This is a genomic window from Bradyrhizobium sp. SZCCHNR1053, assembly GCF_032381235.1.
GTDB lineage: Bacteria > Pseudomonadota > Alphaproteobacteria > Rhizobiales > Xanthobacteraceae > Bradyrhizobium.
The window spans coordinates 113,627-159,059 of record NZ_JAUHJM010000015.1 but is presented as its reverse complement, the minus strand read 5'-3'; the positions used below and the strand labels follow the sequence as shown (position 1 = coordinate 159,059).

Genomic DNA, 45,433 nt, shown 5'->3' with positions numbered 1-45,433 from the left:
CGCGCCTCTCCTTGGCGCCAAAGACCGCCCCCAACAAACGACGCCCCTCTTGACAACTTACTCCCCATACAAGGTTCTGGGGGCTCAAGGTGGCCGCGCCACCGGAGGATGGTGCCATGGGATTGCATTTCACCATGGGAACGAGTGCCGCGGCGGCTCTCGCGACGCACTCAGCACATCGCATCTTCGATGCGCTGGAGGACGCTTATCCGGATATCATTGCTCAAATGTCACTGCAGCAACGTGCTTGCTTGCTGAAGGCACTTCTTGTTCACGCCGCCTCGTGGCGCGGCTCGGAAGAGTTTGTACGGTCAGTTATCGACCCGGATGAGCAACTGCACAATGAGCATTGGCGACGCGAAGTTTGCCGTCATCTTGGGTATGGTTTCGTCGATCCGGAGGATGCGATTGCTTGCGCGGCGGACCGAACGACGATGTGGGCCACCGGCATGATCGGCCCCGAAGGATCGACAACATTCGATGTACCGCTTCCGACCGTCTTCGGGAACAATGCTGACCCGCGAGAGGTGAGGGCTACGCTCGCGTGGTTTGCGCCGACCCGGCCGGGCTATCTCGCCTATCGAGCGGTAAAGCTGCGCATTCCATCGTTGCAGGCGGATGCTTTGGAAACAGCGGGTATTGGCACGTTCAGTGGACAGCCTACCAACAGCCAGTCAGAAAGCGGGACGATTGTCCATCGCCGCTGGCGTGACGAACGAATTGGCACTGGCGCAGCGACCATTCCTGTCCAAGTCCAACGCGAACGGGATCAAGGGGCACCGATCGACGACCCTATCCCGTTCGGGCTGGCCGTCACTGTCGAGATGCCGGGAGCAGTGGGGGTCTACGAGGAGATTCTTCCGCGTATCGACGTGAAGCCGCGGTCGAGAGTGCGTGTCTAAATTAGATCAGCGAACGAGTTTTATCTCCGGCTCTGCCGCCGATCGCATCCCCAGGCGAATACGACCGCTCACGCGAAGCGGCCGGCGCCTGGGGCATCAAGAGGACCCATTCATTAGGATGCGCCTGTAGCGAGGCGCCCTCTTGCGCACCAGCCTCCCCCCGTTGCTCCTCCTTCCTGTCTCTTTCGTCGCGTCCGCTCGCCGCGCGCCACTGGCCGGTTAAGAATTGCTTAACCCAAATCGCGCCATCGTTCGGCGCGAGCGGCGGGATGAATGCCCGCACTGGCGGCTGGCGGCGATCCGGACGAGCGCGTCCGAGGCGTTCGAATCCCGCCGGTGCCGGTTGCGCTCGGGTGTACGCCAGCGGCCAAGCCGGTGGCGATCAGTATCCAGAGGTCATGGTGGGACGTCTCTCGCGAGGGCATGGCGCCTGTGCGCGTGATGATTCGACCGGCACTGGCGATGCACCGGCTGCTGGCAGCGGCGCTGGATCAACGGCCGAAGACGCAACGCGAGACAAAGGCGAACCCGCGACATGAGCACCACTGCCCTCGACAACCACACCCAGTTTCAATCCATCGTCGGCCAGATCCGGACGCTCGCCTACAAATATATCGAGGACAAGGACTTCGTCAGCGCCCAGCTCGCGTTCCAGAAGCTGCTCGAGCTCGACCCCAAGGACATCAACGCGCGCTTCATCTATGCGCAGCTGATCGACGACGGCTCGCACAAGAAGCGCGCCGAGGCGCGCGACATGATGCTGGCGATCCTCGACGAGAACCCTGAGATCTTTGAGCAGGCCACCGAAGGCAATCTGCACCTGATCCGCAGCGCCGCCGTGCGCTGCAGCCATGTCGGCCCGTTCACGCGCTCGATGGAGCTGTTCCGCAAGCTCGCGGCAGCCTCCAACGAGGCCGCCGACTATTTCTCGCTCAGCGAGATCCTGACCCAGAACAACGAGTTCGAGGAGGCGGTCGCGGCGCTGGAGAAGGCCATCAAGCTCAACCCGGCCTACGACAACCCGCTCAACCGCGAGACGCTGGAGCTGGCGCGCACGAACGCCAAGAAGGGCAAGGCCAAGGAAGCCAAGGGCCGCGCCAAGGTCGGGCGCTATCCGGAGACCAAGGACTTCCTCGGCGACCTGCAGACGCTGATCACCAACCACATCGCGGTGAACCTCGCCGCCGCGCCGAAGTTTCTCGACAAGAGCACGCGCTTCTTCACCATGGGCTCGTGCTTCGCGCGCAACCTCTCCAAGAGCCTCACCGACAGCGGCTATGCCAGCCACCACATGGAGATCTCGGAGTACATCAACACGACCTTCGCCAACCGCGTGTTCGTCGACTGGCTGCGCGACGCCAAGATCGATCCGGAGATCCGCGAGCGCATCGTCGAGCTGCTGCCGCCGGGATCGAGCAAGGAGAACACGCTGGCCGTCATCAAGCAGGCCGATGTCTTCATCCTGACGCTAGGCGTCGCCGCGGCGTTCTTCGACCGCGAGACCGGCGCCTTCGTGCTGCCGCGGCCGACCGCGCTGAACTCGCGGGCGCTGGCCGAGAAGTACAAGTTCCGCACCGCCAGCGTGCAGGAGAACGTCGACAACGTGCTCTATCTGATCGAGTTCATCCGCAGCATCCGGCCAGGCATCAAGGTGATCGTCACCGTGTCGCCGGTGCCGCTGCTGACCTCGTTCGAATATGAATCGGTGGTGCAGGCCGACTGCCTGTCGAAGAGCACGATGCGGCTGGTCGCGCACGAGGTCGTCAACAATTCGAACCTCGAGGACATCTGGTACTGGCCGTCGTTCGAGGTGTTCCGCTGGGCCGGCTCCAACGCCTCCAGCTTCTTCGCCGCCGACGACGGCGCCGCCTGGCACGTCTCGGAGGACAAGGTGTCCGCGGCGGTGCGCGCCTTCGTGCAGACCTTCTCGCCGGCCTGAGCGCGCGAACGGCTGCCTCAGGGCAGCCGCTTCCTCCAGAGTCGGATGACCAGGATGCCGGCCTGGGCATAGCCCGGCGGCGAACTCTCAGGTCCGAACGGCGTCTTCGAATACAGCGAGCTCGAGACCAGGAAGCCGCCGACATAGGGCTCAGGCAGGCCCGACAGCGCCAGGAAGCAGCGGTGCGTGAGCAGGCCGTCCTCCGGCAGATTGCCGCGCACCAGCCGGCAATCGCCGATGCCGGTGAATGCGATGCCGTTGAGCTGGCCCTCGGTGTAGGTGCCGAGCAGGGTCGGATCCATCGCCTGACCGATGCAGACCCGCATCTCGCCGATGCTCTTGTCGCCGGTGTCGGTCATGCGGCCGTCAGCCGGCCGGACCCCGACTGAACGGATCGAGAGCTGATCCTCCAGCGCCGGCGCGAAGCCGGTCTTGGTCGGCGCGCAGAAATCCGACGGCACGACGCGGCCCTGGCGCAGGCTCCGCGCGATATAGATCTCCTCGACGCTGTTGTCGCCGGACTGCGCCCGGCCCTGCCCGCTGGCGGCCAGCAACGTCACGGCCGCCACGAACATCGCAACGATCACCCGGCCCATGCGCGCATCCTTCCTCCGAATCGATTGCCCTGACTATCGGATTCGGCGAATCTTCTGAACCAGCACCAACGAACAGGACATATACATACAATCATACCTCAATCTTGAGATCGCCCTGGCCCCCATGAAGCACCGCGTCGTGATGGTCATTTGGTAGCAAAAGTCAGGTAAGCAGGACTGCCGCGGGCGCCACCGCGCAAATGCTGCAGTCGGTCGCTTGTCCGGATGGGCTCGTCCCGAGCTCCCGCGTCCTGAACGGAAGTCGCCGCGGCGGCGAAAAGGGTTCGAGAAAATTGGTGCGCCGATCCGCAATAACGTGTGCCGAGATCCCGGCTCCATTCGCGCTTGCAGGGCCGAGCGTGACCGCGGTCACATCGGACGGTCGCGCCGGCGTCTAAACCTCCTCTCAGTCAACGAGGGGAGCTTTCACGATGCGCAAGATGATCCTGATCGGAGCCATGATGCTCGCGTCCGCCGCGGCCGCACAGGCCGAGGGAACGCGCAGCCTGTCGATGACGTCGAGCGATGCCGCCGCTCCGGCACCGCGCCCGAGCTATGTCCAGCAGGCCGGCGAGGTCACCGTCACGCCGGCGCCGGTGCCAGCAGCCGCGGTCCAGGTCCAGCCGATTGCGCAACCGGTTGCGCCTGCGGCTCCGGTCGCCGCAACAACTCCACCACAGCCCGCCGTCGCCGCTGCGACGCCGGCGCCCGAGCCGACCCGCTCGGTGCAGAAATCATCGCGGCTGTCGAAATCGGCGCGCTCCGACCGGACGCGCCGCAAGAGCTGGACTGAAGCCCGGATCGTCCGCGAGCTGCATCGCCACGGCATCTATTGGTGAGCGGCCGGCAACAGGCGACAAACGAAGAAGGCCGGGCGAATGCCCGGCCTTTCGCGCGAGGAGACCCTGCAGCGGAGCATCACTGCGAGATGGTCTGGATCACGCTCGAGATCGGCCGCGCATTGGTCATTGTCGTCGGCAGCTTCGGATCCTGGCCGATCATCGCGTCATATTCCGGGAGCGTGTCGAGCGTGCCCTTCGGCTTCATCGCAACCACCTTGTAGCCGCCGGCCTTGAGCCGCCGCAGCAGGGTCGGCAGCGCCAGCGCAGTGTTCTTCTGGAAGTCGTGCATCAGGATGATGCCCTTGCCCTTCTTGTCGAGCCCGGTCATCACGGTGTTGACGACCTGGTCGGCATCCTTGGAGCGGAAGTCGAAGCTGTCGACGTCGCAGGAGAACATCGCGACATTGCGGCTTCCGAGATAGGCCACGGCAGAGGGCCGGTGCTGCAGTTGCGGGAAGCGGAAGAACGGCGCCGGGTTGGTGCCGAGCGCGAACTTGACCGCGCTGAAGCCCTTCTCGAGCTCCTCCTTCGCCGTCTCGTCGGTCATCTTCTTGCCGTTCAGATTGGCGTGCGACCAGGTATGAACGCCGACGACATGCCCAGCGGCCAGCACCTGGCGCAGGATCTCCGGATGATAGGTCGCATGCTTGCCGATCGTGAAGAAGATGCCGGTGGTGCATTCGTCGGCCAGCGCCTTCAGCACCGCCGGCGTGTTGACCGGCCACGGGCCGTCGTCGAAGGTCAGCACCACCTCGTGGTCGGCGAGGAAGTCGAACTGCTTGAAATGGTCGAGGCCGAAACCGGGGCCGCCGGTGGTGTCGACCATGACGGTGCGGGAGATGCCGAGCGCGTCAGGATTGGCGCAGGTCGATTTGGGCTGCACGGGCGCCGGCGCGCTTGCCGCCATGCGCGTGGAAATCGTGCCGGTAATCTCGACATCGTCCTTGGCGCCGGCCTTGGCGGCGACGCGTGCCGGAGGGGGCGGCGCCGGCTCGGACGGCCGCGCCGCTGCGCTCTGCGCGGCGGCCTTGGCGGCGCTGGGCTTCGATACGTAGTACCAGACACCGGTGATCGCCAACGCCGCGACGACGGTGGCCAGCAGCAAGCCTAACGCATTACGCATGGTTACTCTTCCCGAAAGCGCGAGACACTCGATGGCGGACGCAACGCTGTCCGCCTCCTTCAATTAGCTTCCATTAGTGCCAACGATTCCTTAACGCGGTGCCAACACGACCAGGATCGGGCAAGATTTCCAGAATGATGCCGGCGCCGAAGCGGCAGTTCACCGGAGCGACATGTCGCCGCGGCCATCGGCCTGCCGGAACTGCCGACCAGGTTTGGATCTGGCGTGACCCGCATCACGGTTGCTAGAGAGCGATCAGGCCATGATGGGCGCATTGAAACACGCGGCTCCGCAAACATGCGGCGCCAATGGGAGCCAGCCATGACGACGTCCACCAATGTTCTGCGTAAGGCCGTTCTGACCGCCATCAGCGTCGCCGCCGTCTCGGCCTTCACCTCGACTGCGAGCTTCGCCTTCAGCGCCGAAGCGCAGCAGATGTGCACCGGCGACGCCTTCCGCCTGTGCAGCAGCGAGATCCCGAACATCCCGGCGATCACCGCCTGCATGATCAAGAACCGCTCGTCGCTCAGCTCCGGCTGCCGCGCCGTGCTCGACAAGGAGGTCTCCCGGCGCAGCGGCAAGGTCGCCGAGGTCAACGACGCCAATTGAGGAACCGCTCTTGGCTCCCCTGCGCGCCCCGGCTGCGACCGCGGCGCTTGCGACGGCCGGTTGTGGCCACTAAAAGCGCCGCCAACCTTTCAATGCCGGGAACGAGGCGCCAGTCATGAACAAAATCCTAACGATCATCCCTCTGGTCCTGATGGCGTCGACAGCCTCAGCCCAGCAGCAGCCCGGCCAGGATGCCTGCGCGCGCGACGTCTCGCGGCATTGCCGCGCGGTGATGAACAACGGCGATCAGGCGGTGCTGGCCTGTCTCAAGGAGCATCGGGCCAAGCTGTCGAAGGCTTGCGAAAAGGTGCTGACCGAGCACGGGCAGTAAGGTCCGTCCCGCAGCACGGACAGCAATTTTCGCGAACTGGTGCGGCCCGCCCGAAGGCGGTCGGAAGCGTCTGACTACGCGAGGCGGAACTGCTTGCGCAGGGTCTTGTCGAATAGTCCGGCGGTTGCGAACCGGCGCAGCAGACTGACCATGCGCGCCGCATTGCCTGCGGTGTAGCGCCGGCGCGGGACCTGATCGCTCGCCGCCTTGATGATCACCTTCACGACGACATCCGGCAGGTCGGCCTTGGGCATGACATCCCGCAGCAGCGCCGCGACAGCCATGCGCGCCTGATCGTATTCGGCTTTCTGCTGGTCGGGCTCCATGCCGTTCTGATCGAAAACGGTGCGGACATAGGCCGGTTCGATGACGGAAACGCGGACATTGAAGGCCCGGACCTCGTGGTCGAGCGATTCCGAATAGCCCTCGATCGCATGCTTGGCGGCCGAGTAATGCGCCGAGTACGGCGCCGGGATGACCCCGAGGATGGAGCCGATGTTGAGAATGCGGCCGCCGCCCTGGCGTTTCATCACCGGCAGTACCGCATTCGTCATCCGCATCACGCCGAAGACATTGACGTCGAAGAGCGCCTGCGATTGCGGGATCGAGGATTCCTCTGCGCCGCCGAACATGCCGATGCCGGCGTTGTTGACGAGGAGGTCGATCTTCCCCTCCCTCAAGACGACGTCTGCGATCAGCGCAGAGACCGACGCCTCGTCGGTTACGTCGCAGGCCAGCATCGTGACGCCCTGGGGGCCGTCATTGGCGATCTTCCGGCTTGTTCCGAACACCGTGAAACCCGCGCGGGCTAGACCTTCGGCGGCAGCGTAGCCGATGCCGGAGGATGCCCCGGTCACGATTGCAGTTCTTACGGCGGCCATGTGTTTTCCTCGCGTAATCTCGGACTTCGCGTCAGAGACGGGTTGCATTATGATCGTTTAGTGATATTATGATCATAATGCAATAGAGATGCGGACGAAGGCGTCATGCGATACGAAAAGGGCCGAAAAGACACGTCGCGCCGCAGGATCATGGACGTCGCTGTCGAGCGCTTCCGCACGGATGGAATTGCGGGCTCAGGTCTGGCGACGATCATGAAGGATGCCGGCCTGACGAACGGCGCCTTCTATCCCCACTTCCCTTCGAAGGCCGATCTCGTCCGCGAGACGATCTCCGACTCCCTCGGCAGGCAGGCCGTATGGCTGCGCGAGGTGCTGGACGAAGGGGGACTCGATCGCTTGATCGACATCTATCTTTCCCCCGAACACCGGGACCATCCGGGGCAGGGCTGCGCCTCTGCGGCACTGTTACCGGAGCTTGCGCGGCAGCCGGAAGAGACGCGCGGCATGTATGCCCAACAGTCTCGCGCCCTTGTGCTGCTTCTCGCGGAAGCACTTCCGGCAGAGGTCGAAGCGCGGGAAGATGTCGCATGCGCGATCTTTGCGACCCTGATCGGGACGCTCCAACTGGCCCGCGCAGTCGACAAAGAGGCGTCGAGTGGCATCCTGCGGAGCGGAAAACTCGCGATCCGCACCTTGGCTGGCCTTCGCGCGCATCAGCTTCCTAAGCCTGAATGAACCCCCGATGCGCGCGTCGTGTGCGTTCGGATGACGTCACGCGCGGCGCCATCAGCCTCGACCACACCTGAATTTGTGCAGATCGCACGGCGGAAGCCAAACCTTGCCAGGCAAGGAACACAGACCGGAGAGCCCAGTGAAAGCCTACGTCGTCGAGAAGTACAAGAAGAAGGGCCCGCTACGCCTCGTCGAACGGCCCTATCCGCAGGTCCAGAGCGCTGACGTCCTCATTCGCGTTCATGCCTCGGCCGTGAACCTGATCGACTCGAAGGTCAGGGACGGCGAGTTCAAGATCTTCCTGCCCTACCGTCTGCCCTTTGTGCTCGGTCACGACGTCGCCGGGACCGTCGTCAAGGTCGGCGATGGGGTCAGCCGCTTCAGGGTCGGCGACGAGATCTATGCCCGGCCAAGAGATCACCGCATTGGCACCTTCGCGGAATTCATCGCCATCCACCAAGACGATGTCGCACTCAAGCCCCGCACACTGACGATGGAAGAGGCGTCGTCCGTGCCGCTGGTCGCGCTGACGGCGTGGCAGGCTCTGGTCGATGTCGCGAAGGTGAAGCCGGGCGAGAAGGTCTTCATTCAGGCTGGCTCCGGCGGAGTCGGTACGATCGCGATCCAGCTTGCCAAGCATCTGGGGGCGACGGTCGCGACGACGACGAGTGCGAAGAACGCCGCCCTCGTCAACAGCCTCGGCGCCGATGTCGTGATCGACTACACGAGCCAGGATTTCGAAAAAATTCTCTCCGGCTACGACGTCGTGCTGCACAGCCAGGATCCGAAGACGCTTGCGAAATCCCTGAACGTGCTGAAGCCGGGCGGCCGCCTTGTCTCGATTTCGGGGCCGCCCGACCCGGCCTTTGCCACGGCTCTCGGGCTGAACGCCGTTCTGAAGCTTGTTATCCGGCTGTTGAGCCGCAGCGTGCGCAAGAGGGCGAAGAGCCTCGGCGTTGACTATTCATTCCTGTTCATGCACGCCGATGGCCGGCAACTCGAGCAGATCGCCGGGTTGATCGATAGCGGCGCGATTCGCCCCGTCGTCGACAAGATATTCCCCTTCACCCAGACGCCCGAGGCGCTCGCCTATGTCGAGACCGGCCGTGCAAAGGGCAAGGTCGTGATCAAGGTGCAGTAGCGGGTTTCTTGATTGCAGCTGACAGCGATCCTGAAGCGGACATAGCTCGCGAAGGCTACGCTTGCCCCCGCCGTTCTAGGGCCCGCTGCGGGCCGCTGACGCAACGGCCGGTGCCTGCTCGGCGGTGCGGTCGATATCCTCCTTGGCCCGGACCGAGCCGAATGGGCGTTCCAGCATGCGGCGGATGCGCACCGGGTCGGTGCCGATGTGGAAGTCGATCGCGCGCTTGTGCAGCTCGCGCTCGGCGCGGGTCGAGCGGTTGCGCTGACGCAGATAGTCGATCCAGGTCGGGCAGTGATAGCGCTCTGTCCATAATTCGGGATCGGCGATGTCGCGGGCGATCGACCAGCCATAGGCGCCGTTGCGCTGGCGGCTGAGCTGCACGTCCTGCATCAGGTCGTGGAAGGCGCGGGCATTGTCCTCGGCGACGCGGTACTCGATCTCGACCACCAGCGGCCCCGAGCGCGGCGTCAGCTCGAGCTGCACCTCCGGATCGGCCAAGGTCTCGCCGTCCTCGTTGCGGGCGCCGATCGGCGGCATCCGCAGCCACAGGCCGAGCAGCGGCGACACCATCATCAGCGCGCCCGACACCAGCAGCGCGACCTCGACGCCGGCGGCGTCGGTGAGGCGGCCCCAGCCCCAGCTGCCGATCGCGATGCCGCCGGAGATCGCCGCCTGAAATGCCGCCAGCGCGCGGCCCGCGACCCAGCGGGGCGCCGAAAGCTGCACGCCGATGTTGAACAGCGCCACCGCCAGCATCCACACCGCGCCGGCGATGACGAGCGCCGCCGCCGTCAGCACCGGCGCGGTGCTGAGTGCGACGGCGGCGGTGGCCGCGCCCAAGGTCAGCGCGCAGGTGCGGATCGCGGCCTCACCGGACAGCCGTTTCCTGATCTCGCCGATGTTGAGCGCGCCGACCACCGCGCCCATGCCGAAGGCGCCGAGCATGATGCCGTAGGTCTGCGCGCCGCCATGCAGCAGGTCGCGCGCCACCAGCGGCATCAGCGCCGAGATCGAGCCGCCGATGATGCCGGTGACCAGCGTGCGGATCAGCACGATGCGGATCGACGGCGAATGGATGATGTAGCGGACGCCGGAGACGATGGCGCGGTTGAGCGGCTCGCGCGGCAGGCGGCTCGGCTCGACGACGCGCCGCCACAGGAACAGCGCGGCCAACAGCGGCAGATACAGCAGCGCATTCGCCGCAAAGGCTGCGACCGCGCCGGCAGCGGCGACCACCACGCCGCCGATGGCCGGGCCGAAGCTGCGGGCGATGTTGTAGCTGATGCCGTTCAGCGCGACCGCGGCCGGCAGCGTCTCCGGCGGCACCTGCTCGCTGACCGAGGATTGCCACGCCGGCCCCATCAGCGCCATGCCGCTGCCGATCACGAAGCACAGCGCCAGCAGCCGCTCTGGGGTCACGAGGCCGAGCCAGGCCAGCACGGTCAGGGTGGTGGCGCCGCCCAGGGCCACCGCAAGCGCAACCAGCGCGACGATGCGCCGATCATACATGTCGGCGATGGCACCGGCCGGCATCGAGATGAACATGACCGGCAGCATCAAGGCGGTCTGCACCAGCGCCACGTTGTCGGCCGACGACGTCATCTGCGTCATCGCCCAGGCGGCGCCCACGGCCTGAATCAGCAGGCCCAGATTCGACAGCAGGCTCGCCAGCCAGATGCGACGGAACACAGCGTGCCGCAGCGGCGCGGCGATGCTCTCGGCCGCAAACAGCTCACGTTTCTGCGGCGCATTCATGCCGTTCCGTCCACGTCGTCCGTCCGCATCGAACTATCGCTTGATTCCGCTCGGACGTATGTGATGCCTGCGAATGTCCGCCGCTGTCCAGTGCTCGCTATTCAGGCTCGCATCATGGACCGCGGCCAACGAACACAAAATGAATGAGACAAAAGGGAGACCGCCGATGAAGCTGACGCGCCGCACCATTCTGCAGACCATGGGAACCCTGCCCCTGCTCACCAGCGGTCTGACCTTACCTGCACGTGCGCAAACGGCGGCGGCGACCACATCGGCAGGCGAGATTCCCCCGATCCTGTTCGTGCATGGCAATGGCGACCACGCGGCGCTCTGGCTGACGACGCTGTGGCGGATGGAATCCAACGGCGTGCCGCGAACGCGCCTTGCCGCGCTCAACTTCACCGACCCGCTGGCGCGCAATGACGACGCCGTGGCGCAGCCGGGTCGCTCGTCGACCGACGACCAGCGGCGCGAACTTGCCGAAGCGATCAAGGCGCTCAAGGAGCGCACCGGTGCAGCACGGATCGCGCTAGTCGGCAGCTCGCGCGGCGGCAACGCGATCCGCAATGTGGTGAAGAACGGCGGCGGCGGCGATATCAGCCATGCCGTACTGTGCGGCACGCCCAATCATGGCGTGTTCGACTGGGAGGACAGTCCCGGCAGCGAGTTCAACGGCCGCGGCCCGTTCCTGCGCGGACTGAATGCCGGTGACAGCGAGGTGACCGAGGGCACCGCCTTCCTCACGCTGCGCAGCGACGGCCTCGACAAATATGCGCAGGCCGATGGCCGCCTGGTCGGCAAGCCTGGTGTGCCGACCGGGATCACGGCCGAAGGGCCGGCGTTGAAGGGCGCGACCAATCTCGTGATCGGCGCGCTCGACCATCGCGAGGTCGCATTCCACCCGCGCGCGTTCCGCGAGATCTACAAATTCATCGCCGGCCGTGAGCCGACGCAGATCGCGATCCAGCCCGAGCAGCAGGTGCGGATCAGCGGCCTGGTGACGGGAACGCCGGGCGGCGCGCCGACCAATCGCCCAGTCGCGGGCGCAAGCGTGGATGTCTATCGCGTCTCGAGCGAGACCGGCGCACGCAACGGCGAGCCTGTCTATCGCGGCCAGACCGGCGCCGACGGGCGCTGGGGTCCCGCGGAGGTCGATCCGACATCCTATGTCGAGATCGTGCTGACCTCGCCGGGCGCGCCGATCACGCACTTCTACCGTTCGCCGTTCCCGCGTTCGTCCGACGTCGTGCATCTGCGCGCGGCGCGGCCGCTCGGCCAGGCCGATGCCGGCGCCGGAGCGATTCTCATCATGATCAGGCCGCGCGGCTATTTCGGCCTGCCCCGCGACATCGTGCTGCTCGACGGCAAGGAACCCGGGGACGTACAGAAGGGAATACCGACCGATGCAGCGACGACATTGCGGCTGCCAGCGGGCGACGTCGGGCGCAGCGTCATCGGACTGTTCAACGAGGAACGCATCGCCGCCCGTCTTTGGCCAGCATCGGAGAGCAGGATTGCGATGATCGAGCTGACTAATTAGTTGCTGGAGTATGATGGTACATCACAGCCTCGGAGAGCGCTGAATCGCGCTCTCCCACGCATGTTGCAAGCGAGGTGACCGAATTACCTCTGGCAGGAAACCGCCGTTCCGCGGCCGGCCGGTTCGTCCTACAGCAGCCGGCGCTCGGCATGCCGCCGGTCCGCCGTTCCCCGCTCACGACAGCGTCGAGAGGCAGTGAATGAGTACCGCCGAAGTCCACTACCTGCCGCAGGCACGCGTGCCACTGGTTCCTCCAACGCCGCCGCGGGCGCCGGACAGCATGGGCGCGCTGCGCCGCGTGCTGATGATGGGCGACAACGCGATCGCGACCTGGAGCCAGCGCGCCTATGAGGACGACATCATCCGCGGCCGCTTCTTCGGCAGCTCCAGCTACATTCTCAATACGCCTGATACCATCAAGCATGTGCTGGTCGACAATTGGGAGAACTACGTCCGCACCGTCGGCGCCATCCGCGTGCTGCGTCCAGTGCTCGGCGAGGGGCTGCTGATCGCCGAAGGCAAGGCGTGGAAGCACCAGCGCCGCACCTTGGCGCCGGCTTTCACGCCGCGCGCCGTTTCCGGCCTCGTTCCGCACATGGTCGCGGTGACCGATGAGACCGTTGTCCGGCTGAGAGAGCAATGCGGTCAGCCGCTCGACCTGCGCGAGATCATGCAGCGCATGACGCTCGACATCGCCGGCCGCACGATGTTCTCGTTCGAGATGGGCCGGCACGGCGCCACCCTGCGCGATTTCGTCTACGAGTATGGCGCGCGGCTGGCCAGCCCACATCTGCTCGACATCGTGTTGCCGCTGTCCTGGCCGACGCCGCGCGACTTCGCGCGCCGACGCTTCCGCAAGCGCTGGACCGATTTCGTCGCCATGCTGATGGCCGAGCGGCGCGCGGCCGGCAAGCTGGAGGATGCGCCGCCGCGCGACCTGTTCGACCTGATGGGCGCGGCACGCGATCCGGAAACGGGCGCTGCGTTCACCGATGCGCAGCTCGCCGACGAGGTCGCGACCATGATCCTCGCCGGGCACGAGACGACCGCGACGGCGCTGTTCTGGGCGCTGTATCTCATCGCGCTCGACCCGGCCAATCAGGACAGGCTGGCGCAGGAGGCGCGCGCCGCGACGGATCTGAGCAATCCGGATCAGTTGCCGTTCACACGCGCGGTGATCGACGAAACGCTGCGGCTTTATCCGCCCGCCTTCCTGATTGCGCGCGCCGCAAGCGGGCCGGACCGTATCGCCGAGTTCCAGGTGAAGCGCGGCGACGTCGTGCTGATCTCGCCCTGGCTGCTGCACCGGCACGAGAGGCTGTGGCAAACACCCAACGCCTTCATACCGGATCGCTTCATGCCGGGCGCGCCGCCGCCGGAGCGCTTTGCCTATCTGCCGTTCGGAGCGGGCGCGCGGGTCTGCATCGGGGCTCATTTCGCCCTGACCGAGGCGGTGCTGGCGCTGGCACGGCTGGTGGCGGCCTTCGACATCGAAATGCTCGACGCCGCACCCGTGATGCCGGTCGGCGTGGTCACGACCCAGCCGGATCGCTCGCCGCTGTTCAAGCTCACGCCCAGGGCGGGCGTCTGATCCCGGCGGCGGCCGGGCCATCGCTTCGTCTCTTGCTTGTGGGTTTGCTAGGCACCATCTTAACACGCCATGAGCGACATCCAGGCCCAGCTTTCGGTTCTGAAGCAGACCGCCGATCCGGCCGTTGCGGACGCGATCACACGGTTGATTGAGGCGGGTGAAGATCACGAACTCAACCGTATCAATGCCCTGGAGTTCTCGGCGCGCGCCGGTCTCGATGAAGAACGGGTTATTTCCGGGTTCCTGCATGCTGCACGGATCGGCTTGTTCGATCTGACCTGGAACGTGCTCTGTCCTGGCTGCAGCGGCGTGCTGGATGCGCACGCCACGCTGAAATCTCTCCGCCATGACGATTACCATTGCGGACTATGCGCTTGCGGCTACGAGCCTTCCATCGACGAGCAGGTCGAAGTTGCTTTCACCGTGAGCTCCAAGGTCAGGAGCATCGCCGCTCACGATCCGAACACGCTGCCGCTCTGGGAGTATTACAAGCAGGTCTTCTGGAGTTCCGGGATCGACCTCAACCGGGAGTCTTTTGCCTCGCTCAGCGAAGAAGTGACGCTTGATGCGCTCGAGCTGCCAGCCGGTGAGAAGGCCGTGCTCTCACTGCAGCTCCCATCCGATTTCATCATCATCTTCGAACCGGTGACGCATTCTGCGCATTTCATCGACGTTCAGGGCGAGCCCACCAAGGAGCGCCAGCAGCTCGGACTGCTATTCAACAGGGCGCATCCTCCGACCGGATCGATCACGTTGCGTCCAGGCCCGCTGCGACTGGCGCTCGACAATCAGGCCGGCGTACGGACGCTGCCGACCGTCTTCATTGCCGGCGATGCGCTCCACCATCTCCTCGGCAAGCGCCGGCCTTTCCTGACCGCCAAGCGCATATTGTCCAACCAGACCTTCCGCGACGTGTTCAAGGCGGACAATCTCAACATCGACCAGCGGCTGAAGATCACCTCTCTCACCTTCCTGTTCACCGACCTCAAGAGCTCGACGGCGCTGTATGAGCGCGTTGGCGATCTCGCGGCCTTCGACCTGGTGCGCGCCCATTTCCGCGCGCTGCTGGAGATCATCAACGCCGAGAAGGGCGCGGTGGTGAAGACCATCGGCGATGCCGTGATGGCGACCTTCATCCAGCCCGAGCATGCGCTGTCCGCGGGCCTGCGCATGCGCGCGGCGATGCAGCGGCTCAATGCCGAGCGCGGAACCGAGGATCTCGTGGTCAAGATCGGCATCCACGAGGGGCCGTGCCTCGCGGTGATGTTGAACGACCGCCAGGACTATTTCGGCCAGACCGTCAACATCGCGTCGCGCGTGCAGAGCCTGTCGACCGCGCAGGAGATCCATCTCACCGCGCCCGTGATCGAGAGCCCCGGCGTTGCCGACATCCTGCGGAGCGCGAAGATCGCGCCCATCCAGAAGCACGCCGCGCTGCGCGGCATCGCCGACCGCATGATGGTGTACGAAATACCCTGAGGCTTACCGAAATGTCATGCAGTCCAAAGGTCGCAGCGGATTGCCGGCGCAGCGTGGCATTTGCATATAATGAGCATTCGCCGGCCGGTTTGCGATCCGCTACGGATCTGACAGCGAAGGATTCCATGCTCGAGGGATTGCGCCAATTCATCGCCGACGTCGTTTCGCCGCAGGCGACTCCGGCTTTCGACGACAACGGCTATCAGCTGGCCGCGACCGCGCTGCTGATCCACGTCATCTCGCTGGACGGCGAGCCGAGCGAGGCCGAGCGGCGCAAGCTGCACGGGCTGATCGAGCTGCGCTTCGGGCTCGATCCCGGCAGCGCCGACCGGCTGATCGCGCAAGCCATGCTGGCCGAGGGCGACGCGGTCGATCTCTATCGCTTCACCAGCGTCATCATGCGCGAGGTCGACGAAGCCGGCCGCCTGCGCATCGTCGAGATGATGTGGGAGCTGGTCTACGCCGACGGCAAGGTCACCGAATTCGAGGACAATGTGGTCTGGCGCGCCTCGGAGCTGCTCGGCGTCTCCACGCATGACCGCCTCGACCTCAAGCACCGGGTGGCGGCGCGCAAGTCCGGCGCCCCGGCTTGAACCGCGTCGCTCCGGGTGGAACCGACTTCATGCGGAGATGAACAAACTTTAATTTTGTTCCGGACACCCCCGTTCATGTAAATCCATGTGAATCTGAGGCTATTGCCGCAATCCAGCGCAAGGCCATGCATCGCGGTGTCTTGCATGTTCCCGTCCCACTATGCTCTCGTCCGCCGCAATTGGATGATGTGCAAATTGTGATCGAAGAGCAGGGATCGTGGGTGAACGTGTCACGCTCGTAACGGGTGCCTCTGCCGGAATCGGCAGCGAATTGGCGCGCGTGTTTGCCGCGAACGGGCACCGGCTCGTATTGACGGCCCGGCGCGAAGACCGGCTCGAGGCGCTGGCGCAGGAGATCGCCGCCAAGGGCGGCCCGGCGCCGCTGGTGATCCCCTGTGACCTCACTTCCCCCGACGCCGGCGCGACCATCGAGGCTGCGCTGTCGGCTGCCGGCCTGGAGCTGCAATATCTCGTCAACAACGCCGGCTTCGGCCTGTTCGGCAAGGCGGTGCAGCTCGACCGCGCCGAGCAGCTCGACATGATCTCGGTGAACGTCCGCGCCCTGACCGAGCTGTCGCTGCGCTTTTCCGACCAGTTGATCCGCAACAAGGGCGGCATCCTCAATCTGGGATCGGTGGCCGGGTTCCTGCCGGGGCCTGGCATGGCGGTCTATTACGCCTCGAAGGCCTATGTGATCTCGTTCACCGAGGCGCTGCGCAAGGAGCTGGCGCCGCATGGCGTCCGGGTCACGGTGCTGTGTCCCGGTCCGGTGCCGTCGGAATTCCAGGACCGCGCCGGCTTCAAGCCGGGCGTGGATTCGGTGATCCTCAACGTCTCGCCCAAGGCCGTGGCGGAAGCCGGCTATCGCGGCCTGATGGCCGACAAGCGCGTGGTGCTGCCCGGGCTCGGCATCAAGATCGTGCCGTTCATGCTGCGCTGGTTCCCGCGCGGCTTCATCCTCGCCGCGGTCGGCCGGCTGCAGCTGAAGCGGACCTGATCGCGCTGGCCCGGCGCTTGCTTTGCAATGTGCGCTCGCTCACGCGCCGTTAACCTTTGCTTAGCTATGATCGCCAGGTGATGCTCAGGCAAGACCCTTCGCTCCATCCGAACGGGACCCAGGCGGACGTTCGGCATCTCTACTCGAAGCTGGCCCCGGCGGCTGCGCCGCAGCGGCCCGTCCTCATCATCCTGCATCAGGAAACATCGAGCCCTGGCCGCGTGGGCAACGCCCTGCGCGCCCGCGGCTATCCGCTCGACATCCGCCGGCCGCGGTTCGGCGATCCGCTGCCGGAGACGCTCGATGGGCATGCGGGTGCCGTTATTTTCGGCGGTCCGATGAGCGCGAACGATCCGGACGACTTCGTCCGCCGCGAGATCGACTGGATCGAGGTGCCGCTGCGGGAGCAGCGTCCGTTTCTCGGGATCTGCCTGGGCGCGCAGATGCTGGCGATCCAGCTCGGCGCCCCCGTTGCGCCGCATCCAGAGGGGCGCGCCGAGATCGGCTATTATCCGATCCGCCCGACCCGGGCCGGGCGCAGGCTTTGCCCGCATTGGCCTGATCACGTCTATCATTGGCACCGCGAGGGCTTCGACCTGCCCGATGGCGCCGAGCTGCTCGCCGAGGGCGGCGACTTTCCGGTGCAGGCCTATCAATACCAGAACGCCACCGGGCTGCAGTTCCACCCCGACGTGACCTACGCGATGATGTGCCGCTGGACCACCCGCGGTCATGCCCGGCTGGACACCCCCGGCGCCCGTCTGCGCCACCATCATTTCGAGGGTCGCGCCGTGCATGACGCCGCCGAGCGGGCCTGGCTGGCACATTTTCTGGATGGCTGGCTGGCGCGCGAGCCGGTGGCGGCGATGGCCGAGGCGGCGGAGTAGGATCGGCGTCCTGGTCAGTCGATTGGCTTGGAATGTTCAGACTTCAGCCCGGCTTCGCCAAGAGGCTACGCCGGGCACCACGCTTCGCCTTTCAGGCATTGCGTGGCTGCGCCACGCGTAGCCTGAAAGGCGAAGCGTGGTGGAGCCAGGCGGGATCGAACCGCCGACCTCGTCATTGCGAACGACGCGCTCTCCCAGCTGAGCTATGGCCCCGTAACACGACCGCTTTGATGTTGGGAACAGGCGGCCGGCAGATCGGGCGCCATTTACAGTCGGTGCCCTGGTCAAGTCAAGAACGGTCACATCGCCTGTTAGCCTTGACGGGCACCTTCCCTTGTTTGCGCGGGAGGGAACAGATATCTAACCGGGTGATATCTCGTTCCAGGAACCCCGGATGATACGCCTCTTAGACTTCGTTGACTGGCTTCTCGGCCTGTACGTGTTCATCCTGGTCGTTGCGGCAATCATGTCCTGGCTGGTCGCGTTCAGCGTCATCAACGTCCGGAACGACTTGGTCCGACAGGTGCTTTACACGCTTGATGCTCTGACAGAGCCCGCGCTCCGACAGATTCGGCGCTTCGTGCCTCCTGCCGGAGCGTTGGACCTTTCGTTTCTCGTTCTCTTCATCCTCATCCAGTTCATCCGGTTCGTGATCATCCCGGCGCTTCAGGGTCTGTTTGTCTAGCGCCTGCACGCACTGACGTAGACGCGCGGGATTCAAGGGTGCTGGCTGCGTCAACTCAGGTCTGCTGCTGATTCGGATCGAGGGTCCCTATCGATGGTCCCTTGGCGATGTTCGAAGGGCGGCGTCACCCTCGCATTGCGGGTGACCCCACGCGGCGGCCGGGACGCCGTCGATGGCGTCGAGACGCTGTCCGACGGCCGCGATGTGCTGAAGGTCCGGGTGCGCGCGATCGCCGATGGCGGCGAGGCGAATCGCGCCGTGACCGAGCTGCTGGCCAAGGCGATCGGCGTCACCAAGGCCTCGGTGCGAATCACCTCTGGCGCGACATCACGGCTGAAACAGGTCGCCATCGACGGCGATCCGTCCGCGCTCGATCAGGCCTTGCGCGACCTCATTGCAGGCCATAAGCCGACCAGGAAACAACGAGAATAGACGCAAGAAGCGCGAGCCGAGGCCTTTCGGCTTCGCAAGCGGCGATCTTCACCCTCCCCTGGAGGGGGAGGGTCGCCTCACGGTGAGCGAAGCGAGCGTGAGGCGGGGTGGGGTGATCTCTCCACCGGCACCGGCATCCGTGGCTTTCACCCCACCCCGCTCGCCCGCTTCGCGTGCGATCGACCCTCCCCCTCCAGGGGAGCGTGGGAGCACGCGGCCAGCATCTTGCTCGATGAACAGCCTTTGAACCGAGGATAGAGCAAAATGACCGCGCGCATCATCGACGGAAAGATCATTGCAGCCGACCTGCGCGCGCAGGTCGCCCGTGAGGTCGAGCGGGTCAAGCGCGACCATGGCCTGACACCAGGCCTTGCCGTGGTGCTGGTCGGCAACGATCCGGCCTCCGAGGTCTATGTCCGCAGCAAGCACACCCAGACCCAGGCTGCCGGCATGGCCTCGTTCGAGCACAAGCTGCCCGCCGACGTCTCGCAGGACGCGCTGCTGGCCTTGATCGGCAAGCTCAACCGCGATCCCGCCGTGCACGGCATCCTGGTGCAACTGCCGCTGCCGAAGGGGCTGGAGACCGAGGCCGTCATCAACGCCATCGATCCGGCCAAGGACGTCGACGGTCTGCATCCGCACAATGCCGGCCGTCTCGCCGGCGGCCAGCCGGCGCTGGCGCCGTGCACGCCGCTCGGCTGCATCATCCTCAGCAAGACCGTGCACGGCTCGCTCGAGGGCCTGAACGCGATCGTGATCGGCCGCTCCAACCTGGTCGGCCGTCCGCTGGTGCAGTTGCTGCTGAACGAGAACGCCACGGTGACGATCGCGCATTCGCGCTCGCGCGACCTGCCAGCGCTGACCGCGCGCGCCGATCTGGTCTACGCCGCCGTCGGGCGCCCGGAGATGGTGAAACGCGACTGGATCAAGCCCGGCGCGACCGTGATCGACGTCGGCATCAACCGTATCCCAACGGCTGACGGCAAGACGAAGCTGGTCGGCGATGTCGCCTATGCGGAAGTGGCGGAGGTCGCCGGCGCGATCACGCCGGTGCCCGGCGGCGTCGGCCAGATGACGGTCGCGTGCCTCTTGGTCAATACGCTGCGCGCCGCCTGCGCCATTGCCGGGCTGCCGAGGCCGGCGGTGTAACCACCTGCGTCATTCCGGGTTCAGCCGCTGCGCGGCTGCCCCGGAATGACGTCAATCATTTCACTTCTTCGCGGCCTTGGCGCGCGCGATGCCTTCGGCGATCAGCTGGTGGGCGTCGTCGGCATTGCCCCAACGCAGCACCTTCACCCATTTGCCGGGCTCGAGATCCTTGTAGTGCTCGTAGAAGTGCTGGATCTGCTGCAGCGTAATGTCCGGCAGGTCGGAATAGGTGCGGACCTTGTCGTAGCGCTGGGTCAGCTTCGAGGACGGCACCGCGATGATCTTCTCATCGCCGCCAGCCTCGTCCTCCATCAGCAGCACGCCGACCGGGCGCACGCTCATGACCGCGCCGGGCACGATCGCGCGCGTGTTGGCCACCAGCACGTCGCAGGGATCGCCGTCGTTGGACAGCGTATGCGGGATGAAGCCGTAATTGCCGGGGTAGCGCATCGCCGTATAGAGGAAGCGGTCGACGAACAGCGTGCCGGCTTCCTTGTCGAGCTCGTACTTGATCGGCTCGCCGCCGACCGGCACTTCGATGACGACGTTGACCTCGCGCGGCGGATCTTTCCCGATCGGGATGGCGTCGATGCGCATGGATGCTCCGTAGAACTTGAACGTTTGGGAACTTGAACGTTGAGGGTCGGACGCTCGACAGGCGAGCGCTGGCATTCGCAGTCGCAAAAAAATCGCGGCTGCGCAACAGCTACCTCAGGCCAACACTTTCAGTTCAATTCGAGGGCGCGTTAACGCCTAACGCGCACAGAGCACAGCCGGTCCAGGCTCAGTTGGTCCAGGCAAAGGCGACCTTGTCGAGCGACTTCGGCCCGAAGCGCTCCGACGACCGCGCGACCATGCGGCCGCCCAATGCGCGGTAGAACTCGGTGGCGGGATCGTTGTCGGACAACGCCCACACCACCATGCTCTTCAGGCCGCTCTGCGCGAGGTCGCGCTTAGCGGACTGAAAGAGCCGGCGACCGAACCCCAGCCCCTGAAATTCCGGTCGCAGATAAAGCTCGTAGACTTCGCCGTCAAAATGCAGGCTGCGGGCGCGATTGCGGCCGTAATTCGCATAGCCTGCGACCTTGTCGTTGAACACCAGCACGCTGACGCGGCTGCCTTTGCGGATCGCGCTGTCCCACCATTGGGGGCCGCGCCGGTTGATCAGCTTCTCCAGCTCTGCGCCAGGGATGATTCCCTGGTAGGCGGAACGCCAGGCTTCATCATGGGCTGACGCCACCGCAGCCGCATCTGCAGCCTTGGCCGGACGGACTTCGATCAGGGTTGTGCTCATGACGAGATCAAAGCAAGTCGGCGGTCCGCCTTCAAGGTGCCACGTTAAAGATCGGTTAACCTGTGGACTTTCGGCATCACCGTGGCGGAAAGCTGTGCCGAAAAGGGACAATTTCGCAACATTGTCGGGCGCCGGCGGTGTCCTGTCACCGCCGATTCATACGTCGCAGGAGAAACTGCATCTGACCGGCCGCGGCGTGGGCTAGTGTGGCGCAAGCTCAACATCTTCCCGTTCGGCTGAATGGTGCTGCTTCGCTGCGTCTCATGGTTGCTCGCACTGGTCGTCCTGTCGGCAGCCGGCGCAACGGCACAGTCGTTCGGTCCCGCGTCGCCCGAAGCCGAGCCGGCGCGCCGGCAGCAATGGCTGATACCGTCCATCAAGACCGTAATTCCCGCGCATGCGATCCTCTATCGGCCTGCCGGCCACGGGCCGTTTCCGCTGGCCGTGATCGCGCATGCCTCGACGCAGAATCCGCTGTGGCGGGCACAGCTGCCGCAGCCCACCTACACGGCGCTGGCGCGTCTCCTGGTGGGGCGGGGCTATGCCGTGCTGGTCCCGGAGCGGCTCGGGCACGGCCGCACGGGCGGTCCCTACGTCGAAGACCAGGGCGGCTGCGCCGACGCGGACTATGAGAAAGCAGGACGCGCGACCGCGGCGCAGATTTTGCGCGCGCTCGCGGACATGCGCGAGCAGCCGTTCGCCGCGAAGGGCGGCGCCGTCATCATCGGCCATTCGGCCGGCGGCTGGGGCGCGCTGGCGCTCGCCGATCAGCCGCCGCAGATCGTCTCAGCAATCGTCGTGTTCGCGCCCGGCCGTGGCGGGCATGCCGACGACGTGCCCGGGCGTGTCTGTGCAGAGGCGCGCCTGCTTGATACGGCCCGCGCGTTCGGACGCGGCGCGCGCGTGCCGGTCACGTGGCTGGTTGCGGCCAATGACAGCTACTTTCCACCACCGCTTTCGCGTCGGCTTGCGGATGCCTTCACGTCGGCTGGAGGCCAGGCGGGCTTCAACCTGTTGCCACCTTCCGGCGAGGAGGGGCATTGGATGATCGAGCACGACGACGGCGTGGCACTGGCGGCGGATTTGCTGCCGCGGGCGCTGACAACGACACGTCGGTCGACGCATCCGATGCCGCCGAACTAGCAGGACACGATGACGCTGTATTTCCTGGTCAAATATCTGCACGTGCTCGGCGCCATCGTCATTCTCGGCACCGGCACGGGGATCGCATTCTTCATGCTGATGGCGCATCTGAGCGGCGAGGCCGCGTTCATCGCTCGCACCGCCGGCGTGGTCGTGATCGCCGACATGCTCTTCACATTGTCCGCGGTGTTGCTGCAGCCGGTCACGGGCGGCACGCTGATGTGGCTGTCGTCGACCGCTGTGACTGACGGCTGGCTGCTCACCTCGCTCGCGCTCTACGCGGTCGCCGGGCTGTTCTGGGTGCCGGTGATCTTCATGCAGATCGAGCTGCGCGACCTGGCGCGCCTCGCGGACGTCGGCGCCGAGGAGCTGCCGCCGCGCTACTTCATCGTCTTCCGCCGCTGGTTCCTGTGCGGCATCCCCGGTTTCGGCGCGGTCATGGCCATTCTCTGGCTGATGATCGCAAAGCCGTTCTGACGAGACGCGCATGATCACGTCGACCAACCCCCGCATCCTCGTGCTTGGCGCTTCCGGCCTGATCGGGCGCTTCATCACCGACGATCTGCGCCAGCGTGGCTGTGCGACGGTCGGTGTGGCGCGCGCGTTCTCGCCATCACAACGCGTGTCGCCGTTCGACATCGAGCTGCCGATCATGGCGCTCGATGCGCCGGCTCTGGCGAGTCTGATCCGCGCCCACGAGATCGATGTCGTCGTCAACTGCCTCGGCGTGCTGCAGGATGGCCCGGGCAGCGACACTACGGCCGTGCATCGTGAGTTCGTCGCGCGCGTGCTCGCAGCGATCACGGCCTGCGGCCGTCGCGTGCGCTTCATTCACATCTCGATCCCCGGTACGGTCGATGAGGATCACACCGCCTTCGCTACGACCAAGCGCGAGGCGGAGCGGCTGATTGCATCCTCAGGCATTCCCTACGCCATCCTGCGCCCGGGCTTCGTGATCGCACCGTCGGCCTATGGCGGCAGCGCGATGGTCCGCGCGCTCGCGGCGCTTCCGGTCGACCTGCCGGCGAAGGATGCGGCGACACCGTTCCAGCCGGTGGCGGTCGCGGACATCGCCGCGACCATCGCCTGGCTCGCGATGCGGCCGATCGATGACGAGGCGACGCGCGCGGTGAGCTGGGACCTGATGCAGCCCGAGGCGATGACGCTTGGCGACGTCGTCGATGCGTTTCGGCGCAGTTTCGGCACAATGGATTGGCCACGCGTTGCCGTGCCCGCGCCGCTGATCAATCTCGGCGCTTTCGCCGGTGACCTCTGCAGCCGGCTCGGCTGGATGCCGCCGATGCGCACGACCGCGATCGCCGAATTGCGCAGGGGCGTACGTGGCGATCCGGACCCGTGGATCGCGGCAACCGGCATTACCCCGACGACGCTGGACGACGCCGTGGGCACGCATGGCGCCACCATTCAGGACAAATGGTTCGCACGCCTGTTCCTGATCAAGCCGCTGATCATCGCGAGCCTTGTTGTATTCTGGGTCGCGTCCGGCAGCATCGCACTGTTGGTCTCGTTCCCCGCGACCACGACGATCCTGACCACGCGCGGCTGGCCCGACTGGTTCGCCGCCCCGTTTGCGGCGATCACCAGCATGATGGACATTTCGGTCGGCGTATTGATCGCGTTCCGCAGAACCGCAGCATTCGGGCTCGCCGCCGGCATCCTCGTCTCGCTCGGCTACATGCTCGGCTGCGCGATCCTCACGCCCGACCTCTGGCTCGAGCCGCTGGGCGCGCTGGTGAAGACGGGACCAGCGATCGTGCTGATGCTGGTCGCGCTGCTCATGATGGACAATCGATGATGACCAACTGGCCCGACGATGATGTGATCCTCTACGATGGCGTCTGCGTGTTCTGCTCCCGCTGGGTGCAGTTCGTGATCGCGCGCGACACCGCCAGGCGCTTCCGCTTCACGCCGATCCAGTCGCCCTACGGCACCCGGCTGGCGCAGGCCTTCGGCATCGATCCCCAGGAGCCCGACACCAATGCGGTGGTGCACGGCGGCAAGGCGCATCTGAAATCCGATGCTGCGCTGACCGTATTGTCGAGCCTGCCGGGCTGGGGCTGGACGCGCGCGCTGCGCGCCATCCCGAAGCCGCTGCGCGATGCGGTCTACAGCCTGGTCGCGCGCAACCGCTACCGCATCTTCGGCAAATACGAATCCTGCTTCGTGCCCGATGCCGAGCTGCGAAGGCGGGTGCTGGAGTCCTGATCCGATCCGCGGTGAGATGAGGGAGCGAGCCAGAAATTAATCGATTGAAACGAATGATATATACAATATAATCTGTTGGATCGATTGATTGCAGCATGAAATTCTCCTCCCCAGACCCTGTTTGGGAGAGTTTTCCATGGCTGCCCCGTCGCATGATCTGATCGCCGATGCGCCCGTTGCCATTCATCATCGACCTGCCCACGCGCCTGCGACGCCGGCGGCACCGACGCTGCTGCCCGGGCTCGCGCTGTCCGCGGCGCTCGCGGCCTGCGCCTTCGGGCTGCGCCTGGTGCCGGGCCTCGGCCTGTTCAGCCCGATGATCCTCGCGATCGTGGCAGGGATGGCACTGCATAACGTCATCGGCACGCCGGCGCGAGCCAAGCCCGGCGTCGCCTTCTCGATGAGCCGCGTGCTGCGGCTGGCGATCATCCTGCTCGGCCTGCAACTGACGGCCGCCCAGATCGTCGAGGTCGGCGCCCGCGGACTCGTGGTGATCGCGCTGAGCCTCACCGGCACCTTCCTGTTTACGGTGTGGATGGGACGGCTGCTCGGCGTCGATCGTAAGCTGGCGGAGCTGATCGCCGCCGGCACCTCGATCTGCGGCGCGTCCGCCGTGATCGGGACCAACACGGTCACGCGCGCCCATGACGAGGACGTCGCCTATGCAGTGGCCTGCGTCACAGTGTTCGGCTCGATCGCAATGTTCATCTATCCGCTGCTTCCGACACTGCTGCATCTCGACGCGCACGCCTTCGGCCTGTGGAGCGGCGCCTCCATTCACGAGATCGCCCAGGTGGTCGCGGCCGCGTTTCAGCAGGGCCAGCAGGCCGGCGAGTTCGGCACCATCGCCAAACTGGCCCGCGTGATGCTGCTGGCACCGGTCGTGCTCGCGCTCGGCCTGCTGGCAACGCGGCGGGCGCGCCATGGCGGCGAGACCCGGAGCAATGCGCAGCCGCCGCTGCCCTGGTTCGTATTCGGCTTCATTGCGCTGGTCGGCCTCAACAGCGTGATCAGCATACCCGCCGAGATGAAGACCGTGATCGTGACGGCGACCACGTTCCTGCTGTCGATGGCGCTGGCCGCGATGGGACTGGAAACGGATTTCGCCAAGCTCAAGGCAAAGGGCCTGCGGCCGCTGGCGCTGGGCCTGCTCGCCTTCCTGTTCATCGCAGGCTTCAGCCTGGCCCTGGTGAAGCTGACCACATAGGACGCACGTGACGCTCGAACAGCTCAGGATCTTCGTGGCGGTCGCGACCCGCGAGCACGTCACGCAGGCGGCCCGCGACCTCAATTTGACCCAGTCGGCGACATCCGCGGCTGTGGCCGCGCTCGAAGCCCGCTACGAGACCAAGCTGTTCGATCGCGTCGGACGCCGCATCGTGCTCACTGCGACCGGGAAGGCGTTTCTCGTCGAAGCAAAGGCGGTGCTGGCGCGCGCGGCCGCCGCCGAGACCGTGCTGAACGATCTCGCCGGCCTGAAACGGGGGCAGCTGGCGCTGGCGGCCAGCCAGACCATCGCGGGCTATTGGCTGCCGGCCTTCATTCACCGCTTCAATGCCGCGCATCCAGCGATCAAGCTGCAACTGTCGATCGGCAATACCGAGCAGGTTGCGACCCAGGTCCGCGAGGGCTCTGCCGATCTCGGCTTCGTCGAGGGCGATGTCGACGATCCCGTGCTCACGGCCCAGCCGGTCGCGGACGACGACATGGTGCTGGTCGGCCCGATCGATCATCCGCTGTGCCGCGGCAGGTCAGTGACAACCAGCGACCTGAGGACGGCGCGCTGGGTGTTGCGCGAGCAGGGCTCCGGCACGCGCGCCGCGCTCGAAACAGCGCTGGGCCGCTTCGGAATCACCCCGGCCGAGCTCGATGTGGTGTTCGACCTGCCGTCCAACGAGGCCGTGCGCGGCGCCGTTGAAGTCGGCGCCGGCGTCACGGTGCTGTCGCGCCTGGTGGCAATGCGCGCCGTCAAGGCGGGGCTGCTCGCCGTCGCCAACATCGAGCTGCCCAAGCGGCACTTCTACAGCCTGCGCCACAAAGAGCATCACCAGACGCAGGCCGCGCGGGAGTTTCTGCGGATGGTGGGGAAGACGGAATGATTGGGGCACGTCATCGCGAGCGCAGCGAAAGCGATCCAGAAATCCCACCGCGGTGACGGTCTGGAGCGCCTCGCTGTGCTCGCAACGGCGGTGGATGTGCTAGCGCTTGGTTACTGACGCCAGAGCTTCCCGCGCCGCGCGCTCGCCGCTGTCGCGCGCGCCATGGGCGGTCGAGAAGAAATCCGAGGGCGTCGCCTCGCCGGCGAAGAACAGCCGATCATCAACCGGCGCGGCCAGCACGGCGCGCTTGTCGGCATGTCCGGGCAGTGCATGCGAATAGGCGCCGCGCGCGAACGGGTCGGCGCCCCAGCGGGACTCGGCGAGCGGACGGAGGCTCTTGCGGATGTCGTTGCCGAGCAGGGCCACGATGTCGTCGATCGCCTGCGCCGCCAAGGCCCCCTCGCCCGCCACCTCGATCTCGCGAGCGAAGCTGCCGCCATAAAAACCTTCGATGCAGGGCTGGCCGAACGGGCGCAGCTGGAAGCTGCCGACCCGCGCGGTGTGGCTTCGGCCGCGCATGCCCGAATCCCTCGGCAGGTGCTCCCAGCCGTCGAGCGCCAGCGTCACCTTGTTGTCGAGACCGAGCGGCAGGCCAGCGGCGGCTTCGACCTTGCTCGGCAGGGCCGGCGAAAAGCGGAGCGCTTCGTCGACGATGAGACTGGTCGGCACGGTCACGATGACCTTGTCGGCCGTCACCGTGCCCCGCGAGGTTGTCAAGCGAATGCGCGTGTCGCCGTGATCGATCAGGGTCACGTTGCAGTTCAAGGCGATCGGCAGGTCCCCGCCATAGGCGGCGACCAGCGCGCCATAGCCGTGGCGAACGCGCCAGTTCAGCTCGGTGTCCTCATAGGCTTCGAAGTCGAGCAGCGACATCTGGTCGAGCTCGCAGCCGTTGAGATAGGTGCAGATCGCATCGATCATGCCGTTCCAGCGATTGCCGGGCTCCAGGCAGATGCTCGCCGGGGCATCGCGGCCACTCTTGGCGGCCTCTGCGGTGCGCGTAAAGAACGCCTCCAGCGCCCGCAAGAACTCCTCGCGCTCGTGGCGCGGAAATGCCGCGTCATAGGCCTGGTCGCGCCAGGGCGGCCGGCTGGTGTCGATAGTGAAAGCAAGCTGCTCGGCGATGCCGACGAAGGAGTTGCGATCAGCCGAATGCAGCCAGCCACAGCCGAGATCGAAGGTAACATCAGGCGAAGCCATGATGGTGTGAGCACGGCCGCCGATGCGGTCGCGGGCCTCCAGGACGATGAACGAGACGCCCTTGTCCTGCAGCGCATGTGCGGCGCCGAGGCCCGCGGCACCCGCGCCGATGATGGCGATGTCGATGGAGGATGGGAAAGACATTGGCTCATCCAACTCCGTCGTCATGCCCGGCCTTGTGCCGGGCATCCACGTCGTCCTCGCAAGCCCCAAAACGTGGATGGCCGGGACAAGCCCGGCCATGACGCATTTGAGAATGGAGGGCGGAAATTACGCCACCGCTTCCTTCTGTTTCTCGGCGCGCTTGCGCTCGTTCGGATCGAGATGCTTCTTGCGCAGGCGGATCGACTTCGGCGTAACCTCGACCAGCTCGTCGTCCTCGATATAGGCCAGCGCCTTCTCCAGCGTCATCCGGATCGGCGGCGTCAAACGGACCGCCTCGTCCTTCGACGTGGTGCGGATGTTGGTGAGCTGCTTGCCCTTCAGCACGTTGATCTCGAGATCGTTGTCGCGGGTGTGCTCGCCGACGATCATGCCGCGATAGACCTTCCAGCCCGGCTCGATCATCATCGGGCCGCGGTCCTCCAGCTTGAACATCGCGTAGGCCACCGCCTCGCCCTGGTCGTTGGAGATCAAGACGCCATTGCGGCGGCCGGCGATCTCGCCCTTGAACGGGGCATAACCGTGGAACAGGCGGTTCATGATCGCGGTACCGCGGGTGTCCGTCAGCAGCTCGCCCTGATAGCCGATCAGGCCGCGGGTCGGCGCGTAGAACACCAGCCGCAGGCGGTTGCCGCCGGACGGGCGCATCTCGATCATCTCGGACTTGCGCTCGCTCATCTTCTGCACGACGACGCCGGAATGCTCCTCGTCGACGTCGATCACGACCTCCTCGATCGGCTCCAGCCAAGCGCCGGTGGCCTCGTCCTTCTGCAGCACCACGCGCGGACGCGACACCGACAGCTCGAAGCCTTCGCGGCGCATGGTCTCGATCAGGATCGCGAGCTGCAATTCGCCGCGGCCCGACACTTCCATGGCGTCCTTGTCGGCGGATTCGACCACGCGCAGCGCGACATTGCCCTCGGCCTCGCGCAGCAGGCGGTCGCGGATCATGCGGCTCGTGACCTTGTCGCCTTCGGTGCCCGCCAGCGGCGAGTTGTTGACGATGAAGGACATCGACACGGTTGGCGGGTCGATCGGCTGCGCCGGGAGCGGAGTCTCGACCGAGGGATCGCAGAACGTGTCGGCGACGGTGCCCTTGGTCAGGCCTGCGATGGCGACGATGTCACCGGCCTCGGCCTCGTCGAGCGGCACGCGCTCGATGCCGCGGAACGCGAGAATTTTGGAAATACGGCCCTGCTCGACGACCTTGCCCTCGGCGTTCAGCACCTTCACGGCCTGGTTGGGCTTGATGCTGCCCGAGGTGATGCGGCCGGTGATGATGCGCCCCAGGAAGTTGTTGGCCTCCAAGATGGTGCCGATCATGCGGAACGGCCCCTCCTCGACCGACGGCGCCGGCACATGGCGCAGCACCAGGTCGAACAGCGGCTGCATCCCGGCGTCCTTCGGACCTTCCGGGCTCTCGGCCATCCAACCCTGCTTGGCCGACCCGTACAGGATCGGGAAGTCGAGCTGCTCCTCGGACGCGTCGAGTGCGGCGAACAGGTCGAACACCTCGTTGATGACCTCGGTCGGACGGGCGTCGGGACGGTCGACCTTGTTGATGACGACGATCGGCTTGAGGCCGACCTTGAGCGCCTTGGAGACCACGAACTTGGTCTGTGGCAGCGGGCCCTCGGCGGCGTCGACCAGCACCAGGGCGCCGTCCACCATGTTCAGGATGCGCTCGACCTCGCCGCCGAAATCGGCGTGGCCGGGGGTGTCGACGATGTTGATGCGGGTGTCCTTCCACTGCACCGAGGCGGCCTTGGCCAGGATGGTGATGCCGCGCTCGCGCTCCAGGTCGTTCGAGTCCATGGCGCGCTCGGCAACCTTCTGGTTCTCGCGGAAGGTACCCGACTGCTGCAGGAGACGGTCAACCAGGGTGGTCTTGCCGTGGTCGACGTGGGCGATGATGGCGATGTTGCGAAGATTCATGGTCAGTGTCTTCTAAGCTTTCTCAAGAGCCCGTGCTCTGTCCCCGGCGGGGCGCGCGCTTTGTTATAGTCGAATCAAGCTGTTAGCTTTACGACGCGCGCTCGCGAAACTCGTTCGGCGGCAGGGGCCGGCAGCCCCAAATAGGAAGCCCGGCCAATCGACCGGGCAGACCTCACGCGTTGCGGCGCAATATAGGCAGAAAATGCCAAAAAACAATGACTGCTTTCAGGAACGAGGAGCGGTTTCCGAGCGGCTGGCTAACGCCTCCGCGACCGCACGCTTCCGGGCGGCGCGGTAGAAGACGAGACCAACCACTCCGACCGGCAATCCCACGAGGACCAGCGCTGACAGCCGTCGGCTGCGCCCATGCGCGGAAAGTAAAAAGCGCCTGCGGGCTCAGCCCGTCGCGGCCTGCTCGGTCGGATAGACGCCGCGCAGGACCTCCTCGAAATGGGTCTTCACGGCCTCGTTGCACAGGCAGGAGCGGCGCTTCAGCGCGTCGAAGTCCCGCACCATGAAGGCGCCGCGGCGGGTTTCGAGAATGCCCTCGGCTCGGAAGGTCTGGACGACCCGGCTGACATAGCTGCGGCCGACGCCGAGCAGCGTCGCCAGCTGCTCATGCGTCAGCGGCACGATCGGCTCGCCGTCGGTGCGGTCCATCGCGGCCACGATCCACTTCGCCGTCCGCTGCTCGATCGAATGAATCGCGTTGCAGGCGGTCGACTGGAACATCTGCGCCAGCATGCAATCGGCGTAGCGCGCGAACACGTTGCGGAGCGTCTTGGATTGCAGCTTGGCGGCCGCCAGGCGGGACAGTGGCAGCCGTGCAAACGGGCCGCCGAACTTGACGACGATCCGCGTATAGGCCGGCAGGAAGCCCTCGCTGACGATGCCGCCGACGGCGCCCTCGCGGCCGACCAGGATGGTCTCGACGTCGCGGCCGTCCTCATTGGGGACGAGATAGGACGTGAGCGCCGGCCCACAGGGAAAATGCACGATCTGCACGTCGTCCCCGGGACTGTAGAGCAGATCGTTCGGCGTTGCCTCGTCCTCCACCAGATACGGCGAAATCAGCGCGTAGTCGGCCGCACTCAGCCGCAGCAGCAGGTTGTTGTGGGGCCGCTCCCGGTTCAGCGTGGTCACACCCTGGCTCAGCATCGTCATCCCCTGCGCGCAACGCATGTGCGTGATTCGTGCTCCTTGTGTTCACAAGTGCACCGACACAGGAACTCTGATATGCTGCCTTGGTTCCAGGAACCCGCCAGCGCACTCAAGAGGAGACGCCGGCTGCGGCGCCCATCCCTCATCCTGGAACCCGCAGATCCCATGACCAGCTCGCAATCAGGCGTGCCCGAGCTTTATCAACATGTGCTGGTCGTCGAAGACGACCCCATCATTGCGCTCGGATTGGAAGACACGATCACCGACCTCGGCGTTCCCGACATCAGGATCGCAGCCGACGTCGCGACCGCGCTCGCCATGATCGCGGAGCGCGCCCCGCAATTCGCATTGCTCGATGTCGGCCTGGTCCGCGAAAAGAGCTTTGCGATTGCCGAGCGGCTGACGGCGCTCGGCATTCCCTTCGCCTTCTCCACCGGCTATGGCGCCGACCGCGTGCCGGCCGCGTTCGCCGACCGGCCACGGCTGCCGAAGCCTTGCCCGACCGACGCGCTGGAGGCGGTGCTGCGCCGACGCGACTAGTTGCCGTCGCAGCACGCGATCGTCTTGCCGCCGAACAACGACAGCTCAGCCGAGCTTCGGATCGAGCGTGGTCGACCACAGCGCGACGTCGGCGCGATCGCGCAGGGTCACGGTCATCTGGCCCGTGGCGCCCTCGATCTTGACGTGGCCGAAGAACTGCATGCCGGCCGATGGCGGCAGGTTCTGCTTATCGAGGCCCGGCGCCTTGATGAACCGCACCTCGGGGCCGAAGGTGTTGTCGAGCTCGTTCGGACCGAACGTGCCGGCATGCAGCGGACCGGAGACGAACTCCCAGAACGGCTCGAAGTCCTGAAACTGCGCCTTGTTCGGATCGTAATAGTGCGCGGCCGCGTAGTGCACGTCCGCCGTCAGCCACACCGTGTTCTGGATCGGCGCCGTCTTGATGAAGCGCAGGATCTCGGCAATCTCGAGCTCGCGGCCGCGCGCCGGGCCGTCCCCTTGGGCAACCGCTTCCGAGCCCTTCTTGTTGGCCGCGTCGTCATAGACGATGATGCTGAGCGGCATGTCGGAGGCGATCACCTTCCAGGTCGCGCGCGAATTGAGCAGCGCCTGCTTCAGCCAGCGCATCTGCTCCGGCCCGATGAAGTAGGACGCCGGACCATATTTGTCCTCGAGATTGGGACCGTTGGCGCCGCGGTAGCTGCGCTCGTCGAGCACGAACACGTCGAGATGAGGGCCGTAATTGATCGTGCGATAGACGCGCCCCGGCTCGATGATGCTCTCGCGCATGGGATACATCTCGTGAAAGGCGCGCGCCGCGCGGGCCGCGAGCAGCTGGATGTTGCGCTCCTTGTAGCTGGCCGGCAGCTCCTTGGAGGCCGACCAGTTGTTGGTGACCTCATGATCGTCCCACTGCACGAAGATCGGCACCTCGGCATTGAAGGCGCGGACGTTCTCGTCGAGGAAATTGTATTTGTGAGCGGCACGGAACTCGTCGAGCGTCTCGGCGACCTTCGCCTTCTCTTCCACGGTGAGATTCTTCCACACCTTGTTGTCCGGCAGCTTCACCTCGGACTTGATCGGACCGTCGGCGTAGATGGTGTCGCCGGAGTGCAGGAAGAAGTCCGGGCGGTGCTTCTTCATCGTCGAGAAGGTGAACATGCCGCCATCGTCGGGGTTGATGCCCCAGCCCTGCCCCGCCACGTCGCCGCCCCAGACGAACGAGACGTCGCGCCTGTTGCCGGGCGCGGTGCGGAAGCGGCCAAGCGCGGCCTCGCTTTCGACCGCGACATGCGAAAGGTCGCGGAACTTGACGCGGTAGAAGATGTCCTGGCCGCTGGGCAGACCGTCGATCAGCATCTTGGCCGTGAAGTCGCTTTCCGGAAGTGCGGCGACCGGAGGCAGCGTACGCGCGTCCTTGAACGACTCGGTGGTCGCCACCTCGACCAGCATCTGCGACGGCCGGTCGGCACGCGCCCAGACCACGCCGCCATCCATGCCAACGTCGCCGGACTGCACGCCATGCGTGATCTGCGGCCGGTCGGCGGCGCGGCTCAGATAGGGCATCGCCAGCGTCGTGACGCCGGCTGCGGCGGCTGTCGACAGGAAGCGGCGGCGGGACAGGGCTGTGCGCGGTCGAGGAATGCGAAGCGTCATGCGGATCTCCTGGTCGGATCGCGCGCGGGAGCAGGCGCGAGCCACGGCCCGGCAGACCTAGAAAAGATTGATGACGCTGGAATTACACGCGGCGTCTTGGGCAGTGCGCGACACCGCCGCAAGGGGAGCGTGGCAGACCTCAGGTGCCGGCGGCACGCAACTGCGCGCCGGTTCGCTGCAGATTGGCGGGCATGCTCATCAGGATGAGCTTGCGATCGGCGACCGCGTTGTGGAACTGCTCGAGCGCGATGTTGAACGCGGTCAACGCCGCGTGCTCGATCGCGCCGTCCTCGAAGCAGGTCAGCGTGTTGCGCAGGATCTCGTCGGCCTCGGCCTGGAGCTGATCGAGCTCCTCGGTCGAATCGCACTTGCGCGCGATCGTGATCATCTCCAGCAGACGATCGCGCAGCGAGGTGTTGATGGTGCGTTCGTCGCGCTTGAGATAGCCGGCGAACCACGCGCCGGCCGAGCCCATCGCCGAAAGCGCCATCAGGCTCCACCAGATGTAGTCGCTGTAGCGGTCGAGGAAGGTCTTCTCCTCGCCGTCGACGAAGGCCGCCGCGCCGGGATGGACGGGGATCGCGGCGTCCTTGTCGGTGTCCGGCGTCTCGATCTTGGCGGCAAGCGGAAATTCCGACATCAGCTGCTGGCGCACCGAGAACAGCTGATGCGTGAACGTCGAGACCGTCGATTCGGCGAGGCCCTTGCGTGCCACGATGTGGTGATTGAAGCTGATCGTCTTCACTTCATCTTCAGGGCGATCGGGCGCCCCGCCGAACGCGCCGGCCGGAATCTCGGTGGCCTCGTATTCGGGATGGTTCTGTGCGATGGCTCCGGCGGAATCGATGGCCAGGAAGGTGGGGGGGCCGCCCTCCTTGGTGGCGGCGGCGATCGCATCCGCCGTGATTTTGCTGTTGATGGGACCGGCCGCAAGATAGACATCGGCCCTCTGGCTTCGGACCGCTTCGGCGGCCTCGGTGATCGGGAATTGGACGATCTCGACCTTGCCGGGGTCGACGCCATATTGGCGCAGGATGACCTTCAGCAGGTTCGCGTTCGCCGGCGTCCGGCCGATGATGCCGACTTTGTGGCCCGCGAGCTGCGAGATCTTCGTGATCTTGGCGCCACCCTTGCGGCTCTTGCCCTTGCCGGACGAGGGCACCCAGAGGACGACGACGTTCTTGCGCAGCGTCGCTACCGCCTGTGCGTTCTTTGGGACCTCGAGGTCACCCCGCACGATCGCAAGGTCCACCTTGGCGGCGGCCAGCGCCTGCGCGCTCTCGGCGGCGCCCTCGGTCGGAACCGGCCGCAGCCTGACGGAGGCGTGCGACTGGGAAAAGGCCTGGGTCAGGGCCTGGACGACCTTCAGGTCGTCGCTGTTGGGCGGACCGACCGCGATCTTGAGCACCACGGGACGCATCGCAAAATAGTAGGCACCCGTCAAAGCGCCGACGACCGCGAGGATCCCGGCGATGACGATGAACACGGCAGGGCGCATCCGTGAGCGCTGCGCTGGCGTGGTCTGAGTATCTACCAGATTCCCGTCCTCCGGTGGTCCCAGGCCCGGGCGATGCCACAGGCGGCTTCGTCTGGCCACGTCGTCCTTCGATAGAGCTGAACTGTAGCAAATTTCTTGTCCGCCCGGGGTGACATCTGCGTCATGGTTACCATCGCACCAGTTACCGCAGGATCGGGACAGTTCCGAGCCCCTCCCGGCATGGCGCCTGTGACAAGGCTCTGATCGGGATGCGTTTTCGGCTAGTCTTGGCAACCGGACACCGGCGCGATCCAGCCGGAGGTAGCCCCGCAATCGCCCGGACGCTGCCACGTGTCCGGTCGATTGCACCACAAGAGGAGATCGAGATGCCGCAACGATTGTCGGCGGAGGCACGCGCCACCGCCCTGCGGGAGCTTCCCGACTGGTCCGAGCTGGAGGGCCGTGAGGCCATCGCCCGCACCTTCACGTTCAAGAACTTCAACGAAGCGTTCGGCTTCATGACCCGGGTCGCGCTGGTCGCCGAGAAGCACGACCATCATCCCGAGTGGCGCAACGTCTACCGCACCGTCGAGGTGGTCCTCACGACCCATGACGCAGGCGGCGTGACCACGCGCGACATTGAGCTCGCCAAGGCGATGGATGCGATCGCCGCAACGATCAGCGGCTGACGAATCCACGCGGATACGGGTGCCTTGCGGCCAAGGTCGCCGTCCCCACATGACAGCTCGAGCATGGCGCCTCCAGCGCCGTCTGGAACCGGAGATCGGACATCATGTCGGATGCGACCGACTACAACGTTGGCTTCGAGCCCGCGGAGCGGCTGGCCCGGGATCGCGAGACCCTTCGCCGCCGTTTCTGGATCAAGTTCAAGAAGGTTGTCGCGCGGTTGCCGTTCGCCGAGGAGCTGCTTGCGGCGTATTACTGCGCCTTCGACAAGGAGACGCCGCGGCACGTCCAGGTCGCCCTGCTCGGCGCCATCGCCTACTTCGTCGTGCCGTTCGACTTCATGCCTGACGTGTTGCCCATCCTCGGCTTCACCGACGACGCGGCGGTGCTCGCCACCGCCATCCGCATGGTCGCCTCGAACATCACGCCCGACCATCATGCCGCGGCCCGCGCCGTACTCGCGCGGCTGGCGGCAGACAAGAACGCTGACGTCGCGAAGGACGGCGAGAATATCGGCTGACGGCGGCTCGGGCCGGCAAGCCGGGTTCCCGCAGTCAGCGCCTCGGAAGGGCACAACGGCAAACAACAGCAAAAAGCCCCGCGTTCGCGGGGCTTTTCTCCTGATGGGACCTCGTTGAACGCTACGATCTCAGCGCTGGCCGCGCGCCTGGGCGCGGGCGCTGCCGGTCTTCTCGGCCTCCCAGGCCTGGTACTGCTTGAACAGTGCCTCGCGGTCGGCCTCGCTCGGCATCGCCCTGCCGGCGCTGCTCTGCTTCAGGAAGTCATCGAAGCGGTCGCGCTGTGCGCCTTCCATGGCATGGCTCTCCAGCCATTTGCTCGCGGACGGCAGCCGCTGCCAGCCGGCCAGCGGCGCCGACAGCGAGACCTCCTTCCACTTCGGATGGAACGGCGGATTCTGGAACGCCGGGAATTTGGTGAAGAAGGCATCGACGAAGGTCGCGAGCTTGCGATAGCGGTCGGTGTTCGGCGCCCAATTATAGGCGGCGAGCACGGCCGGCACCGCGATCGTGTCGACCTTCTCGCCCTCGGCGATCAGGTTCGGATAGTCCTTCGCGGTCAGGGTCGCCGGCAGGTAGTCGGTCTGCAGCGGTCGATCGTAATCGACGTTGACGAGATGGAAGCGCCCGTCGTTGACGAAGGTGCTGACCGACTTGTAGGGCTTGCCGCCGACCACGATGACGGCATCGAGCTCGCCGCGCTTCAGCTTCTCCATCGCGATGCGCTGCTCGATATAGGCGAAGTTGGCGCGCAGGCCCAACCGCTCGAACACCGTCAGCGCCGTGACGAAGGTGCCGCCATTCGGCAGGTCGACGCTGACCCGGCGGCCTTCGAGGTCACGCAGCGTGCGCACCGCGCGTGGCGCGATGACCTGCATCTCCTCGTTGTAGAGCTTGGTGACGTAGGTGAACTGCCGCTTGATGTCCTTGGCGAAGCCCTTGCGCTCGAGATAGTCGAGCGTGTCGGCTCGGACGATGCCGAGATCAACACCCTGCAGGAACAGGATGTCGGCCACGCTCTGGACCGAGCCGCGGCCGACGATCGGCAAGACGCGCAGATTGTTGCCGTCATCGAGCAGCGAGGCCAGGTCGGCGCCGAACTGCACATAGGTGCCGCCGATGGTGCCGGTGATGAGCGTCACCGTGTTGGCGTTCAGCGCCTGCTTGGTCTGCACCGAGCCGAACTGGAAGATCGCCTTGAGGCTGTCGCTCACCTTGGCGGGGTCGAACTCGCCTTCCTCGGCGTGGGCAGCAAAGCCGCACGCTATCATCATCATTGCGGCTACGGCCGCTCCAACAACACGTCGCATCTGTCCCCCTCGATGTAAGGTTGGCACATGTTTGCGAGCCGGAACGCGGGCAGCACCAAGTCTCGCCTGGCGTCGCCCATGAACGGACTCGAAAATCACGCGTGAAACAAAAAAATGAAACGGGGCGGCATCGCTGCCGTCACGAGCGTTCAGTTCTGCAACTGATCGAGCCTGCGCTGCGCTTCGGTCGAGCCGAGCTGGGCGGCGCGGCGGTACCAGTTGCGCGCCGCAGCCGGATCGGCATTGATGTTGCGGATGTCCTTCGTTCCCAGCACGTGCGGATCGTAGGTCTGCGCAAGCATCAGCGCTGCGGCCGGTTCTTGCGCCTCGGCGGCGCGCTCCAGCAGCAGTCGCGCCGGCGGGATGTCGCCCGCGGCCAGCAGGCTCTTGGCGCGTTTCATGATGCCCGCGAGCTCGTCGGGATCGAGCCGGCGGACCTGCGCGGGCGGCGGAGCAGCGGTCACGGCGCCGAGGCCGGGCGCGACGATTGCCGATCCGGCGCCCGGCGAATTGATCGAGGATGGCTCCATCGCGCTCGGGGCCGGCGCGGATGGTGCCGTGGCGAAGCTCGGTGGTGCTGCAACCGGCGCGGGCTGCGTCACGCTACGATTCTGCAGCGCTGTCTGGTAGGCGTTGGCGATGTCGTCACGCGTCGGTGCCACGGCTGCCGTCTGCACCGGCGCCGCCGCAGCCGGCGGCTCGGGCGGCAGTCGCGCCGGCTCGTTCAGCTGCATGTCGCGCGCGGTGAGCTGCGTGTTGGTGGCCTGCGGCGGGGCCGTCGGATCCGGCGTGGCGCCGATGATGGAAGCCTTGGCACTGGCGATCAGGTCGCGCGTCGCATCCGAGGTGACAAGCGCGAAGAGCACCGCGACGCCGGCCGCAGCCACCACGGCGAGAAGAATCCGAGACGAGACCGACACGCGGCGGGTCCGCACCGGCCACTGGTCCTCGAAATGCGTGCTGTCGATCTGATTGCCGCTCTCATACTCAGAGAGGAACATCGGCATCGATTCGTCGTTTGGATAGTTGTCCTGGGTCGACCGGCCGAAACGATAGTTCGGTGGGCGCTCCTGAGGGAGTTCATCGGGGAAAGGCCTGAAGTCAGGCTCCGAAGGAGTTCTGTTGTTGAAACGCCCGCGCGTCGTCCGCTCAGCCATGGCCTTCATCCCCATCTCAACTTCACGCAACATACTTTTGGTCCCAAGCCCGTCAGAAGCTCGAGACACGTCACGATTGCCAGAGGCACCCCACTGCCGACAACTAATTGACTAATTGAATCCGACTAAAAGTGGACGAGAGCCGGCATGATTCTGGAAATATTTTGATCTGATTGTGGCAACGCGAGTGCGACATCGCACCGCACCAAATCCAGAAACGTCGAAATAACAACAGCCAAGCCCTACAATTTACCATGCCACAATGTGGCTCGGTTGCGTTAACCAAGAAACGCTCGTTTTCGGATTTTCTGCTTCCGGTTGCGAATCCGTGACGCCGGCGCGGCAGCCCGCAGAACAAATTTGCGGCGCCTCGCAGCGCGAGGATGTCACAGCGACCTCGGGCCGGCTCGAGCAAGCCGTCCGCAGAGCAGGCAGGGCTCTGCTCGGTTTGGTTGCGCGGATCAGGGCGAGGCTACCCCGGGGATACGCACCCCGGGCGCCTTCATCGCACGTCCTCAGGGGTGCAGGATCACCTTGCCCATCGCCTGGCGGCCGGCGAGCACCTTCAAGGCATCGGCGGTCTGCGCCAGCGGGAAGGTGCGGTCGACATGCGACGACAGCTTGCCCTCTGCGGTCCACCGCACGAGCTTTTCAAGGTTGGCGCGGTTCTTGGCGGGGTTGAGTCGGGTCCAGGCGCCCCAGAACACGCCGCGGATATCACAGCCCTTCAGCAGCGCGAGGTTCAGCGGCATTTTCGGGATGTCGCCGGCGGCGAAGCCGATCACCAGGAAGCGGCCCTCCCAGGCGATGGAACGCAGCGCCGCCTCGGCGTAGGCACCACCGACGGGATCGAAGATGATGTCGGCGCCCTTGCCGTCGGTGAGCCGCCGCAGCCCCTCCTTGAGATCCTCCTTGGCGTAGTTCAGCGTCAGCGCCGCGCCGTGCTGCCTGGCGAATTCGAGCTTCTCGTCCGAAGAGGCACAGGCGATGACCTTCAACCCCATCAGCTTGCCCAGCTCGCACGCCGCAAGGCCGGTGCCGCCGGCCGCGCCGAGCACGGCCAAGGTCTCGCCCGGCTTCGGACTGGCGCGATCCTCCAGCGCATGCAGCGCAGTGCCGTAGATGATGATGATGCCGGCGGCGCGGTCGAAATCGAGATTGTCCGGTATCTTGACGATCGACGCTGCTGGCAGCGCGATCTTCTCGCGCGCGCCGTTATGGCCGCAGGAGGCGACGACGCGGTCGCCGATCTTCAGGTCGGTGACGCCATCGCCAACGCTTTCGATGATACCCGCAACCTCCGCACCCGGCGAGAACGGGAACGGCGGCTTGATCTGGTACTTGCCCTGGATCATCAGGATGTCGAAGAAGTTCAGCGCCGCCGCCTTGATCGCAATCACAGCCTCGCCGGGACCGGCCATCGGATCGGGCACCTCGGTGAGGACGAGATCGTCGGGCTGGCAGAATTGCGAGCAGAGAATGGCTTTCATTGGCGCTCCTTGGTCGTTGGTGCCGGATCGGAGGTCCGGCTTTGGGAACGTCATGCCGGATTTGCCGCCGCGCCACAATCATCATGAGGCCGCGGCATGTGCGCGGCGCCGGTTCGAGGACGCGGAGCGCCGGACAATCCAGGTCTGCGGCCTTTGCAAGCGAAGCGTTTAGCCGCTATCCATCGCGACCAAGGATCAGCGATTCCGGGCCATTTTCCAGTCACAATATTGGTGGAACGAAGTCGCGGGGGAACTCAACGTATCATGTTGTTCGGGCGATTGTTGACAACGCTGGTCGGCAGCGTGCTGCTGTTCGGAGCACCGAGCCTCGCTGCGGCACAGAGCGCTGCGCCGAGGGCCGCCGCTCCGCAATCGAAGGCGGCACCGAAATCGGAACCGAAGCCAGCCGTCCCGAATATCGGGGGGGCGGAACCGACGCTGATCGGACAGTTCGGCGGCTGGGGCGCCTATACCGCGATGCCCGGCGGCAAGAAGGTTTGCTTCGCGCTGGCCAAGCCGACATCTTCCAAGACCAATCCGCCCAACCGTCCGCGCGATCCTGCCTATGCCTTCGTGTCGACGCGGCCCTCCGAGAAGGTCTTCAACGAGGTCTCGATCATGATCGGCTATGCGCTGAAGCCCGGATCCGACGCCGCGGTGGAGGTCGGCGGCGCCTCCTACGCCATGTATACCCAGGGCGACGGGCTCTGGATCAAGAACGCCGCCGAGGAAGAGCGGATGGTCGATGCCATGCGCAAGGCGCCCGAGGCGGTGGTCAAGGGCGTCTCGGTCAAGGGCACGGAAACCACCGACGTGTTCTCACTGAAGGGCCTGGCCCAGGCGCTCGACCGCATCGCGCAGGATTGCCGCCGGTAGACGGCAGCCGCCGATACCGCTCGCCGGGCGGGTCGCATTTGCCGGCCGGATCGTTATATATGCCCGCTGAAAGCCTTCGGCCGCCGCGGCCGGGCAGCACTTTGGGCCCATCGACATGGCAACGACTGCCGGGCTGCGCGATTCCTCCGCGCCCCTCGAAAAGACTCCGCTCGAAACCTACGTCCCGCCGGCGAAGCCTTCGCTGATCGGCCTGTCGCGTGCGGAGCTGGCGGCCAGGCTCGGCGACATCGGCGTGCCCGAGCGCCAGCAGAAGATGCGGGTGCAGCAACTATGGCACTGGATCTATTTCCGCGGCGCCAGGTCGTTCGACGAGATGACATCCGTGTCGAAGGACACGCGCACCGCGCTTTCCGAACGTTTCACGGTCGACCGTCCCGAGGTCGTGGCCGAACAGATTTCCAACGATGGCACCCGCAAATGGCTGCTGCGGCTGCCGAGCGGCGACGATCTGCAGAAGGCCCACGAGGTCGAGTGCGTCTACATCCCCGAGACCGATCGCGGCACCTTGTGCGTCTCGTCGCAGGTCGGCTGCACGCTGAACTGCGCGTTCTGCCATACCGGTACGCAGCGGCTGGTCCGCAACCTCACCGCGGGCGAGATCGTGGGCCAGGTCATGGTGGCGCGCGACCGGTTGAACGACTGGGCCGACCGCGAGACCCCGCTCGGCAACCGGCTGATCACCAACATCGTCATGATGGGGATGGGCGAGCCGCTGTACAATTTCGATGCGGTGCGCGACGCGCTGCTGATCGTCTCGGACAACGAGGGCATCGGCATCTCCCGCCGCCGGATCACGCTGTCGACCTCGGGCGTGGTGCCGAACATCAAGCGCGCCGGCGAGGAGATCGGCGTGATGCTGGCGATCTCGCTGCACGCCGTGCGCGACGAGCTGCGCAACGAACTGGTGCCGCTGAATCGCAAATATCCGATCCAAGAGCTGCTGCAGGCCTGCCGCGACTACCCGGGCGCCTCCAACGCGCGGCGCATCACCTTCGAATATGTGATGCTCAAGGGCGTCAACGATTCGCTCGATGACGCCAGGCTGCTGGTCAAGCTGCTCAAGGGCATCCCGGCCAAGATCAATTTGATCCCGTTCAATCCCTGGCCCGGCTCGGCCTATGAGTGCTCGGACTGGGAGCAGATCGAGAAGTTCTCCGAATACGTCTTCAACGCCGGCTACTCCTCGCCGGTGCGCACGCCGCGCGGCCGCGACATCCTCGCCGCCTGCGGCCAGTTGAAGTCGGAGACGGAGAAGCTGTCCGCGCGGGAGCGTCAGGCACTGCGCGCGATGGCGATGACGGATTGATGATTGATCGCGCCTGCATCTCCGAACAAGATCGTCATGCCCGGGCTTGACCCGGGCACCCATCAATTCATCGACTGAATGATGGATGGCCGGCTCAAGCCGGGCCATGACGAGCGAAGAAAGCGGGGCCTCGCTTGGGTAACACGGGTCTAAAGCCATGGCGCTGATTGGCCGTCTCTTCGTGATCGCTTTCGCCTTTCTCGGCGCGTGCTTCCTCGCGGGGCTGATCGTCGTGACCGCGATCCTGTTTCCGGAGTTCGCCGATCTCGGCAACGGCCCGATCGATCAGGGCGCGTTCGAGGTCATCATCGGCTTCGGCTTCATCTTCGTGTCGGGCTTCGCGCTGATCCCGGCGCTGCTGATCTCACTGATCACCGAGGCGTTCTCGATCCGCAGCGTGGTTGCTTATGCGATCGGCGGCGGGGTGGTCGGCGCAGCCTGCTATCTCGGTCTCGTCCCGTTCGATCCCGAGACCTTCCGCTTCGAAGGCATCGTGCGCCGCCATCTCGAGATCCTGACCGGCGCCGGCATCGTCGGCGGACTGGTCTATTGGCTGATCGCCGGGCGCAACGCCGGCCGCTGGCGCGAGCCGCCGCCGCGTCTGCCGCCACCGCCACCGTTGCCGTCGGGATCGCCACGTTGAGCCGCCGGCCTTTCCATCGCCACCTGCTTTCGCTAAACCGCGCGTCATGAACCGGACCGGCCTCTTCATCGCATTGTCGCTCGCGCTCGTCATCGGCGTGCTGTTCGGCGTCTATCCCGAGCTCGATCTCAAGCTGGCCGCGCTGTTCTACGATCCGCGCACGCGCAGCTTCCCCTTGAAGCTCGACGGCTATGCCGCGTTCGCGCGCGATGCCGCGATGTGGCTCGCCTGGGGCATCGCGCTGCCGTCCATCGTTGCGCTGGTGGTGAAGCTCATCCGTCCCGACCGGCCCCTGCTGGTGAAGGGCCGCACCATGGCGTTCCTGCTGCTGACCTTGTCGCTCTCGGCCGGCGTGCTCACCAATTTCACCTTCAAATCCTATTGGGGCCGGCCGCGCCCGGTCGTCGTGGCCGAGTTCGGCGGCGACATGCAGTTCGTGCCGTGGTGGGATCCGCGCGGCGGCTGCGGCCGCAACTGCTCGTTCTTCTCCGGTGAGGGTGCCACCGCATTCTGGACCCTGGCGCCGGCCGCCCTGACGCCGCCGGCGATCCGGCCCGTCGCCTACGGCGCCGCCGTCCTGTTCGGCCTCGCCACCTCGGTGTTGCGGATGGCCTTCGGCGGCCACTTCCTCACCGACATCGCCGCCGCCGGCCTCGTCACCTTCATCGTGATCTGGCTGCTGCACGGCTACATCTACCGCTGGCCGTCCACCCGCCTCACTGATGCCGGCATCGACGCCGCGCTGACCCGCTTCGCCTGGCCGGGCTTCCGCCTGATGCGCCGGCTGTTCGGCCGCCGCCAGCCAGACACCAGCCCCGCGGCCTGAGCGCGGCGCGAAACCGATTAATCGCGTGCCGATCGAGGCGAAATCTGCTATTCGCGCCCGAATTTCTGAACGGCACAGCCCTAAACACTGGTTGGACTCCCCATGACCACGATCCTGAAAAGCCTGCCCAAGGGCGAGAAAGTCGGCATCGCCTTTTCCGGCGGCCTCGACACCAGCGCCGCGCTGCTCTGGATGAAGCAGAAGGGCGCGCGTTGCTTTGCCTACACGGCAAATCTCGGGCAGCCCGACGAGTCCGACTACGACGAGATCCCGCGCAAGGCGCTGAGCTTCGGCGGGGAGAAGGCGCGCCTCGTGGATTGCCGCACTCAGCTGGTGCATGAGGGCATCGCCGCGATTCAGTCGGGCGCCTTCCACATCTCGACCGGCGGCATCACCTATTTCAACACCACGCCGCTCGGCCGCGCCGTCACCGGCACCATGCTGGTCGCCGCGATGAAGGAGGACGGCGTCAACATCTGGGGCGACGGCTCGACCTACAAGGGCAACGATATCGAGCGGTTCTACCGCTACGGCCTGCTCACCAATCCCAATCTCAAGATCTACAAGCCCTGGCTCGACCAGCAGTTCATCGACGAGCTCGGGGGCCGCGCCGAGATGTCGGCGTTCCTGACCGCCAACGGCTTCAATTACAAGATGAGCGCCGAGAAGGCGTATTCGACAGACAGCAATCTGCTCGGCGCCACCCACGAGGCCAAGGATCTCGAGAGCCTCAGCAGCGGCATCCGCATCGTCAATCCGATCATGGGCGTGCCGTTCTGGCGCGAGGATTGCGCCGTGAAGCCGGAGACGGTCGTGGTCCGCTTCGAGGAGGGTCAGCCGGTCGCGTTGAACGGGCAGACCTTCAGCGATCCCGTGGCGCTGTTCCTGGAGGCCAACGCGATCGGCGGCCGTCATGGTCTCGGCATGAGCGACCAGATCGAGAACCGCATCATCGAGGCCAAGAGCCGCGGCATCTACGAGGCGCCGGGCATGGCGCTGCTGCACATCGCCTATGAGCGGCTCGTCACCGGCATCCACAACGAGGATACGATCGAGCAGTACCGCATCAGCGGCATGCGCCTCGGTCGCCTGCTCTATCAGGGCCGCTGGTTCGATTCGCAGGCCCTGATGCTGCGCGAGACCGCGCAGCGCTGGGTAGCGCGCGCCGTCACCGGTGAGGTGACCCTGGAGCTGCGCCGCGGCAACGACTACTCGATCCTCAACACCGAGAGCCCCAACCTGACCTACCAGCCGGAGCGGCTGAGCATGGAGAAGGTCGAGGACGCCGCCTTCACGCCTGCCGACCGCATCGGCCAGCTGACGATGCGCAATCTCGACATCACCGACACCCGCTCCAAGCTGAAGCTCTATTCGGACACGGGCCTGCTGTCGGGATCGGAAGGCGCGGAGATCTTCCAGCTCGGCCACGACAAGAGCTGAGTTGGAGCTGTCGAGCGCAATCCTCCCCGTCTCCACCGCTGTCGTCCCTGCGAACGCAGGGACCCATATCCACCGACTGACATGGTGAGAGCCGGCCGGGGCTCCAGCCGTCGCAAAACTGGATCCTGTGAGTATGG

The 45,433-nt window shown here is 65.6% G+C and carries 44 protein-coding genes and 1 tRNA gene; 30 read left to right on the top strand and 15 right to left on the bottom strand.

Features of this window, described 5'->3' with window-relative positions; all coding sequences use genetic code 11:
• Positions 1 to 116: 116 nt before the first annotated feature.
• Together QX051_RS27015 and QX051_RS27010 are read left to right on the top strand one after the other, a co-directional pair.
• Positions 117 to 902: a hypothetical protein gene (locus QX051_RS27015; protein ID WP_315778210.1), complete on the top strand. Its 786-nt coding sequence runs from the start codon at positions 117 to 119 to the stop codon at positions 900 to 902.
• A gap of 535 nt (positions 903 to 1,437) precedes the next feature.
• Positions 1,438 to 2,841: a GSCFA domain-containing protein gene (locus QX051_RS27010; protein WP_315778209.1), complete on the top strand. Its 1,404-nt coding sequence runs from the start codon at positions 1,438 to 1,440 to the stop codon at positions 2,839 to 2,841.
• 17 nt (positions 2,842 to 2,858) lie between these two features.
• On the opposite strand, the gene QX051_RS27005 is transcribed toward QX051_RS27010, so the two are convergent.
• Positions 2,859 to 3,437, bottom strand: a complete 579-nt coding sequence (locus QX051_RS27005) for a hypothetical protein (protein ID WP_315778208.1) — start codon at positions 3,435 to 3,437, stop codon at positions 2,859 to 2,861.
• Positions 3,438 to 3,868: 431 nt separating this feature from the next.
• Here QX051_RS27005 and QX051_RS27000 point away from each other — a divergent pair, with 431 nt between their 5' ends.
• On the top strand, positions 3,869 to 4,276 hold the full coding sequence (locus QX051_RS27000) for a hypothetical protein (RefSeq protein WP_315778207.1): 408 nt from the start codon (positions 3,869 to 3,871) through the stop codon (positions 4,274 to 4,276).
• A gap of 79 nt (positions 4,277 to 4,355) precedes the next feature.
• Here the strand turns inward: QX051_RS27000 and QX051_RS26995 are convergent, their stop codons facing one another.
• A complete protein-coding gene (locus QX051_RS26995) occupies positions 4,356 to 5,402 on the bottom strand; it encodes a polysaccharide deacetylase family protein (protein WP_315778206.1) in 1,047 nt (348 codons plus the stop codon).
• Positions 5,403 to 5,723: 321 nt separating this feature from the next.
• Between QX051_RS26995 and QX051_RS26990 the strand changes: the two genes are divergently transcribed.
• Positions 5,724 to 6,011 (top strand): hypothetical protein, encoded by a 288-nt coding sequence (locus QX051_RS26990; RefSeq protein WP_315740486.1) that lies wholly within the window; start codon positions 5,724 to 5,726, stop codon positions 6,009 to 6,011.
• 115 nt (positions 6,012 to 6,126) lie between these two features.
• Entirely contained in the window at positions 6,127 to 6,342 is a 216-nt protein-coding gene (locus QX051_RS26985; protein WP_315778205.1) for a hypothetical protein, read from the top strand.
• Positions 6,343 to 6,416: 74 nt separating this feature from the next.
• On the opposite strand, the gene QX051_RS26980 is transcribed toward QX051_RS26985, so the two are convergent.
• Positions 6,417 to 7,223, bottom strand: a complete 807-nt coding sequence (locus QX051_RS26980) for an oxidoreductase (protein ID WP_315778204.1) — start codon at positions 7,221 to 7,223, stop codon at positions 6,417 to 6,419.
• A 105-nt stretch (positions 7,224 to 7,328) separates the two neighbouring features.
• On the opposite strand from QX051_RS26980, the gene QX051_RS26975 reads away from it, so the two are divergent.
• A complete protein-coding gene (locus tag QX051_RS26975; protein ID WP_315778203.1) occupies positions 7,329 to 7,919 on the top strand; it encodes a TetR/AcrR family transcriptional regulator in 591 nt (196 codons plus the stop codon).
• 136 nt (positions 7,920 to 8,055) lie between these two features.
• Positions 8,056 to 9,057, top strand: coding sequence for an NADP-dependent oxidoreductase (locus tag QX051_RS26970; RefSeq protein ID WP_315778202.1), 1,002 nt, complete (start codon positions 8,056 to 8,058; stop codon positions 9,055 to 9,057).
• Positions 9,058 to 9,132: 75 nt separating this feature from the next.
• On the opposite strand, the gene QX051_RS26965 is transcribed toward QX051_RS26970, so the two are convergent.
• Positions 9,133 to 10,815 (bottom strand): MFS transporter, encoded by a 1,683-nt coding sequence (locus QX051_RS26965; protein ID WP_315778201.1) that lies wholly within the window; start codon positions 10,813 to 10,815, stop codon positions 9,133 to 9,135.
• A gap of 166 nt (positions 10,816 to 10,981) precedes the next feature.
• Here QX051_RS26965 and QX051_RS26960 point away from each other — a divergent pair, with 166 nt between their 5' ends.
• The 6 genes from QX051_RS26960 to QX051_RS26935 all read left to right on the top strand — a co-directional run bounded on the left by QX051_RS26960 (position 10,982) and on the right by QX051_RS26935 (position 17,902).
• Positions 10,982 to 12,355: a hydrolase gene (locus QX051_RS26960; protein WP_315778200.1), complete on the top strand. Its 1,374-nt coding sequence runs from the start codon at positions 10,982 to 10,984 to the stop codon at positions 12,353 to 12,355.
• 199 nt (positions 12,356 to 12,554) lie between these two features.
• Positions 12,555 to 13,946 carry a cytochrome P450 gene (locus QX051_RS26955; protein ID WP_315778199.1) on the top strand — a complete coding sequence of 464 codons (1,392 nt, stop codon included), beginning with the start codon at positions 12,555 to 12,557 and terminating at the stop codon, positions 13,944 to 13,946.
• A 69-nt stretch (positions 13,947 to 14,015) separates the two neighbouring features.
• Positions 14,016 to 15,425 carry an adenylate/guanylate cyclase domain-containing protein gene (locus QX051_RS26950; RefSeq protein ID WP_315778198.1) on the top strand — a complete coding sequence of 470 codons (1,410 nt, stop codon included), beginning with the start codon at positions 14,016 to 14,018 and terminating at the stop codon, positions 15,423 to 15,425.
• A 125-nt stretch (positions 15,426 to 15,550) separates the two neighbouring features.
• Positions 15,551 to 16,018: a TerB family tellurite resistance protein gene (locus tag QX051_RS26945; protein ID WP_315778197.1), complete on the top strand. Its 468-nt coding sequence runs from the start codon at positions 15,551 to 15,553 to the stop codon at positions 16,016 to 16,018.
• 217 nt (positions 16,019 to 16,235) lie between these two features.
• Positions 16,236 to 17,015 (top strand): SDR family oxidoreductase, encoded by a 780-nt coding sequence (locus QX051_RS26940; protein ID WP_315758673.1) that lies wholly within the window; start codon positions 16,236 to 16,238, stop codon positions 17,013 to 17,015.
• An 80-nt stretch (positions 17,016 to 17,095) separates the two neighbouring features.
• The gene (locus QX051_RS26935) at positions 17,096 to 17,902 is read left to right on the top strand and encodes a glutamine amidotransferase (protein WP_315778196.1); all 807 of its coding nucleotides are present in this window, start codon (positions 17,096 to 17,098) and stop codon (positions 17,900 to 17,902) included.
• 137 nt (positions 17,903 to 18,039) lie between these two features.
• Here the strand turns inward: QX051_RS26935 and QX051_RS26930 are convergent.
• Positions 18,040 to 18,115 (bottom strand) — tRNA-Ala (locus tag QX051_RS26930).
• A gap of 181 nt (positions 18,116 to 18,296) precedes the next feature.
• On the opposite strand from QX051_RS26930, the gene QX051_RS26925 reads away from it, so the two are divergent.
• The 3 genes from QX051_RS26925 to folD all read left to right on the top strand — a co-directional run bounded on the left by QX051_RS26925 (position 18,297) and on the right by folD (position 20,168).
• Positions 18,297 to 18,587, top strand: a complete 291-nt coding sequence (locus QX051_RS26925; protein WP_315740475.1) for a YggT family protein — start codon at positions 18,297 to 18,299, stop codon at positions 18,585 to 18,587.
• 93 nt (positions 18,588 to 18,680) lie between these two features.
• Positions 18,681 to 19,019: a DUF167 domain-containing protein gene (locus tag QX051_RS26920; protein WP_315778195.1), complete on the top strand. Its 339-nt coding sequence runs from the start codon at positions 18,681 to 18,683 to the stop codon at positions 19,017 to 19,019.
• A 264-nt stretch (positions 19,020 to 19,283) separates the two neighbouring features.
• Entirely contained in the window at positions 19,284 to 20,168 is an 885-nt protein-coding gene (folD, locus tag QX051_RS26915; protein ID WP_315778194.1) for a bifunctional methylenetetrahydrofolate dehydrogenase/methenyltetrahydrofolate cyclohydrolase FolD, read from the top strand.
• A 60-nt stretch (positions 20,169 to 20,228) separates the two neighbouring features.
• On the opposite strand, the gene ppa is transcribed toward folD, so the two are convergent.
• Positions 20,229 to 20,765 carry an inorganic diphosphatase gene (gene ppa / locus QX051_RS26910; RefSeq protein WP_011923519.1) on the bottom strand — a complete coding sequence of 179 codons (537 nt, stop codon included), beginning with the start codon at positions 20,763 to 20,765 and terminating at the stop codon, positions 20,229 to 20,231.
• Positions 20,766 to 20,952: 187 nt separating this feature from the next.
• The gene (locus tag QX051_RS26905) at positions 20,953 to 21,462 is read right to left on the bottom strand and encodes a GNAT family N-acetyltransferase (protein ID WP_006611902.1); all 510 of its coding nucleotides are present in this window, start codon (positions 21,460 to 21,462) and stop codon (positions 20,953 to 20,955) included.
• Positions 21,463 to 21,702: 240 nt separating this feature from the next.
• Between QX051_RS26905 and QX051_RS26900 the strand changes: the two genes are divergently transcribed.
• The 6 genes from QX051_RS26900 (at position 21,703) to QX051_RS26875 (ending at position 26,930) form a co-directional block, all read left to right on the top strand.
• Positions 21,703 to 22,605, top strand: a complete 903-nt coding sequence (locus QX051_RS26900) for an alpha/beta hydrolase family protein (protein WP_315778193.1) — start codon at positions 21,703 to 21,705, stop codon at positions 22,603 to 22,605.
• A 9-nt stretch (positions 22,606 to 22,614) separates the two neighbouring features.
• Positions 22,615 to 23,082 (top strand): DUF2269 domain-containing protein, encoded by a 468-nt coding sequence (locus tag QX051_RS26895; protein ID WP_315740471.1) that lies wholly within the window; start codon positions 22,615 to 22,617, stop codon positions 23,080 to 23,082.
• 10 nt (positions 23,083 to 23,092) lie between these two features.
• On the top strand, positions 23,093 to 24,421 hold the full coding sequence (locus QX051_RS26890) for an SDR family oxidoreductase (RefSeq protein WP_315778192.1): 1,329 nt from the start codon (positions 23,093 to 23,095) through the stop codon (positions 24,419 to 24,421).
• Positions 24,421 to 24,831 carry a thiol-disulfide oxidoreductase DCC family protein gene (locus QX051_RS26885; protein ID WP_315778191.1) on the top strand — a complete coding sequence of 137 codons (411 nt, stop codon included), beginning with the start codon at positions 24,421 to 24,423 and terminating at the stop codon, positions 24,829 to 24,831. Before QX051_RS26890 ends, QX051_RS26885 begins: the two co-directional genes overlap by 1 nt.
• Positions 24,832 to 24,967: 136 nt before the next feature.
• Complete coding sequence (locus tag QX051_RS26880) at positions 24,968 to 26,038, top strand: YeiH family protein (protein WP_409998144.1); 1,071 nt, start codon at positions 24,968 to 24,970, stop codon at positions 26,036 to 26,038.
• Between the two features lie 7 nt (positions 26,039 to 26,045).
• A complete protein-coding gene (locus tag QX051_RS26875) occupies positions 26,046 to 26,930 on the top strand; it encodes a LysR family transcriptional regulator (protein ID WP_315778190.1) in 885 nt (294 codons plus the stop codon).
• A gap of 99 nt (positions 26,931 to 27,029) precedes the next feature.
• Here QX051_RS26875 and QX051_RS26870 read toward each other — a convergent pair whose 3' ends face one another.
• The 3 genes from QX051_RS26870 to QX051_RS26860 form a co-directional block, all read right to left on the bottom strand.
• Positions 27,030 to 28,274 carry an NAD(P)/FAD-dependent oxidoreductase gene (locus tag QX051_RS26870; protein WP_315778189.1) on the bottom strand — a complete coding sequence of 415 codons (1,245 nt, stop codon included), beginning with the start codon at positions 28,272 to 28,274 and terminating at the stop codon, positions 27,030 to 27,032.
• Positions 28,275 to 28,400: 126 nt separating this feature from the next.
• On the bottom strand, positions 28,401 to 30,227 hold the full coding sequence (typA, locus tag QX051_RS26865; RefSeq protein WP_315740466.1) for a translational GTPase TypA: 1,827 nt from the start codon (positions 30,225 to 30,227) through the stop codon (positions 28,401 to 28,403).
• Between the two features lie 396 nt (positions 30,228 to 30,623).
• On the bottom strand, positions 30,624 to 31,385 hold the full coding sequence (locus QX051_RS26860; protein WP_315778188.1) for a Crp/Fnr family transcriptional regulator: 762 nt from the start codon (positions 31,383 to 31,385) through the stop codon (positions 30,624 to 30,626).
• A gap of 168 nt (positions 31,386 to 31,553) precedes the next feature.
• On the opposite strand from QX051_RS26860, the gene QX051_RS26855 reads away from it, so the two are divergent.
• The gene (locus QX051_RS26855) at positions 31,554 to 31,928 is read left to right on the top strand and encodes a response regulator (protein ID WP_315778187.1); all 375 of its coding nucleotides are present in this window, start codon (positions 31,554 to 31,556) and stop codon (positions 31,926 to 31,928) included.
• Positions 31,929 to 31,973: 45 nt separating this feature from the next.
• On the opposite strand, the gene QX051_RS26850 is transcribed toward QX051_RS26855, so the two are convergent.
• On the bottom strand, positions 31,974 to 33,545 hold the full coding sequence (locus QX051_RS26850; protein WP_315778186.1) for an alkaline phosphatase D family protein: 1,572 nt from the start codon (positions 33,543 to 33,545) through the stop codon (positions 31,974 to 31,976).
• A 139-nt stretch (positions 33,546 to 33,684) separates the two neighbouring features.
• On the bottom strand, positions 33,685 to 35,031 hold the full coding sequence (locus QX051_RS26845; protein WP_315740462.1) for a TAXI family TRAP transporter solute-binding subunit: 1,347 nt from the start codon (positions 35,029 to 35,031) through the stop codon (positions 33,685 to 33,687).
• 260 nt (positions 35,032 to 35,291) lie between these two features.
• Between QX051_RS26845 and QX051_RS26840 the strand changes: the two genes are divergently transcribed.
• Entirely contained in the window at positions 35,292 to 35,711 is a 420-nt protein-coding gene (locus QX051_RS26840) for a 4a-hydroxytetrahydrobiopterin dehydratase (protein WP_315778185.1), read from the top strand.
• Positions 35,712 to 35,815: 104 nt separating this feature from the next.
• Positions 35,816 to 36,229 (top strand): YkvA family protein, encoded by a 414-nt coding sequence (locus QX051_RS26835; protein WP_315758657.1) that lies wholly within the window; start codon positions 35,816 to 35,818, stop codon positions 36,227 to 36,229.
• A 129-nt stretch (positions 36,230 to 36,358) separates the two neighbouring features.
• On the opposite strand, the gene QX051_RS26830 is transcribed toward QX051_RS26835, so the two are convergent.
• From QX051_RS26830 to QX051_RS26820, 3 genes are all read right to left on the bottom strand, one after another.
• Positions 36,359 to 37,537, bottom strand: a complete 1,179-nt coding sequence (locus QX051_RS26830; RefSeq protein ID WP_315740459.1) for a TAXI family TRAP transporter solute-binding subunit — start codon at positions 37,535 to 37,537, stop codon at positions 36,359 to 36,361.
• 149 nt (positions 37,538 to 37,686) lie between these two features.
• Positions 37,687 to 38,694 (bottom strand): hypothetical protein, encoded by a 1,008-nt coding sequence (locus QX051_RS26825; protein WP_315740458.1) that lies wholly within the window; start codon positions 38,692 to 38,694, stop codon positions 37,687 to 37,689.
• Between the two features lie 515 nt (positions 38,695 to 39,209).
• Positions 39,210 to 40,184 carry an NADPH:quinone oxidoreductase family protein gene (locus QX051_RS26820; protein WP_315778184.1) on the bottom strand — a complete coding sequence of 325 codons (975 nt, stop codon included), beginning with the start codon at positions 40,182 to 40,184 and terminating at the stop codon, positions 39,210 to 39,212.
• A gap of 264 nt (positions 40,185 to 40,448) precedes the next feature.
• Here QX051_RS26820 and QX051_RS26815 point away from each other — a divergent pair, with 264 nt between their 5' ends.
• From QX051_RS26815 to argG, 5 genes are all read left to right on the top strand, one after another.
• The gene (locus QX051_RS26815; protein WP_315778183.1) at positions 40,449 to 41,060 is read left to right on the top strand and encodes an invasion associated locus B family protein; all 612 of its coding nucleotides are present in this window, start codon (positions 40,449 to 40,451) and stop codon (positions 41,058 to 41,060) included.
• Between the two features lie 115 nt (positions 41,061 to 41,175).
• Positions 41,176 to 42,387: a 23S rRNA (adenine(2503)-C(2))-methyltransferase RlmN gene (rlmN, locus tag QX051_RS26810; RefSeq protein ID WP_315740455.1), complete on the top strand. Its 1,212-nt coding sequence runs from the start codon at positions 41,176 to 41,178 to the stop codon at positions 42,385 to 42,387.
• Between the two features lie 157 nt (positions 42,388 to 42,544).
• Positions 42,545 to 43,030, top strand: a complete 486-nt coding sequence (locus tag QX051_RS26805; RefSeq protein WP_315740454.1) for a hypothetical protein — start codon at positions 42,545 to 42,547, stop codon at positions 43,028 to 43,030.
• Positions 43,031 to 43,076: 46 nt separating this feature from the next.
• The gene (locus QX051_RS26800) at positions 43,077 to 43,856 is read left to right on the top strand and encodes a phosphatase PAP2 family protein (protein WP_315758650.1); all 780 of its coding nucleotides are present in this window, start codon (positions 43,077 to 43,079) and stop codon (positions 43,854 to 43,856) included.
• A gap of 102 nt (positions 43,857 to 43,958) precedes the next feature.
• Positions 43,959 to 45,296, top strand: a complete 1,338-nt coding sequence (gene argG / locus QX051_RS26795) for an argininosuccinate synthase (RefSeq protein ID WP_315758649.1) — start codon at positions 43,959 to 43,961, stop codon at positions 45,294 to 45,296.
• The last annotated feature ends 137 nt before the right edge of the window (positions 45,297 to 45,433 follow it).

What these genes read in the sequence shown, in the direction of transcription:
- QX051_RS27015 (WP_315778210.1), top strand. Translation starts at nt 117, where the DNA reads ATGGGATTGCATTTCACCATGGGAACGAGTGCCGCGGCGGCTCTCGCG.
- QX051_RS27010 (WP_315778209.1), top strand. Translation starts at nt 1,438, where the DNA reads ATGAGCACCACTGCCCTCGACAACCACACCCAGTTTCAATCCATCGTC.
- QX051_RS27005 (WP_315778208.1), bottom strand. Translation starts at nt 3,437, where the DNA reads ATGGGCCGGGTGATCGTTGCGATGTTCGTGGCGGCCGTGACGTTGCTG.
- QX051_RS27000 (WP_315778207.1), top strand. Translation starts at nt 3,869, where the DNA reads ATGCGCAAGATGATCCTGATCGGAGCCATGATGCTCGCGTCCGCCGCG.
- QX051_RS26995 (WP_315778206.1), bottom strand. Translation starts at nt 5,402, where the DNA reads ATGCGTAATGCGTTAGGCTTGCTGCTGGCCACCGTCGTCGCGGCGTTG.
- QX051_RS26990 (WP_315740486.1), top strand. Translation starts at nt 5,724, where the DNA reads ATGACGACGTCCACCAATGTTCTGCGTAAGGCCGTTCTGACCGCCATC.
- QX051_RS26985 (WP_315778205.1), top strand. Translation starts at nt 6,127, where the DNA reads ATGAACAAAATCCTAACGATCATCCCTCTGGTCCTGATGGCGTCGACA.
- QX051_RS26980 (WP_315778204.1), bottom strand. Translation starts at nt 7,223, where the DNA reads ATGGCCGCCGTAAGAACTGCAATCGTGACCGGGGCATCCTCCGGCATC.
- QX051_RS26975 (WP_315778203.1), top strand. Translation starts at nt 7,329, where the DNA reads ATGCGATACGAAAAGGGCCGAAAAGACACGTCGCGCCGCAGGATCATG.
- QX051_RS26965 (WP_315778201.1), bottom strand. Translation starts at nt 10,815, where the DNA reads ATGAATGCGCCGCAGAAACGTGAGCTGTTTGCGGCCGAGAGCATCGCC.
- QX051_RS26960 (WP_315778200.1), top strand. Translation starts at nt 10,982, where the DNA reads ATGAAGCTGACGCGCCGCACCATTCTGCAGACCATGGGAACCCTGCCC.
- QX051_RS26955 (WP_315778199.1), top strand. Translation starts at nt 12,555, where the DNA reads ATGAGTACCGCCGAAGTCCACTACCTGCCGCAGGCACGCGTGCCACTG.
- QX051_RS26950 (WP_315778198.1), top strand. Translation starts at nt 14,016, where the DNA reads ATGAGCGACATCCAGGCCCAGCTTTCGGTTCTGAAGCAGACCGCCGAT.
- QX051_RS26945 (WP_315778197.1), top strand. Translation starts at nt 15,551, where the DNA reads ATGCTCGAGGGATTGCGCCAATTCATCGCCGACGTCGTTTCGCCGCAG.
- QX051_RS26935 (WP_315778196.1), top strand. Translation starts at nt 17,096, where the DNA reads ATGCTCAGGCAAGACCCTTCGCTCCATCCGAACGGGACCCAGGCGGAC.
- QX051_RS26925 (WP_315740475.1), top strand. Translation starts at nt 18,297, where the DNA reads ATGATACGCCTCTTAGACTTCGTTGACTGGCTTCTCGGCCTGTACGTG.
- QX051_RS26920 (WP_315778195.1), top strand. Translation starts at nt 18,681, where the DNA reads ATGGTCCCTTGGCGATGTTCGAAGGGCGGCGTCACCCTCGCATTGCGG.
- folD (WP_315778194.1), top strand. Translation starts at nt 19,284, where the DNA reads ATGACCGCGCGCATCATCGACGGAAAGATCATTGCAGCCGACCTGCGC.
- ppa (WP_011923519.1), bottom strand. Translation starts at nt 20,765, where the DNA reads ATGCGCATCGACGCCATCCCGATCGGGAAAGATCCGCCGCGCGAGGTC.
- QX051_RS26905 (WP_006611902.1), bottom strand. Translation starts at nt 21,462, where the DNA reads ATGAGCACAACCCTGATCGAAGTCCGTCCGGCCAAGGCTGCAGATGCG.
- QX051_RS26900 (WP_315778193.1), top strand. Translation starts at nt 21,703, where the DNA reads ATGGTGCTGCTTCGCTGCGTCTCATGGTTGCTCGCACTGGTCGTCCTG.
- QX051_RS26895 (WP_315740471.1), top strand. Translation starts at nt 22,615, where the DNA reads ATGACGCTGTATTTCCTGGTCAAATATCTGCACGTGCTCGGCGCCATC.
- QX051_RS26890 (WP_315778192.1), top strand. Translation starts at nt 23,093, where the DNA reads ATGATCACGTCGACCAACCCCCGCATCCTCGTGCTTGGCGCTTCCGGC.
- QX051_RS26885 (WP_315778191.1), top strand. Translation starts at nt 24,421, where the DNA reads ATGACCAACTGGCCCGACGATGATGTGATCCTCTACGATGGCGTCTGC.
- QX051_RS26880 (WP_409998144.1), top strand. Translation starts at nt 24,968, where the DNA reads ATGGCTGCCCCGTCGCATGATCTGATCGCCGATGCGCCCGTTGCCATT.
- QX051_RS26870 (WP_315778189.1), bottom strand. Translation starts at nt 28,274, where the DNA reads ATGTCTTTCCCATCCTCCATCGACATCGCCATCATCGGCGCGGGTGCC.
- typA (WP_315740466.1), bottom strand. Translation starts at nt 30,227, where the DNA reads ATGAATCTTCGCAACATCGCCATCATCGCCCACGTCGACCACGGCAAG.
- QX051_RS26860 (WP_315778188.1), bottom strand. Translation starts at nt 31,385, where the DNA reads ATGCTGAGCCAGGGTGTGACCACGCTGAACCGGGAGCGGCCCCACAAC.
- QX051_RS26855 (WP_315778187.1), top strand. Translation starts at nt 31,554, where the DNA reads ATGACCAGCTCGCAATCAGGCGTGCCCGAGCTTTATCAACATGTGCTG.
- QX051_RS26850 (WP_315778186.1), bottom strand. Translation starts at nt 33,545, where the DNA reads ATGACGCTTCGCATTCCTCGACCGCGCACAGCCCTGTCCCGCCGCCGC.
- QX051_RS26840 (WP_315778185.1), top strand. Translation starts at nt 35,292, where the DNA reads ATGCGTTTTCGGCTAGTCTTGGCAACCGGACACCGGCGCGATCCAGCC.
- QX051_RS26835 (WP_315758657.1), top strand. Translation starts at nt 35,816, where the DNA reads ATGTCGGATGCGACCGACTACAACGTTGGCTTCGAGCCCGCGGAGCGG.
- QX051_RS26830 (WP_315740459.1), bottom strand. Translation starts at nt 37,537, where the DNA reads ATGCGACGTGTTGTTGGAGCGGCCGTAGCCGCAATGATGATGATAGCG.
- QX051_RS26825 (WP_315740458.1), bottom strand. Translation starts at nt 38,694, where the DNA reads ATGGCTGAGCGGACGACGCGCGGGCGTTTCAACAACAGAACTCCTTCG.
- QX051_RS26820 (WP_315778184.1), bottom strand. Translation starts at nt 40,184, where the DNA reads ATGAAAGCCATTCTCTGCTCGCAATTCTGCCAGCCCGACGATCTCGTC.
- QX051_RS26815 (WP_315778183.1), top strand. Translation starts at nt 40,449, where the DNA reads ATGTTGTTCGGGCGATTGTTGACAACGCTGGTCGGCAGCGTGCTGCTG.
- rlmN (WP_315740455.1), top strand. Translation starts at nt 41,176, where the DNA reads ATGGCAACGACTGCCGGGCTGCGCGATTCCTCCGCGCCCCTCGAAAAG.
- QX051_RS26805 (WP_315740454.1), top strand. Translation starts at nt 42,545, where the DNA reads ATGGCGCTGATTGGCCGTCTCTTCGTGATCGCTTTCGCCTTTCTCGGC.
- QX051_RS26800 (WP_315758650.1), top strand. Translation starts at nt 43,077, where the DNA reads ATGAACCGGACCGGCCTCTTCATCGCATTGTCGCTCGCGCTCGTCATC.
- argG (WP_315758649.1), top strand. Translation starts at nt 43,959, where the DNA reads ATGACCACGATCCTGAAAAGCCTGCCCAAGGGCGAGAAAGTCGGCATC.